Here is a 47297-nt window from a genome sequence, read left to right on the forward strand (position 1 = left end):
GCACGCACATCGAGGGCGTGGAGGAGGTGCGGGTCTGGCTCCAGCAGCTGATGGACGAGGCCATCGAGGCGCTGGACGGGACCCACTTCGAACTGGCCGAACGGGTACGGAAGGTGGAGTCGCGGATCGCCCCGCCGGGCGGCGCGGCGGCGCCGTACTACACGGGCCCCTCGGAGGACTTCTCGCGTCCCGGCCGCACCTGGCTCCCGGTCGACGGCGAGACCCGCTTCCCGGTGTACGACCTGGTGACGACCTGGTACCACGAGGGGGTGCCAGGCCACCACCTGCAGATCGCGCAGTGGGCGCACGTGGCCGATCAGCTCTCCCGCTACCAGGCCACGATCGGCGGGGTCAGCGCCAACGCCGAGGGCTGGGCGCTGTACGCGGAGCGGCTCATGGACGAGCTGGGCTTCCTGCCCGACCCGGAGCGCCGGCTCGGTTACCTGGACGCCCAGATGATGCGGGCGTGCCGGGTGATCGTGGACATCGGCATGCACCTCCGGCTCGACATCCCGGAGCACTCGCCGTTCCACCCGGGCGAGCGGTGGACGCCGGAGCTCGCGCAGGAGTTCTTCCAGCGGCACAGCAGCAGGCCGCCGGCCTTCGTGCGGAGCGAGCTGACCCGCTACCTCTCGATGCCCGCCCAGGCCATCGGCTACAAGCTGGGCGAACGGGCCTGGCTGCTGGGCCGGGAGAACGCCCGCAAGGCGCACGGTGACTCCTTCGACGCGAAGAAGTGGCACATGGCCGCGCTGTCGCAGGGCCCGCTGGGCCTGGACGATCTGGTGGACGAGCTGTCGCGTCTGTGAGCGTGCCGCCGTGTCCCGGCCCGTCGCTCCGGCCCTTCCCCGGAAGGCTCCGGGGCCACGGGCCGGGACGGCGGGCGGAGGGCAGGCCCGGACAACCGGGCGGGACCGCGGGGCGGAATCCGCCGCGCGACAGGGCGCGGCGCTGCCCCGGCCGTCCGCCGGCCGCGGTCAGCAGCCGCAGTCGGCCGCGTCGACCGGGGCGGTCAGCGGGTCGGCGTCCCGGCTCTCCGGTCCCTGCCAGGTCTCGTACGCGAAGCCCTCGCGCACCCAGTACTCGAAGCCTCCCATCATCTCCTTGACCTGGTAGCCGCGTTCGGCGAGCGCGAGAGCCGCGCGCGTGGCGCCGTTGCAGCCCGGGCCCCAGCAGTACGTCACGACCGGCACGGACTTGTCCAGCAGTTGCTCGGCCTGCTCGGCGACGAGGGCGGTCGGCAGGTGCACCGCGCCCGGCACGTGGCCCTGGTCCCAGGACGCGGTGGAGCGGGAGTCCACGACGACGAACCCCGGGTCACCGCCGGCCGCGAGCACGGAGGCGACGTCGGAGACGTCCGCGTAGAAGGCCAGGGAAGCCGAGAAGTAGGCGGCCGCCGCGCCGGGCGAGGCCGGCGGCACGCGCAGGACGGGGTTGGCCTGGGCCGGCGCGGCGGCGGTGCCGGGAGCGGTGGCCGGGCTGGTGTCGTTACTGCTCAGCGGTGTCGTCGTCATGACAGGAAAGCTACGGCCGGTGATCATTCCGATGAAGTGACGATCCCCGGTGATCACCTTGTACCGCCGGTGATTCCCCTGCTATTCCTCCTGCATGACGGGATATTCACCGGACGCCACCGACTGGCGCATACTGGCGGCCCTCCAGGAACAGGGCCGGGCCACGTTCGCGGAGCTGGCCCGGACCGTGTCCATGTCCGCCAGCGCCGTCACCGAGCGGGTCCGCAGGCTGGAGGAGGCCGGGGTGATCGCCGGCTACACGGCGGTGGTCGACCAGGAGCGCCTCGGTCTGCCCATCCTCGCCTTCGTACGGCTCCGCTACCCCAACGGCAACTACAAACCGTTCCACGACCTGCTGGAGGCGGTCCCGGAGATCCTGGAGGCCCACCACGTGACGGGTGACGACTGCTTCGTCCTGAAGGTCGCCACCCGCTCGATGAGGCACCTGGAGGAGGTGGCGGGGAAGATCGGCGCGCTGGGGTCGGTGACGACCAGCGTCGTGTACTCGTCCCCGCTGCGGCGCCGCCCGATCAGCCGCTGAGTGCCGCCGGCGGCGGCGGGCCGGTCACCCGCTGAGCCCGCTCCCCCCGGTGTGCAGTTTCACCCGGGAGCCGCCGCGTTCCTTGACGACCTCCAGCTGGGCCGGGATGCGGCGGCGCAGGTCGCCGACGTGGCTGACGATGCCCACGCTGCGGTCCCGCTCGCGCAGCGAGTCCAGGACGTCCAGCACCTCGTCCAGGGTCTGGTCGTCGAGGCTGCCGAAGCCCTCGTCGATGAAGAGGGTGTCGAGCCTGACGCCGCCGGCCTCGTCGGTGACGACGTCGGCCAGGCCCAGCGCCAGGGCGAGCGACGCGAAGAACGTCTCCCCGCCCGACAGGCTGGCGGTGTCGCGTTCGCGTCCCGTCCAGGCGTCCACCACGTGCAGGCCGAGGCCGGACCGCTTGGCGCCCGCGCGGGCGTCGGAGTGGACGAGGGTGTAGCGACCGGAGGACATCCGCTGGAGACGCGCGGTGGCGGCCGCCGCCACCTGTTCGAGCCGGGCCGCGAGCACATAGGACTCCAGCCGCATCCTGCGCTCGTTCTCGGCGGAGGTGCCGGCGGTCAGACCGGCCAGCCGGGCGATCCGGTCGTACTCCTCGCGCAGCGGCCCCAGCCTGCGGACCTCGGCGTCCGCCTCCCGGGACAGCCGGGCGAGCTCCGCGCACCGGTCCCGGTGGGCCGCGAGCGCGGTGGCGGCGTCGCGCAGGGCGCGGTCGGCGCGGGCCAGCGCGGCCTGCGCGGCGGCCGGGTCGGCGGGCGGCCGCTCGGCCGCGCTCCGGGTGTCCGGCTCGGCGAGCCGGTCGGCGACCGCGGCCGCCTCGGCCTGCCAGTCGTCCAGCCGGTGCTGCAGCGCGCGCCGTTCATCGTCGTCGAGCAGCGCGCCCGCCGCCGCGGCCGGGGTGTCGAAGCCGGCCCGGAACGCCGCGTCCGCGAGCCGGTCGTCGGCCTCCTTCAGCCTCCGGGCGGTGTCCTCGACGGTCCGTACGGCCTCGGCGGCCTCGGCGAGCCGGGCGATCCGGCGTTCCAGCAGCGTGGCGTGCTCGGCGACGCTGCGGGTGGCGTCGCCGCCGCGCACCCGGTCGAGCTCGGCCTCGATACCGGCCTGCTCCCGGTCGAGCGCCTCCCGCTGCGAGGTCCGGGCGGCGGCGCGGCGCTCCGCCTCCCCCCGCGCGTCGAGCCTGCGCCGGTGCTCCCCCTCGGCCCGGTCGAGCGCCTCGCGCGCCGCGTGCATGTCCCCGGCCAGGGCGCGGGCCTCGTCGTACGCGCGCTCCAGCTGCCGTACGGCCTCGGCGAGCGCGGCCACGGCGACCGGGCCGGCCGCCCCGGTCGCGGCTGCCGCGCCGGTGTCGGCGGCTTCCGCGCGGACATCGGCGTCGGCGGCTTCCGCGCGGACATCGGCGTCGGCGGCTTCCGCGCGCGCGGCCGACAGCGCCTCGCGCAGCACGGCGAGTTCCCGCTCGGCGGCCGAGCGGGCCTCGTCCGCGCGTGTGTGGGCCTCGTACGCGGCGTCCTCGGTCGCCCGGTCGACGTGGTGCGCGTCGGCGCGGGCCGGCTGCGGATGGTCGGCGGAGCCGCACACCGCGCACGGGGCGCCCTCGACGAGCTCCGCCGCGAGTTCGGCGGCGATGCCGCGCAGGCGGCGCTCGCGCAGGTCGAGCCACGTCTCGTGGGCGGTGTTGGCGGTCTCGCGGGCGGCCGCCAGGCGGGACGCGGCGGCGGCCTCGTCCTGTTCGAGCGCGTCGCGGCGGCGGGCGGCGGCGAGCCGGCGGCGCGCCGGTTCGAGGCGTCCCGCGAGGTGCTCGGCGCGGGTGGCGGCCTCCTGGGCGGCGTCGATGCGGTCCAGCAGGGCACGGCGGGTGGTGTCCCAGCCGGCGAGCCAGCCGGCCGTCTCCTGCAGCGTCTCCTCGTCGGCGCGGGCCTGGCGCTCCAGGTCGTCGCGCTCGCGGGCGATCTCGGCGCCCCGCCGTTCGGCCCGCCGCGCGGCCTCCAGGCCGCCGAGGTCCTGCCGCAGGCGCCGTTCGAGCGCGGCGAGCTGCTCGGCGCCCGCGTCGGTGAGCTCCGGCGGCAGGCCGGCCGCGGCGCGTTCGTGGGCGGCGCGCGCCACGCGGTGGGCGCGCTCGGCGTCGTCGCGCAGGCCGAGCGGCCCGGCGACCCGCTCGGCCTTGCGGGCCCGTTCGAGCCGGGCCTGCCAGGTGTCGCGCTCACCACGCCGCTCGTCGAGCTCCCCGGCGCGCCGCCGGGCGTCCGCGTACCGCTGCTGCCGGGCGGCGAGCTCCCGCTCGTCGTCCAGGGCGCGCCGCGCCGCGGCCTGCCGGCTCTCCGCCGCGGCGAGCGCGGCGGCGGCGATGTCCCGTGCCTCGCGGGCGCCGGAGCGGGCGACGGCCGCCCAGGCCAGGACGGCGCCGGCGAGTCCCGGGTCCCCGGGCCTGCCGTCGGGCGCGGGGAAGTCCCCGGCGGCCGTGCCCGCGGCCTGCGCCATCCGGTGCGCGAGGCGCAGCAGTCGTTCGTCGCCCTCCCGCACCTGCTGCTCGGCGGTGCGCCGCAGGTCGGCGAAGTGCTGCTCCACCGCGAGGAAGCGCCGGGTGTCGAAGAGCCGGCCGAGGAGTTTGCCGCGCGCCTCGGCGTCGGCGCGCAGGAACCGCGCGAAGTCGCCCTGCGGCAGCAGCACCACCTGGCAGAACTGCTCGCGGCTCATGCCGACGAGCTGGGTGATCTCCTCGCCGATCTCCTGGTGGGACCGGCTGAGCGCCCGCCAGCCGGCGCGCTCCGCGTCGTACTCGCGCAGCCAGGACTGGGCCTTGTCCTTGGTGAAGCCCGAGCCGCGCTTCTTGGGCCGGAGCTGCTCCGGCCGCCGGGTGATCTCCAGCCGCCGCCCGGCGACGGTGCATTCGAGCACGACCTCGGTGGGGGTCGCAGCGGGGGCGTGGTCGCTGCGCAGGGTGGTGCCGGGGCCCTGCCGGGCGCCGGGGACGGCTCCGTAGAGCGCGTAGCAGACGGCGTCGAGGACGGAGGTCTTGCCCGCGCCGGTCGGTCCGTGGAGCAGGAACAGGCCGGCCTCGGACAGTGCGTCGAAGTCGACGGTCTGGGTGGTTCCGAAGGGGCCGAAGCCGGTGATGTCGAGCCGGTGCAGCCTCACGCGGTCACCTCGCGCCGCTCCATGTCCACCCGTACGTCCTCGAAGGCGCGGTGCAGCGCCGCGCGTTCGGGGCCGTCGGGGCCGGCGCCGCCGCGCACGTGGGCGACGAAGTCCTCGGCGATCTGCTGGTCGCTGCGTCCGCGCAGGCGCTGCGCGTACGAGGCGGCGGGCCCGTCGTCGGTCCGGTCGGGGTCGAGGACGAGACTCAGGGTGTGCGGGAAGCGCTCGGTGAGCCGCGCCATGGGCTCCGGTGGCCGGACGGGGTCGGTGAGGGTGGCCTCGACCCAGGACGCCTCGTGCCGGGCGAGCTCCGGGTCGCCGAGCAGGTCCTCGAGCCGGCCGCGGATGCGGGCGAGGGGCCGCGGCACCGGGCAGTCGATCCGCTCGGCGGTGATCTCGCCACCGGGGCCGAGGTCGACGAGCCACATGCTCTTGCGGTGACCGGCCTCGGAGAAGGAGTACGCCAGGGGCGAGCCGGAGTACCGCACCCGTGGGGTGAGCGTCTGGCTGCCGTGCAGGTGCCCGAGGGCGACGTAGTCGACGCCGTCGAAGACACCGGCCGGGACGGCGGCCACCCCGCCGACGGTGATGTCGCGCTCGCTGTCGCTGGGTTCGCCGCCCGCGACGAAGGCGTGGGCGAGGACGACCGAGCGGGTGCCGGCCGGGCGTCCGGCGAGGTCCGCGCGGACGCGGTCCATGGCGGCGGACAGGACGGATTCGTGCCCGGCCTTCTTCGTGCCGAACTCGTCCCGCACCAGGGCGGGTTCGAGGTAGGGCAGGCCGTACAGGGCGACGTCGCCGTGCTCGTCGGCCAGCAGGACCGGGGTGCCGGCGCCGGCGGGGTCGGTCCGCAGGTGTATCCCGGCCCGCTCGATGAGACCCGCGCCGACGCCGAGCCGGCGCCCAGAGTCGTGGTTCCCGGAGATCATCACGGTGGGTACGCCGGCCTCGGCGAGCCGGTGCAGCGCCGTGTCGAACAACTCCACGGCGGACAGCGGCGGCACCGCCCGGTCGTAGATGTCCCCCGCCACCAGCACGGCGTCCACGGCGTGCTCGCGCACCGTCGCCACCAGGTGGTCGAGGAACGCGGCCTGGGCGTCGAGCAGGCCGACACGGTGGAACGACCGCCCCAGGTGCCAGTCCGACGTGTGCAGGAGTCTCATGATCCCTGAGATTAACGGTGGGGTCCGACAGCGCGGGCGGCTTCAGCCGTCTCCGTACGCCTCGCCGCCCAGCTCCAGTACGGCGGTCCCGGCCGTCGCATCAGCCAGCCAGGCGCGGAAGTTGCCGACGTCGGCGTCCGGCAGACCCACCTCGATGGTGACGGCCTCGGCGTAACGCACGTCACGCACGGCCCGCCCGGTCGCGCGCAGGTCGTTCTCCAGCTTGCCGGCGCGCTGGTGGTCGACGGTGACGGTGGCGAGCCGGTAGCGGCGGCGCGTGACGGTGCCGAGCGCGTCGAGCGCTTCGCCGACGACGCCGCCGTAGGCCCGGATGAGCCCGCCGGCGCCGAGCTTGACCCCGCCGTAGTAGCGGGTCACCACAGCCGCGACATAACGGACTTCCCGTCGCAGGAGCATCTGGAGCATGGGCACCCCGGCCGTGCCGCCCGGCTCGCCGTCGTCGCTGGCCTTCTGCACGGCGGCGTCGGCGCCGATGACGTACGCGAAGCAGTTGTGCGTGGCGGTCGGGTGCTCCCTGCGGACGCGTGCGACGAAGTCCTGCGCCTCCTGCTCGGTCGCGGCGGGCGCGAGCGCGCAGAGGAAGCGCGATCGGTTGATCTCGGTCTCGTGCACGCCCTCGCGGGCGACCGTCCGGTACTGCTCCTGCATCCCGCCACCTTATGCGCGGTCCGCCGGCGGGAAGGAATCGCGGGGACCGGGGGTTTCGTACCCCGGGGACCGCGCAAGGGCTATCCACAGGAGGTACGGCGTGCACAGCGAGAACGAGAACGAGACCGTCCGCAGGATCCTCACCGGGTCCGGGGACACCTGGGCGGTGGTGGGCCTGTCCGCCAACAGGTCGCGGGCGGCCTACGGCGTCGCGGCCGTGCTCCAGCGCTTCGGCAAGCGGATCGTGCCCGTCCACCCCAAGGCGGAGACCGTCCACGGGGAGCAGGGGTACGCGTCGCTCGCGGACATCCCCTTCCCCGTGGACGTCGTGGACGTCTTCGTCAACAGCGACCTGGCGGGAGGCATCGCCGACGAAGCGGTCGCCAAGGGGGCCAAGGCCGTCTGGTTCCAGCTCGGAGTGATCGACGAGGCGGCGCTGGAGCGTACGCGCGCCGCGGGCCTGGACATGGTGATGGACCGCTGCCCCGCCATCGAGATCCCGAAGCTCAGCTGACCGCGGGGGCCGCTCCGAGGCCGTCCAGGACCACCGCGCCCGGCAGCCCGGCGAGGGCCTTGCCGGGGACGATGAGCTTGCCCCGGCGGCGGCCGCTGCCGATCAGCACCCACTCCCTGTCCACGACCGCGGCGTCGATCAGCAGCGGCCAGTCGCCGGGCAGCCCGATCGGCGTGATCCCGCCGTACTCCATGCCGGTCGCGCCGACGGCGGTGTCCATGGGGGCGAACGACGCCTTGCGGGCTCCCAGGTGCTTGCGTACGACGCCGTTGACGTCGACGCGCGTGCTGGAGAGGACCACGCAGGCGGCGAGCGAGGTCTCGCCGCCGCGCCGGGCGGCGACGACCACGCAGTTGGCGGAGGTGTCGAGGAGGTCCCGCCCGTGGTGCTCGACGAAGACGGCGGTGTCGGCGATCGCCGGATCGGTGTCGACGTACAGCAGGTGCCCGGCGGGCACGTCACCCTCCCAGGCGCGTACGGCGTCGGCCACGGGCCCGGTGAGGCCGTCGAGGCAGTCGGGTGCGGGCCTGGCGTCGTCGAAGTCTCCGATGGGTGCGCGCATGCGCGTCACGCTAACAGCGGCGGGCCCGCCACCGGGCGGCCGTCCCGGCGTGCGGACACCCGCGCGGCCCGCACCCCGCGGACCGGGCCCGGCCCCGGCGGGCGGCGGCGGGCGTCAGCGCGCGGGCGGGATGGAGACGGCCATCGTCATCGCGACCGGTTCGTCCCCGTCGTTGCGGTAGGCGTGCGGGACGTTCGACTCGAAGACCGCGGACGTTCCGGCCGGCACCTGGTGGGCGACGCCGTCGACGACCAGGGTGAGCTCCCCATCGGTGACGTGCAGCAGCTCGGTCGTGCCGTCGGGGTGCGGGTCGGAGGAGTGGGCGTCCCCGGGCATCAGGGTCCATGACCACAGCTCCAGCGGTCCGCGCGCCTCGGCGCCGACCAGCAGGGTGGTGTGGCTGCCCTTGTCCGTGGACCACATGCGGACGGCCTGCTCCTCGGGGACGATCCGCACGTGCCCGCCCTGCTCGTAGTCGAGCAGCGTGGTGATGGAGACACCGAGCGCGTCGGCGAGCTTCACGGTGGTGCCGACGCTCGGGTTCGTCCGGGCCTGCTCGATCTGGATGATCATGCCGCGGCTCACCCCGGCGCGCGCCGCCAGCGCGTCGAGAGTGAAGCCCCGCTCCCCGCGCCAGCGCTTGAGGTTGCGGGCGAGGGACTGGGTGAGCTGATCGAGGTCCGACACATTCCGTCCATTATCTTGGATGACAGAGTTCAATGGATTGCACTACGGTGGGCTGCACCCCATTGTTCATCGCACTGTACTGCGCGTGTCGCGAGGCGAGGATTCCATGACAGCACTGTTCGCCCTGGCCACCAGCCTCCTGTGGGGACTGGCCGACTTCGGCGGCGGGCTGCTCACCCGGCGCATGCCCGCCCTGACCGTGGTGGTCGCCTCCCAGATCATCGCCGTCGTGGTGCTCGGCGCCCTCGTCGTCGCGACCGGCGGCTGGAGCGAGGCGGGGCCGCGGCTCTGGTACGCAGTGGCGGCCGGTGCCGTGGGACCGGCCGCCATGCTCGCCTTCTACAAGGCCCTGGCGCTCGGCCCGATGGGCGTGGTCTCGCCGCTCGGCTCGCTCGGGGTGGTCGTGCCGGTCTCGGTCGGCCTGCTGGTCGGGGACCGGCCGGGACTGCTGCAGTTCGCCGGGATCGGCGTGGCCGTCGCAGGCGTGGTGCTGGCGGGCGGTCCGGAGCTGCGCGGAGCCCCGGTCCAGCGGCAGGCGGTGCTGCTGACGCTGGTGGCGGCGTTCGGCTTCGGCTCGGTGATGGCCCTGATCTCCGAGGCCTCCTCCACGCTCACCGGCCTGTTCCTCGCGCTGTTCGTCCAGCGCGTCACCAATGTCGCGGTCGGCGGCGCGGCCCTGTACGCCTCGGTGAAGCGGGGCGGCCGGGCGCTGCCGGAGGCCGGCGGGACGCGCCTGCTCCTGGGCGCGCTGCCCGCGCTCGCGTTCGTCGGGCTGGCGGACGTCGCCGCGAACGGCACGTACGCGCTGGCCGCGCAGAGCGGCCCCGTCACGGTGGCCGCCGTCCTGGCGAGCCTCTACCCGGTGGTGACGGCGCTGGCCGCGCGGGGCGTCCTCAAGGAGCGGCTGCGGGCGGTACAGGCGGCGGGGGCGGGGCTGGCGCTGGTGGGCACGGTCCTGCTGGCCACCGGCTGATCGGCGCGTGGCAGGCCGGCCTCCGGGGCCGGCCACGATCACGGGGTGAGGGGGCGAAGAGCCCCTCGGCCGTCAGGGACGACGGGGTTCCCGGGCGCACCGGGACAGGGGTCGCGCCAGGCAGGGGAGCCGCCTGCGCGCCCTCACCGGCCGGTCAGCGGCTGATCTCGTGCTCGTCGAGGTCCGCGAGGGCCAGCAGCTGCTCGGGCGTGACCCCCTGAGGGACGGGCACGGGGGCGGGCGTGCGCAGCGGCGGCTGCCAGCCGTTCTCGGCGTCCCAGCTGCGTACGACACGGGCCGGGGCCCCGGCCACCACCGCGTGGTCGGGCACCTCGCCACGCACCACGGCCCCGGCGGCGACCACCACGTTCCGCCCGAGCCGGGCCCCGGGCAGGATCACGGCACCGGTGCCGAGCCAGCAGCCGGGGCCGATCTCCACCGGCTCGCTGCGCGGCCACTGGCGGCCGACCGGCTCGTGCGGATCGTCGTAACTGTGGTTCGTGGAGGTGATGTAGACGTACGGGCCGCAGAAGGTGTCGGCGCCGATGGTCACCCGGCCGTCGGCGATGACGTGGCTGCCGCGCCCGAGGACGACGCCGTTGCCGAGGACGAGGACGGGCTCGGACCCCAGGTCGAGGCCGGGCATCATGCCGGCGGTGAGGGTCACCTGCTCCGCGATGATGCAGTGCTCGCCGATCTCGATCCAGGCCTCGCCGAAGACGGTGCCCTGCGGGAAGGCGAGCCGGGTGCCCGCACCGAGCGCGCGGAACCTGAGCCTGCCGGGGCGTTCGGAGGTGACGGCCCCCGTCTCCTGCACCCAGCGCCAGCCGCCCTGTACGGCACGCGTGAGCAGCCGGCGCCGCCAGGCGGTCAGCGATGAGAACGTGTTTCTGTTCTTCGGCACCCGCTCACGGTAATGGGCCGGGCCGCGGCGGACCGGCGCGCCGGCCTGTGATGTTCGCCCCACCGCCGGGCCGGCCGGGGCCGTCGCTTACGGTTCCCCTGGCGCGACGGAACAGCACATGAGCATCCGAGGGAGCAGGCGATGGCAGAGCGGGCACTGATCACCGCGGTGGGCGGCAAGGAACCGGACATCGACACGGAGGCGTTCGCCGCGCCGACCTCCGTGGTGGTCGGCGAAGTCACGATGGCCCCCGGTTCGAGCGTCTGGTACCACTCCGTGCTGCGCGCCGACTGCGGGCCGATCGTCCTGGGCGCGGACAGCAACATCCAGGACAACTGCACGGTCCACGTGGACCCCGGCTTCCCGGTGACGGTCGGCGAGCGGGTCTCCGTCGGTCACAACGCCGTGCTGCACGGATGCACGGTCGAGGACGACGTGCTCGTGGGCATGGGCGCCACCGTGCTGAACGGTGCCCACATCGGCGCCGGTTCGCTGATCGCGGCCCAGGCGCTGGTGCCGCAGGGGATGCGGGTGCCGCCGGGCTCGCTGGTCGCGGGCGTGCCCGCGAAGGTCAAGCGGGAGCTGACGGACGAGGAGCGCGAGGGCATCAAGCTGAACGCCGCGATGTACCTGGACCTGGCCAAGGCCCACCGCGCCGCCCACCAGGGCTGACGCCCCCCGGCCACCCGGCGCCCCGGCCCGCTCGGGGCGGGGCACCGGACGGGCCGGCGCTGCGGTGGGCCGTCAGTCGGCCGCGGCGGCCGGCACCGGTTCGCGCTCGGCGGTCACGGCGGGGCCGTTCGCCTCGGCCCGGGCCGCGGCCTTCTTGGCCCGGTTCTTGAGGATCAGCATCGATGTGAGGCCCACGACGACGGCGAGGACGAGGCCCACCCAGGAGAACCGCTTCAGCCAGGCCTCGGCGACGACACCCACCGAGTAGATGACGGCCGTGGTGCCGCCCGCCCAGAGGATCCCGCCGAAGACGTTGGCGATGGCGAACTTCCAGTACGGCATGCGCAGCACACCCGCGAGCGGTCCGGCGAAGATCCGCAGCAGCGCCACGAACCGGCCGAAGAAGACGGCCCACATGCCCCACTTCTCGAAGGAGCGCTCCGCCATGGCGATGTTGGCTTCGCCGAAGTGCTTGGGGAACCTGCCGCCGAGCCAGGCGAGCAGGGGCCGCCCGCCCTTGCGGCCGATGGCGTAGCCGATCGAGTCGCCGATGATGGCGCCCGCGGTCGCGCACGCGCCGAGGACGTACGGGTTGATGTCACCGTGCTGCGAGGCCAGCAGCGCCGAGCTGACGAGGACGATCTCGCCCGGCAGCGGGATGCCGAGGCTTTCGAGCCCGATCACCACCCCCACCAGGAGGTAGATGCTGACCGGGGGAACGGTCTCGAGCCACTCCTGGACGTGCAACGCCGGCTCCTCCGTGTCGATTGCGGTTGGCTGCGGTGCCGGTGCCCTGGGGCTGCCCGGGCGTGCGCGGCGGCGGCGCGCACGCCCGGGCAGCCTACCTCCTCACAGCGGGAGCACCCTCGCCCGTACGGTCAGCCGCAGGTCCCGCGCGGAGGTGCCGAGCCGTACGGTGCGGGTTCCGGTCCCGAGCACCCAGGCCTGCCGCGCCGGGTCCCAGCAGGACAGGGTGCGCGCGGCGATGGGCACGGTGACGCGGCGCATCCGACCGGGCGGCAGCTCCAGGCGGCGGTACCCCGCGAGGATCCGCGGCGCCTGGTCCAGGGCCAGGTCGGGCGAGGGGCCGACGTAGAGCTGGGGGACGGTGACACCGGTGCGGCGGCCCGTGTTGCGGACGGTGAAGGTCGCCGTCAGCCCGCCGCCGCGGGCGGGTGTCACGACGAGTCCGGCGTACGCGAACGTGGTGTACGACAGGCCGTGCCCGAACGGGAAGAGCGGCTCGACGTCCTCGGCGTCGTACCAGCGGTAGCCGGTCCTGACGCCCTCCGTGTACTCCTGGACCCCGCCGCTGCCGGGGTAGCGGCGGGGGTCGCCGGCGGTCGGGTGGCGGGAGTCGGAGACGGGGAAGGTCTGGGTGAGCCGGCCCCCGGGGTCGGTGTCGCCGAACAGCAGGGCCGCGGTCGCGGCGGCCCCTTCCTGCCCCGGGTAGTACATCTGCAGGACGGCTCCGGTCCGTTCCAGCCACGGCATGGTGACGGCGGACGAGGTGTTGAGCACGACGGTCGTGCGCGGGTTGGCGGCGGTCACCGCGTCGATCAGCGTCTCCTGGTTGCCCGGCAGCGCGAGGGCGGTGCGGTCGCGGCCCTCGATGGCGTCCTCGTAGGCGAAGAGCACCACGCTGTGCGCGGCGCGGGCCGCCCGGACGGCGTCGGCGACGTCCGCCGCGCGCGTGGCGGCGGTGATCCGGCGCAGCCGGACGACCTGCCCCTTGGCGCCTCCCTTCGCGACGACCCGCAGGGTGTGGCGGCCCGGGGTGACGGCCAGGGTGGCGCGGCGGACCTTGAGGCCGTCCGGAGCGGTGGCGGCCAGGCCGAAGCCGTCGAAGAGCTCGGTCATGGCGTCGCGCACGGGGAAGAGGTCGGTGCCGTCGAGGAGGACGCGCGGCCGCTCGCCGCTGTGGTGGACGAGGAACGTCCACGCGCCGGGCCCGTCCGCCTCCTCGGCGATGAGGGTCCCGTCGTACGTCCACGTCCGCCCGGCGGGCACGGTCACCTCCTCGAACGGGGCGCCGGGGGCCGTGGCGGGGAGCGGCCGGCCGTACAGGTCCTCGCCGGGGGCGTACGTCACGCGTGCGTCCCGGCCCGCGCGGGCGGTGATCTCCTCCAGCGGGCTCGCCGCCCGGTCGGGCACGACGTGCGCGCTGCCGCCCCCGCCGACGAAGGGCAGCGCGCCGGTGGGGCCGATGACGGCGAGGGAGAGGGCGGCGGGGCCGGCGAGCGGCAGGGTGGCGTCGTGGTTGCGCAGCAGGGTGGCGCCCGCGACGGCGACGCGGTACGCGACGCGGGCGCCGGCCTGCGCGTCGCGGGCGGGGCGGTCGGGTGCGGTCCCGTCGAGGAGCCCGAACCGCTCCATGATGGTGAGGATCCGGCGTACGGCGCGGTCCACGGTGGTCTCCGGCACGGTGCCGTCCCGTACGGCGCGGTGCAGCGGCTCGCCGAACCAGCGGCCGGAGGGCATCTCCATGTCGAGGCCCGCGGTGAGGGCGGGGGCGGCGCTGTGGGTGGCGTCCCAGTCGCTCATCACCCAGCCGTCGAAGCCCCACCGGTCCCGCAGGATCCCGGTGAGCAGCTCGGTGTTCTCGCACGCGTGGACCCCGCCGACCTTGTTGTACGCGCCCATGACCGCTCCGGCGCCGGCGGTGACGGCGGCCTCGAAGCCGCGCAGCTCGGTCTCGTGCAGGGCCTGTTCGTCCACCCGTACGTCGACGGTGGTGCGGTCCTTCTCCTGGTTGTTGAGGGCGAAGTGCTTGACCGTGGCGATCAGGCCCTCGCCCTGGATGCCGCGGATCTCCTCGGCGACGAGGTCGGCGGAGAGGAGCGGGTCCTCGGCGAAGGTCTCGAAGTTCCGCCCGGCGTAGGGGGTGCGGATCAGGTTGACCATGGGCGACAGCAGCACGTCCTGGCCGAGTGCCCGCCCCTCGTGGCCGATGACGCGGCCGTACTCGCGGGCGAGGGCGGGGTCGAAGGCGCTCGCGAGCATGACCGGGGCGGGCAGGGCGGTGGCACGGGCCGTTCTGAGCCGTACGCCGGCGGGGCCGTCGGCCAGCCGCAGCGGGGGGATGCCGAGGCGGGGTACGCCGGGGACGAAGCCGGCCTGGCCGAGGCTGTGCGGGTCCTTGGCGCCGTGGAGGAGGGAGAGCTTCTCGTCGAGCGTGAGCCGGGCGAGCAGCTGGTCCACGCGGCCGTGCCCGGGCGTGGCCCGGGCCTGGGGAGCGTGGCTTCCGGTGGTGGCCGCCGCGGCGGCGACGGCTCCGGTGAGGAGGCGGAGGGTGGTCCGCCGGGAGACGTTCTCGTACGGTTCCGACATAACCGCACTATGCGGGACGATCCGCCTGACGCGCGGTCAGACAGGGCCGCCCCCGCACCCGGAGAGGGATGCGGGGGCGGCGTGCCGCGTGCGCGCGGGAACTAGCCTTGGGGCCGCAGGGTCCAGATGATGGTCATCTCTCCGGTCACGGCGCCGTCCTCGCGCGTGATCGCGATGTGCACCGGGAACTCGGGGCGCTGTCCGGCGTCGAGCTCCGCGACGACCTCCTCCTTGGTGCGGCCCAGCGTCGCGGTGGCGGTGACCACGCCCATCGCGAGCTTCTTGTAGCCGATCTCGGCCTTGACGGCGAGCGGCACGGCCCGGCCCATCTGGTCACCGAAGGCCCCGATGACGATGGCGCCGCTGGCGGACTCGCCGAGCGTGAACATCGCCCCCGCGTGCGGGCCGCCGACGTGGTTGTGGAAGTCGCTCTGGTCGGGGAGCCGCAGCACGGCTCGCTCGGCGGTCGCTTCCACGACCTCCAGGTTCAGGGTCTTGGCCATGGGAACGGTGGCCAGCAGCATCTCGCCGATGTTCGGCAGGGTCTCGGACATGGGGCCGAAGTTACCAGGCAGTAGCAAGTACGGGAACCCGCGCGGGCGGGGCGGACCGGGGGCGGACGTGGCACCCCTCACGCCGCCCCTCTATGGTTACTCGCCATGTGGCCAGGACAGCAGCCGCCCGGGGGCGAGCAGAACCCGCAGGACCAGAACCCGTACCAGCAGCCGGGGTACCAGCAGCCCAACCCGTACCAGCAGCCTGGTTATCCGCAGCAGCCGCCTCAGCAGCCGCAGCCCGGCTACGCACAGCCCGGGTACCAGCAGCCCAACCCGTACCAGCAGCCGGCCGCGCCGCAGTACACGGCGCCGGGCATGCCGCCGGCCGCGCCGGTGCCGGCGGGCAGCCCCGACCGGAGGAGGACGACGGCCATCGCGATCGTCGCCGCCACCGCCGTCGTCGTGGCCGCGGGTGTCACCGGCTTCCTCGTGCTGAAGGACGACGGGGAGAAGACGAGCACGGCCGGCGGGGACGCCAAGCCCTCGCAGAGCGCCGCGCCGGCGCCGGCGAGCTCCTCGCCCCTCGACAACCCGCGCGACGGCTCCGACGCGCCCAAGCCGACCGTCGCGGGCTGGAAGGTCGTCGCCAACCCCAAGCACGGCACGCTGTTCGACGTCCCGGCCGAGTGGGAGGTCTCGGGTCCGGGCGTGGGCGCGGGCTTCGAGGACCAGAAGAAGGGCGACGGCTCGGCGTACATCATGATGTCGGCGCCCGCCTATCTCCGGTCCGCGTGGTGCGCGCAGGACACCGACAAGGACGGCCGGCAGGAGGAGAAGTCCCTGGCCTCCACCGGCAGCCGCGGCGGGCAGGGCGCCAAGGACACTGCCTCCAACGCCCGCGCCGAGGCCGGGGAGTGGGTGTACGCGGCCTACGCGCAGCACGTGCCGGACGCCAAGCTCAAGCAGCACATCAAGGTGAGCCCGGCGAAGCCGTACACCTCCGCCTCCGGCCTGACCGGCCACATCGCCACGGCCACGGCCACCGGCGCCCCCAAGCCGTACAAGTGCAGCACCGACGGCAAGTCCATCGCGTTCAGCTTCAAGAACAAGAAGGGCGACTTCGCCACCTGGGTCCTCTTCGGGGCCGACGGCGTCAAGGACGAGCTGCCGGACGCGACCATCCAGAAGATCCTCAGCACCGTGCGGCTGGACGAGTCCGTCTCCTAGGCAGTGTCCGCGCACGCGTAAACGGTTTTGCATCGGGGCGCGCCGGCAGGGATAGTCCCGGAGTGACAACTCCCGCCGCCGCGCCCCACCCCGCGTCCCCGCCACCCGGGCGCCACCGGCCCCGCCGCCCCGAGTGGGCGGGCCGCAACTACACGCTGCTGACCGCCGCGGCGGTCGTCACCAACCTGGGCACCCACGGCGCGCTCGTCGCCTCGGCGTTCGCGGTACTGGAGTCCGGGGGCGACGGCGGCGACGTGGGCCTGGTGACGGCGGCCCGCACCCTGCCGCTCGTGCTGTTCCTCCTCATCGGCGGCGCGGTGGCCGACCGGCTCCCCCGCCACCGGGTGATGGTGGCGGCCAACGCCCTCAACTGCGCCTCGCAGGGCGCCTTCGCGCTGCTCGTGCTCACCGGTGACGCCCGGCTGTGGCACATGATGCTGCTCTCCGCGCTCGGCGGCACCGGACAGGCCTTCTTCAGCCCGGCCGCCGAGGGCATGCTGATGTCCAGCGTCAGCGGCGAGCAGGCCGGCCGCGCCTTCGCGCTGTTCCGCATGGCCATGAACGGCGCGGGCATCGGCGGCGCCGCGCTCGGCGGGGCCATGGTCGCGGCGGTGGGCCCGGGCTGGGTGCTGGCGATCGACGCGGTGGCCTTCGCGGTGGCGGGCGCCCTGCGTGCCTTCCTCGACGTCGGCCACATCCCGCCCCGCGCGCCGGGAGGAGGTCTGTGGAAGGACCTCCGGGAGGGCTGGACCGAGGTCGCGAGCCGGCCCTGGCTGTGGGCGATCGTCGCGCAGTTCTCGGTCGTCGTGGCCGTGGTCGCGGCGGCGGAGTCGGTGTACGGGCCGCTGGTGGCCCGCGACGAGCTCGGCGGGGCGCGGCCCTGGGGTCTGGCGCTGGCCGCCTTCGGCGTCGGCACGCTCGGCGGCGCGGTGCTGATGATGCGCTGGAAGCCGCAGCGGCTGCTGCTGGCCGGCACGCTGTGCGTCTTCCCGCTGGCGCTGCCGTCGGCCGCGCTGGCCGTGCCGCTCCCGGCGGGCGGTCTGATGGTGGTGATGTTCGTCAGCGGGGTGACGCTCGAGGTCTTCGGGGTGTCGTGGATGACCGCTCTGCACCAGGAGATCCCGGAGGACCGGCTGTCGCGCGTCGCGGCGTACGACTGGTTCGGCTCGACGGCGATGGTGCCCCTGGCGACCGCGCTGGCCGGCCCGGCGGAGGGCGCCTTCGGCCGCCACGGGGCGCTGTGGGGATGCGCGACGCTGGTCGTGGTGGCGACGGCGCTGGTGCTGCTGGTGCCGGACGTGAGGAATCTGACGCGGCGTACGAAGGAGATCGCGGCGGGTCCCGCCGCACCGGCGTCAGCCGATGCCGAAGGCTCCGTCGGGCGGCTCGGGTGACGCGACCGCGTCCCCGTCCCGCACCACCGCCGCGTCGCCGGTGAACCGGGCGAGCGACGCACCGTGCTCCACCCGCGCGGGGAAGGCGTCCGCCGCCGTGCGGCGGGCCAGGAGCGCCGTGTCGATCTCCCGGTGGGAGGCGACGAGCACCGCGTTGCCGAACCGCCGGCCGCGCAGCACCGCCGGCTCGGCGATCAGCGCGAGCTCCTCGAATACCGCCGCGAAGGTCGCCAGCTGGGAGCGGAGGAAGGCGAACGGCGCCCCGTCCGCGAGATTGGCGAGATAGGTTCCGCCCGGGCGCAGGACCCGCTCCGCGGCGTGCGCGTACTCGACCGACGTCAGGTGGGCGGGCACCCGCGAGCCGCCGAAGACGTCCGCGATCAGCAGGTCGGCCGACCGCGGGGGCGCGGCCTCCAGCCGGGCCCGGGCGTCCCCGGCGTGGACGGTGATCCCGGACCCGGCGGGCAGCGGCAGGTGCTCCTCGACCAGCGCGATGAGGCCGCGGTCCGCCTCCACCACGTGCTGCCGGGCGCCGGGCCGGGTCACCGCGATCCAGCGCGGCAGGGTCAGCGCCCCGCCGCCCAGGTGCAGGACGTCCGGGGCCTCCCCCTCCGCCACCGCGCAGTCCACCGCGTGCGCGAGCCGGCGGGCGTACTCGAACTCCAGGTGTTCCGGGTCGTCGAGGTCGACGTACGACTGGGGCGCGCCGTCGATCGTCAGGAGCCAGGCCCGCTCACGGTCCACGTCGGGCATGAGCTTGGCGGTGCCCTGGTCGACCTCGCGGAGTACGGGGAGGGGCTCGTTCACCGTGCCATTGTGCCCGCCGCCGCGCGGGCGGCGGCGGGCACGGGCGGTACGGGCGGTCAGCCGACCTCGGTCACCGTTCCGGCGCCGACGGTACGGCCGCCCTCGCGGATCGCGAAGCCCAGCCCCGGCTCCAGCGGTACGTCACGTCCCAGCTCGACCGTCATCGTGACGGTGTCGCCGGGGCGTGCGACCGCCCGCTCGCCCAGGTCCACGTCGCCCACGACGTCCGCGGTGCGGATGTAGAACTGCGGCCGGTAGCCGGTCGACACAGGCGTGGTGCGGCCGCCCTCGCGCCCCGACAGGACGTACACCTGCGCCGTGAAGCGGCGGCTCGGGACGACGCTGCCGGGCGCCGCCACGACGTGGCCGCGGCGGACCGCGTCGCGCGGCACCCCGCGCAGCAGCAGCGCCACGTTGTCCCCCGCCTGGGCGGAGTCCATCGGCTTGCCGAAGGTCTCCAGGCCGGTGACGACCGTCGTCGTGTCCGCGCCGAGCACCTCGACGCGGTCGCCGATCCGGACCGTGCCGCGCTCGACGGCACCTGTGACCACGGTGCCCCGGCCGGTGATGGTGAGCACGTTCTCCACCGGCATCAGGAACGGCGCGTCGACGTACCGCACCGGCATGGGCACATAGGTGTCCACGGCGTCCAGCAGCGCCTCGACGGCCGCGGTCCAGCGCGGGTCGCCCTCCAGGGCGCGCAGCCCCGAGACCCGTACGACCGGGACCGAGTCGCCGCCGTAGCCGTGGGCGGTGAGCAGGTCGCGCACCTCCAGCTCGACGAGGTCGGTCAGCTCGTCGTCGCCCGCGTCGGCCTTGTTGAGGGCGACGACGATGTGGTCCACGCCGACCTGCCGGGCGAGCAGCACGTGCTCGGCGGTCTGCGGCATGATCCCGTCGAGCGCGGAGACGACGAGGATGGCCCCGTCGAGCTGGGCGGCGCCGGTGACCATGTTCTTGACGTAGTCGGCGTGCCCCGGCATGTCGACGTGCGCGTAGTGCCGGGTGTCGGTCTCGTACTCGACGTGCGCGATGTTGATGGTGATGCCGCGCTGCGCCTCCTCGGGCGCCCGGTCGATCCGGTCGAACGGCACGAAGGTGCCGGTGCCGCGCTCGCTGAGGACCTTGGTGATGGCGGCGGTCAGGGTGGTCTTGCCGTGGTCGACGTGGCCCATGGTGCCGATGTTGAGGTGCGGCTTGGTGCGCACGTATGCCGTCTTGGACATGGCTGTCTGCTGTTCCTTCCCGGAACGCGAGCGGTGGAAGCGGGACCCCTGCGCCGTACCGACCCTCCCCCTGCGGGGTCCGCCGGACGATCCGGGAAGGGTCAGCTTCGGGCGCCGCCGAAGGCGGCCGGGAAGGTGGACACGGCGGCCTTCGGCGCGTCCGCGACTGCGGACGGCGCTGCGGGGAAGGCGTACCGGGACATGCCGCTGATCATCGCTCAGCGGTGGCCGCGCGGTCGAACGGTTTTCCTCGAAGGGCGGCGGGTCGGTCCGGTGGTGCGGGCGCGACCGGGCGCGGGGCGGCGGGTGCGGGGGCGGCGGGTCCGCGCAGGTGGGAGCGGAGGTGCGGCGATCAGCCGTCTTCGTCGGTTAATCTCCCCGGATGCTCGACCCCGTCACACGACCCCAGGCCACGCTCGCCGTCCGCTGCTCCCGGGCGCTCATGTCACCGTGGTCCCGGTTGTCGCTGCTGCTGGTGATGCTCGCGTCCGCGGCGTCGGCCGTGCTGCTGTACGAGCCGCAGCGGCTGCTGTCGGCGGGCTGGCCGCCGCAGATCGGCGGCGGCGGCGCGGTGGTGCTGTTCGCGCTGGCGTACGGACTGTGCACCGCCGCCTTCGTGCCCCGGCCGATCCTGAACCTGGCGGCGGGCGCGCTCTTCGGGTCCCAGGCCGGGCTGGCCGCGGCGGTCGCCGGCACGGTGCTGGGGGCGGGCATCGCCTTCACGCTGGGCCGGCTGCTGGGGCAGGACGCGCTGCGTCCGCTGCTGCGCGGGCGCTGGCTGACGGCGGCGGACGGGCAGCTCAGCCGGCACGGGTTCCGCTCGATGCTGGCGGTCCGCCTCTTCCCGGGCGTGCCGTTCGCCGCGGCGAACTACTGCGCCGCGGTCTCGCGGATGGGCTACGCGCCGTTCCTGCTGGCCACCGGCATCGGCTCGGTCCCGAACACCGCGGCGTACGTGATCGCGGGCAGCGAGGCCGCGTCGCCGACGTCCCCCGCGTTCCTCCTCGCGACGGGGTTCATCGTCCTGACGGGGCTCGGGGCGGCGGTGGTCGCCTGGTGCAAACGCCACCGCCTGCGCGGCGCTACGGGCCGCTGAGCCCGTCGGCCGCGAACCGTTCATTCACCTTGGGACGGTACGCTGCGCACCGACCAGGCGCCGATCACCGGTCCACCGCGTTGATCGCTGCTGCCGCCACTGACCGCACGCGCACCTTCGGGACGGCCCTAGCCCCATGAATTGGTTCGAATCGTTCGTCCTCGGACTCGTCCAGGGGCTGACGGAGTTCCTCCCCATCTCCTCCAGCGCGCATCTGCGCCTGACCGCGGCCTTCGCGGGCTGGTCCGACCCGGGCGCGGCCTTCACCGCCATCACCCAGATCGGTACGGAGACGGCCGTGCTGATCTACTTCCGCCAGGACATCGCGCGCATCGTGTCGGCGTGGTTCCGCTCACTGACGGACAAGTCGATGCGCGGGGACCACGACGCCCGGATGGGCTGGCTCGTGATCGTCGGCTCGATCCCGATCGGTGTGCTGGGCGTCACCCTCAAGGACCACATCGAGGGCCCGTTCCGCGATCTGCGCCTGATCGCGACGACGCTCATCGTGATGGGCATCGTGCTCGGCATCGCCGACCGCCTGGCGGCCCGCGTCGAGGAGGGCGGCCGGCACCGCGCGGCACCCGAGCGCAAGACGCTGCAGGACCTGGGCGTGAAGGACGGGCTGATCTTCGGCCTGTGCCAGGCGATGGCCCTGATCCCCGGCGTCTCCCGGTCCGGTGCGACGATCAGCGGCGGCCTGCTGATGAGCTACACGCGGGAGGCCGCGGCCCGCTACTCGTTCCTGCTGGCCATCCCGGCGGTGCTGGCGTCAGGTCTGTTCGAACTGAAGGACGCGACCGAGGGCGGCCACGTGTCCTGGGGCCCCACGATCTTCGCGACGATCATCGCCTTCGGGGTCGGGTACGCGGTCATCGCGTGGTTCATGAAATTCATCACGACGAAGAGCTTCATGCCCTTCGTGATCTACCGGATCCTGCTCGGCCTCGTGCTGTTCGCCCTGGTGGCACTGGGTGTGCTGAGCCCGCACGCGGGTGAGTCCGCGGGCTGATCCCGCAGCCGCGCGCCTCCTCCGGGCGGTGCCGTGGCGGATGCCACGCCCTGTCCGGGGAGGTACGCCCGACTTCGCCCCTAACCTGGATGCCATGTTCAACACCCCAGTCGACTCTGACCAGCCCTCCGCGGACGCGCTGAACCGCGCGATCCGCGAACTGTGGGTGCGTTCCGGCGGCCGGCTGTCGGCGGACGAGCAGCGGATCTACCACCGGCTCGTGGTGGCCTGGGCCGCGGCGCAGCACGGCGACATCGCGAAGGCCGCATAGGCGCGGACCTGCGCGTGGGGCCGCCGGCAGGGGGGTGACCGGCGGCCCGTGGCCCGGGTTCCTCCGGCCCGAACACGCGAGTGCAGCGTCCCGCGCGAGCCGGACGCCCGCGAGGGCGCGTGACGCATATATGCATGCATTTCCTTCACACCCCGTGTGAAGGGACCCGCGGCTCCCTCCCCGCTGGAGCTGTGCGAAGGGACCCGCCACAGGGCGGGTGCGATCAACGGCCGCCGGGCGCACCCTGATCCCATGGCCCGGCAGGCACCCGTCGTCGTCCACCGCCCCTCCCCCGGCGGAGGCCGGCGCGTCACCGTCCGCGGGCAGATCGTCGGGCTGGCCCACAACGACGCGGATCTCCTGGAGTTCCTCCGGCGCGCCGGTCTGGACGAGTCCGACATCTCGCTGGACGACCCGCACCTCGTCGAGTGGCGCGGCGGCCGCGCCCACCAGTGGGAAGCCGCCTGAGCGGCCCGGTGACCGTACCGGCCGCGACCCGCGGCCGATGAACGGTGCCGTGCTCTTGGCGTGCCGCCGCGGCTGCTCGACACTGGCCGGATGACGCAGCGCGTGGACCTCGCGACCGTGATGGACCGGCTGGCCATCGACGAGCTCATCACCGGTTGGGCGGTGGCCGTGGACGACGCGGACTGGGCCGCGTACCGGGAGCTGTTCACCCCGGACGGGCAGGCCGACTACCGGGCGGCGGGCGGCATCGCCGGCCCCGCGGGCGAGGTCGCCGACTGGCTGGCGGAGACGATGGTGCTGTTCCCCGTGCGCCAGCACCTCGTGGTCAACCGGCGGGTGCGCATCGAGGAGGTGGACGGCTTCCCGGGCGACAGCGCCGAGGCGCTCGCCGACTACGTCAACCCGATGCGGCTGGAGTCGGGCGACGACGTCGTCACGGGCGGGCGGTACGCCTTCGGGCTGCGGCGCACCGACGGCGGCTGGCGGCTGCGTTCGGTGGTCGTCACGGAGAAGTGGCGACGCGCCACGGGTGTACTGTCGGCGGACTGATCGCTCGCGCACACTGGAGGCGTCACCCCCTGAGGAGGCGCGGTATGCGGATGCGCGGCGTGCGGACGGCGGTCGCCCGGTGGGACGTGGGGCGGTTGCTCGGGTCGCGCTGGTGGCGGGGCGCGGCGGCGGTCGCCGCGGGGGCCCTGCCGGCGCTGGCGTTTCCGGCACCCTCCTGGTGGTGGTTCGCGTACGTGGCGCTGGTGCCATGGCTGCTGCTGATCCGGACGGCGCGCACCGGTGGCCGTGCCGCCCTGGACGGCTGGCTGGGCGGTCTGGGTTTCATGCTGGCGCTGCACCACTGGCTGATGCCGAGCCTCCACGTCTTCCTCCTGGTGCTGGCGGCGCTGCTCGGGCTGCTGTGGGCGCCGTGGGGCCGGCTGGTGCGGCGGATGCTGGCGCGGACGCCGTCCCGGGGCCGGGCGGCCGCCGCCGTGGTGGTCGTACCGTCCGGCTGGCTGATGGTGGAACTGGTGCGGTCCTGGGAGGGACTGGGCGGGCCGTGGGGGCTGCTGGGGGCGAGCCAGTGGCAGGTGGACGCCGCCCTGCGGGTCGCGTCGCTGGGCGGGGTGTGGCTGGTCAGCCTGCTCGTGGTGGCGGTCAACACGGCCGTGGCCGTGCTGGTGTCGGTGCCGTCCGCGCGGCCGGCGGCGGTCGCCGGCGTCGCGGTGTGCGCGCTGACCGCCGGTTCGGCGTGGCTGTGGGTGCCGTCACCGCGGCCGTCCGGGGAGGTCCGGGTCGCCGTCGTCCAGCCCGGGGTCATCAACGGCGTCGGCGGCGCCGAGCGGCGGGTGGCCCGCGGCGAGGAGCTCACCCGGGAGCTGGCCGGCCGGGACGTGGACCTGGTGGTGTGGGGCGAGAGCAGTGTGGGCGCGGACCTGGCGGCGCGGCCGGACCTGGCCCGCCGGCTCGCCGCGGTCTCCCGCGAGGTGGGCGCCGAGGTGCTGGTCAATGTGGACGCGCGCCGCTCGGACCGCCCCGGCATCTACAAGAGCAGTGTCCTGATCGGCCCGGAAGGGCCCACCGGCGACCGCTACGACAAGATGCGGCTGGTGCCGTTCGGCGAGTACATCCCGCTGCGTTCGCTGCTGGGCTGGGCCACCTCGGTCGGCAAGGCGGCGGCCGAGGACCGCCGCCGCGGTACGCAGCCCGTGGTGATGGCCGTCGGCGACGAGGGGCTCCGGCTGGGTCCGCTGGTCTGCTTCGAGTCGGCGTTCCCCGACATGAGCCGCCGGCTGGCCCGCGACGGCGCGCAGCTGCTGGTGGCCCAGTCGGCGACGTCGACGTTCCAGGACAGCTGGGCGCCCGCGCAGCACGCGTCGCTCGCGGCGCTGCGGGCGGCCGAGACGGGGCGGCCGGTGGTCCACGCGACGCTCACCGGCGTGAGCGCGGTGTACGGCGCCGACGGCGCCCCCGTCGGCTCCCCGCTGGGTACCGAGCGCAGTGCGTCGGCCGTCTACGACATCCCCCTGTCGGACGCCACGACGCCCTACGCGCGGTTCGGCGACTGGGCGGTGTACGCCGCGCTCGCCGTGCTGGCGGCGGTGGCGGCCACCGGGGCCGTGCGGTCCCGGAGGCCGCTCAGCCGGCCCGGCCGGCCTGGTCGAGGGCGTCCCGTACCACCCGCTCGCACAGCTCGTGAGTCGTCAGCGCGTCCCGGGCGCTGAGCGCCTTCCCCGCGGCCACGGCGTCCAGGAACGCGAGGACGACCTGCTCGATGCCGCGCTGCCGGGCGACGGGCACCCAGTCCCCGCGGCGGCGCACGGTGGGCTGGCCCTTGTGGTCGACGACCTCGGCGAGGTTGAGGACCTGCCGCTTGGTGTCCTGGCCGGAGACTTCGAGGATCTCCTCGGTGGAGCCGTTCATCCGGTTCATCATGCCGATCGCGGTGAACCCGTCGCCCGACATCTGGAGCACGACGTGGTGCATCAGCCCGTCGCGGATCCGCACGCGCACGTCGATGTGGTCGGCCTCGCCGGGCAGCAGGAAGCGCAGGGTGTCGACGACGTGGATGAAGTCGTCGAGGACGAGGGTGCGCGGGTCCTCCGGGAGCCCGACCCGGTTCTTCTGCATGAGGACCAGGTCGCGCGGGTGGTCCAGGCACTGCGCGTAGGCGGGGGCGTAGCGGCGGTTGAACCCGACGGCGAGGCCGGTGCCCCGGGCTTCGGCGAGCTCCACCAGGCGGCGTGAGTCCTCGATCCGGTACGCGAGGGGCTTGTCGACGTACGTGGGGACGCCGGCCTCCAGGAGCCGGGTGACGATCTCGGGGTGCACGTCGGTGGGCGCGTGCACGAACGCGGCGTCGATCCCGGCGGCCAGGAGGGAGTCGAGATCGGCGTGGCGGCGCTCCGCCGGGACGTGGTACGTCTCCGCGACCCGGGCGAGGGTGGCCGGGGTGCGGGTCTGCAGGTGCAGCTCCGCCCCGGGCCGGGTGGCGAGCACGGGCAGGTAGGCCTTCCGCGCGATGTCGCCGAGCCCGATGCAGCCGATCTTCACGGGGGGTCTCCCTATCGAAGTGCCTGACGGTCGTCGTGATCGTATGTCCGCGCGCCGGTTCCGTGGTGCGGCGGGTGCCAGTCGGCGATGCCGTCGAAGGCGCGCAGCGCCAGTCCGGGACCGGCGAGGCCGGCCAGTGCCACGAGGGCGTTGCGCACCAGGACGAACGGGCGGCCGTTGCGGGTGTGGAGCGCGGTGACCCGGGCGGCCTTGCGGACGATGCCGGTGGTGCGGGGCAGGCGGTCCGCGGAGTAGGCCGCGAGACCCGCGCCGAGGTCGGCAGGGGGCGCGAGGTGGTGGGCGAGCACGATCCCGTCCTCGATGGCCTGGTTGCCGCCCTGGCCGAGGGTGGGGGCCATCGCGTGGGCGGCGTCGCCGAGCAGGGCGGTGCGGCCGCGGTGGAAGGCGGGCAGGGGGGTGTCGAGGTGGTGGATGTCGTGCCGCAGGACGCCGTCCTCGCCGGCGGCGGCGAGGATCGCGGGGATCGGGTCGTGCCAGTCGCCGCAGCGGCGCAGCAGTTCGGCCTTCTCCCCGTCGGGGGACTGCGCACCGGCGGGGGCGACGGCCGCGGCGTACGCGTAGACCCTGCCGTCCTTGAGCGGCAGGGTCCCCCACAGGATGCCGCGGCCCCACGTCTCGTGGGGGTGGAAGGGCTCCGGCGGCGCGGGGACCACCAGGCGCCAGCTCGTGAGGCCGGTGTACCGGGGGCCCGGGTGGGCGGGGAACAGGGCGGTGCGGACGGCCGAGTGGATGCCGTCGGCGCCGATGACGAGGTCGGCGTCGAACTCCCCGTCGGGTGTGGTGACCCGGGCGGACCGGCCGCCGGGCACCCCGGGGTCCGCCAGTTCCGCGGGGGTTCCGGTGTGCAGGGCGCCGTCGGGCAGCCGGGAGGCGAGCAGCTCGACGAGGGTGGCCCGGTGGAGCGCGACGAGGGGACCGCCGTACCTCCCTGCGGCGACCCGTGAGTTGGTACGGGAGAGCCAGCGCCCCGCGGGGGTGCGCAGCCCGCCGTCGCCCTGCCAGGCCGCCAGGGCGCGGACCTCGTCGCCGAGTCCGATGACGTCCAGGGCGCGCAGGCCGTTGGGGGCGAGGCCGAGGCCGGCGCCGACGGGCCGCAGCGAGGCGGCACGCTCCAGGACGGTGGTGCGCCAGCCCCGCCGGTGCAGGGCCACGGCGGCCGTGAGGCCGCCGATGCCGCTGCCGATGACGACGGCGTGGGGCGTGGCCGGTCGATTGTCCATGACTCCTCCAGGGGCCCGGTACTACACATGTAGTTGACGACGCCGCCACCGTACTACAGCTGTAGTGCGCACGGTAGGTTGTCCCTCATGACCCCACGCGCCGAGCTCATCGCCGACACCGCTCTCGCTCTGCTCGCCGAGCGGGGCATGCGGGGGCTGACCCACCGTGCGGTGGACGAGCGCGCGGGGCTCCCCCAGGGCTCCACGTCCAACCACGCGCGGACCCGGCAGGCCCTGCTGGAGGCGGCGGTCCGGCGGCTGGCGGACCGCGAGGCGCAGGTGCTGGGGGCGGACGCGCTGCCGTTCGCGGAGCCCGCGGGATCCCGCGCCGGCGGGGAGAGCAGCCCGGGTCGGGAGAGCGGCTCCGGCACGGGGAGCGGCTCCGGCACGGAGGGCGGCTCCGCGGGGGGTGCTCCCGGCCCCGGAGGCGGACTCGATGCCGTCCTCGACGCCCTGTCGCTGGCTCTGCACCGCTACCTGACCCACCACCGCGACCTGCTCGTGGCCCGCTACGAGCTGGCCCTGGAGGCCACCCGGCGCCCCGAGCTGCGCAGCTTCTACGACGCCACGGGCCGCCGGTTCCGCGAGCCGCTGACCGCACTGATGCGGGCGGCCGGTTCCGCCGAGCCGGACCGCCACACCCTGTCGCTGGTGGCGTGGGCCGAGGGGCTGATGTTCTCCTGCGCCGTGGGCTCCTTCCACGCCACCGCGCCGGACCGGGCGGAACTGCGCGCCGGGCTGGAGGAGTTGCTCCGCGGCATGCTGGGCCGATAACCCCTGGCGCCACCGGTCCCGGCCGGGCGAGGATGCCCGTCATGACGACCACGGAACAGCCCGCCCAGGACCGCCGCCCGGAGCCCTCCACACGCGCCGGGGAGCGCGACATGCTGGAGGGCTGGCTCGACTACCACCGGGCCACCCTGGCCTGGAAGTGCCAGGGCCTCGACGACGAGCAGCTGCGCCGGGCCTCGGTCCCGCCGTCCGAGCTGACGCTGCTGGGCCTCGTACGGCACATGGCGGACGTGGAGCGCCACTGGTTCCGCCGGATCCTCACCGGGGAGGACGCGCCGCCGCTGCACTGGACCGACGAGGACCCCGACGGGGACTTCCACGTCACGGAGGACGACACCTGGGACCAGGCGTACGCCACCTGGCAGGAGGAGATCGCCCAGGCCCGGAAGCGGGCCGACGGCCGCTCGCTCGACGAGGTGTCCGCCGGCCGGAGCCGCAGCGGGGAGGTGTTCAGCCTCCGCTGGATCTACACCCACATGATCGAGGAGTACGCCCGCCACAACGGCCACGCCGACCTGCTGCGCGAGCGGGTGGACGGCGAGACCGGCGAGTGAGGGTCCGCTCCTCCGTCGCCCCCGTCACCCGTGTGGATCAATAACCGCGGGTAGCGGTCCTCAAGCGGGGCTCCACCCACCACAGTTGCCGGGTGCAGCGAACCAGAATCCCAGCGAAGGTCCTGACGGCCGTGGCGATGGCGGCGGCCGCTTCCGGCTGCGTCTCGGTGCAGCCGCCCCCCGGCACCGGGCGGGTCGCCCCGGAGGCGAGCCGCCCCGTGCCGGACGTCGCGCCGCAGATCGTGGAGGGTCCGGCGCGCGAGGCCCTCGAAGCGGCCCTGCCGCCGGCGACGGCCGCCCCGCCGCGGCCTCCGGCGGCGAAGCCGGGCCGTACGGAACCGGGGACCGGCGGGGGCGCACCCCGCGACGACGACCGCCCGCCGCGGCCGCCCCGGGAACCGGCCCCCGACCGGCCGCGCGAGCGGCTTCCGCAGGTCCGTCCCCCGGCGCCGCCGTCGGTACCGGTCACCGTGCCGGACGTGTGCGCCCTGGGCGAGGACTACGGCGGCTGGCGGCCGGGCAGCCCGGAGTCCCGGATCTGCCGCGGTACCTACCGCCGCTGACGCGCCGCGGCCGGCGGGCTCACACGTTTCCCAGGCGCCGCTCCAGGCGCTCGATGGCCGCGTGGACTCCCTTGCCGTACCGGTCGTCGCCCAGGGCGCCCGCGGCGGCGCGGGCCCGGTCGAGATGCGTCCGGGCGGCGTCCGTGCGGCGCAGCGCCAGGTAGTCGGCGGCGACGTCGAGGTGGAGGGAAGGACGGAGCGCGCGGAGGGCCACCGCCGTGTCGCGCCGGACGGGCGGCCGGCCGCCGGCCCCCTCCGCCGCGCTCAGTGCCCGCAGGTCCCAGGCGAGCTCGTCGTCGGGATCGTCCTGGGCGTCGGCCATGTAGCGGGCGAGCGTGCACCGGTGGAGCGGGTCGCCGTCCACGCCGAGCTGGTCCCACAGCGCCCGGAAGCGGTTGCGGGCCTCTTCGCGGTCGCCGCCGTGGAGCAGCATGGCCGCCTGCCCGATCCTGGTCGGGACGGCGTCGTCCGTCCTCTGCTGGTGGTCCTGCACGCGGCCTCCACTGGTCGGTCGTGTACCGACGCTATCCGCAGCGCCCGCGGTCCGCGCCCGGACGGCCTGACCGGCCCGACCGTCCCCGGGCACCCACGAGCCCGGCTGGGCAGGCCGGCGGGGCGGGGCGAGCCGGGTTGAGCGGCCGGCGCCCCGGCGAGGGCACGGGGCCGGTCCGGAGGCTGGCCGACGCCGCCGGGCAGACGCTGGCCGACGCCGACGACCGGGCCCGCAACCCGTCAGGGGCGGTACGGGGTGAGCAGCCGGCAGGGGCTGCGCCCCAGCCGGGCAGAACGGTCCGGAGGCGACCCCGGGACCGGCCCGGGGGCCGGTCGAGGTGAGCCGGCCGGGGCGGGCCGGTCAGGCGCCCAGGTTCGGGATGCGCCAGTCGATCGGCTCGTGGCCCTGCGCCTTGACCGCCTCGTCGATCTGCGTGAACGGGCGGGAGCCGAAGAACTTCTTCGCGGAGAGCGGGGAGGGGTGCGCCCCCTTGACCACCGCGTGCCGCGTCTCGTCGATCAGCGGCAGCTTCTTCTGCGCGTAGTTGCCCCAGAGGACGAAGACCGCCGGGTCGGGCCGCGAGGCCACCGCGGTGATCACCGCGTCCGTGAACTTCTCCCAGCCCTTGCCCTTGTGGGAGTTGGCCTCGCCGCCCCGCACGGTCAGGACGGCGTTCAGCAGCAGGACGCCCTGCCGGGCCCACGGCATCAGGTAGCCGTTGTCCGGCACGGGGTGCCCGAGCTCCTCCTGCATCTCCTTGTAGATGTTCCGCAGGGACGGCGGCGTCTTGACGCCCGGCCGTACCGAGAAGCACAGTCCGTGCCCCTGGCCCTCCCCGTGGTACGGGTCCTGGCCGAGGATGAGCACCTTGACCTGGTCGTACGGAGTTGCCTCCAGAGCCGCGAACACCTGCTCGCGCGGCGGGTAGACCGGCCCCTTGGCCCGCTCCTCCTCGACGAACTCGGTGAGCAGCTTGAAGTACGGCTTCTGCAGCTCGTCGCCGAGGACGCCGCGCCAGGACTCGGGCAGCAGGTAGGTGTCGGTCACGTCAACAACCTCCGAAGATCGATCGTTTGTGTGCCCGAACCTACCTGCGCCCACTGACAACGGGCCCAGGAGGCTCCTACCAGGCGGTCTGCCGGTGCAGCTCCCACATCTGCATGACGGTCTGCGGGTCGAGGGCCCGCTCGCCGCCCGCGATCTCCTCCTTGGCGGCGACGTACAGCTTGCCCTGCCACAGCGGCAGCAGGCGCACGTCGTTGCCGAGGATCTCCTGGGCCTTCTCGAACTCCTTGCTGACCGCACCGCGGTCGCTCTCGCGGCGCGACAGCGGCAGCAGCTGCTCGGTGATCTCGGGCCGCTCGTACGGCGTCGAGAGGACGTTCTCCTTGCCGACGAACGGCGCGATGAAGTTGTCCGGGTCCGGGAAGTCGGGGAACCAGCCTCGGCCGAACACCGGGTACTCGCCCTTCTGGTAGCCGGCCTGGAACTCCTTCCAGGGCTTGCCCTGCAGGGTCACCTCGAAGAGGCCCGAGGCGTCGAGCTGCCGCTTGAGCTCGGCGAACTCGGGAGCCGTGGCGGAGCCGTAACGGTCGGTGGTGTACCAGAAGGTCAGCTTCACGGGCGTCTCGACGCCCGCATCGCGCAGGAGCTTCTTCGCCTTGTCGACGTCCGGCTCGCCGTACCGGTCGAAGAACTCGGTGGTGTGTCCGGCGATGCCCTTCGGCACCATCGAGTACAGCGGCTCGGCGGTGCCCTGGTAGACCTTGGCGACCAGGGCCTCACGGTCGACGACCTGGGCGATCGCCTTGCGCACCGCCACCTTGCCGGCCGCGGGGTCCTTGGGGTTGAAGACCAGGTAACGGATGTCGGCGCCGGTGGACTCCACCAGCTGCAGTCCCTCGTTGGCCGGCTTCTTCTCCCGCAGGTCGACGACCTCCTCCGCGGTCAGACCGCGGTACGTGGCGTCGATCTCCTTCTTCTTCAGCGCCGCGACCATCGTCTCCGAGGTCTCGAAGTAACGGATGGTGACGCCGTTGTTCTTGCGGTCCGCGAAGCCCTTGTAGTGGGGGTTCTTCGACAGCTCGGCCTTGACGCCCTCTTCGTACGCATCGAGGACGTACGGCCCGGATCCGGTGATCTTGCCGTCCTCGCGCAGCTCGTCCTCGGGGTACTTCTCCGGGGAGACGATCGACATCGCCGGGGTGGCGAGGATGTACGGGAAGGTCGCGTCGGGTTCCTTCAGGTGGAACACGATGGTCGCCTCACCGTTGACGGCGATCCGGTCGAGCGAGCCGAGCAGTCCGTTCGGGCCGCCCTTCGCGTTGATCTTCCGGATGCGGTCGATCGAATGCTTGACGGCCTGGGCGTCGAGCTTGCCGCCGTCGGAGAAGGTCAGCCCGTCCTTCAGCTCGCACTGGAAGACCTTGCTCGAGGCATCGGTGAACTTGCAGTCCGCGGCGTCCGGCTGAGGAGTCGTACTTCCGGTCGGAAAACTCAGCAGAGTCTGGAAGACATTCCGGTACAACTCCCATGAACCGTCCCAAGCGGCCGCAGGATCGAGCGTACTGGGAGCACTCGTCGTACCGACAATGATCTTGCCTTCCCCATCGGCGTCATCTTCGGAAAGGAGGCCGCAGCCCGCCAGCAGGGATATGGACGCAAGGGCTGCAGCGGCCTGCAGACTGGTCCGGTTGAACACGTGCACGCTCCTCATTCAGCCATGGGTCGGCCGACCATACCGCAGCGCCCCGCCAGGTCAATGCACAGGTCCGGCGGGGCGCTTGGGCAGCATCAGTCCATCAGAGACAATACGCCTCAGCCGACTCCGGCATTCAGGAAAATTCCCCCATCGACGACCAGGGTCTGACCGGTGATCCAGTCCGACTGCTCGGAGGTGAGGAATGCGGCGGCTCCACCGATATCCTTCGGAACTCCCAGCCGGCCGAGCGGATAGGCAGCCGCGGCCTCCGCCTCCCTGCCCTCGTAAAGGGCCTCGGCGAATTTCGTCTTCACGACCGCCGGGGCGATCGCATTGACCCGGACGACCGGGGCGAATTCATGGGCGAGCTGCAGGGTCAGATTGACCATGGCCGCCTTGCTCATGCCGTACGCGCCGATGAAGGGCGAGGCCGAGATGCCGGCGACGGAGGCGATGTTCACGATCGCACCGCCGTGGTCCTTCTGCCACGCCTTCCACGTCTGCTGGGCGAAGCCGAGCGCGGAGATCACGTTGGTCTCGTACACCTTGCGGGCGACGCCCAGGTCGAGCTCGGCGATCGGGCCGAAGACGGGGTTCGTCCCCGCGTTGTTGACCAGGTAGTCGACGCGGCCGAAGGCCTCCATCGTGCGTTCCACCGCGAGCGCCTGGTGGGCCTCGTCGTGGGCCTTGCCGGCCACCGCGATCACCCGGTCGGCGCCGAGCCGCTCGACGGCCTCCTTGAGGGCCTCCTCGCCGCGCCCGGTGATGCACACCCGGTCACCGCGGGCGACCAGCGCCTCCGCCACGCCGTATCCGATGCCGCGGCTGGCGCCCGTGACCAGGGCGACCTTCCCGGACGGCTCGGGGAGCTCCTGTGCGGTCATGTCCGTGGTCCTCTCTCGCGTCGTTCGGGGCTTCAGTTGAGCGGGCCGCCGGCCACGTACAGGACCTGGCCGGAGACGAAGCCGGCGTCGTCGCCCGTGAAGAAGGCGATCGCGTGCGCGACGTCCTCCGGCTTGCCGACGCGGGCCACCGGGATCTGGGTGGCGGCGGCGGCCTGGAAGTCCTCGAAGCCCATGCCCACGCGCGCGGCGGTCTGCGCGGTCATCTCGGTGACGATGAAGCCGGGCGCCACGGCGTTGGCGGTGATGCCGAACTTGCCGAGCTCCTTGGCGAGGGTCTTGGTGAAGCCCTGCAGGCCGGCCTTGACGGCGGCGTAGTTGGCCTGGCCGCGGTTGCCCAGCGCCGAGGACGAGGAGAGGCTGACGATACGGCCGAAGCCGGCGTCGACCATGTGCTTCTGGCACGCCTTGGCCATCAGGAACGCACCCTTGAGGTGCACGTCGACGACCGTGTCCCAGTCGGACTCGGTCATCTTGAAGAGCAGGTTGTCGCGGAGCACGCCCGCGTTGTTGACGAGGATCGTCGGCGCGCCCAGTTCGGCGGCGACGCGGGCGACGGCCGCCTCCACCTGGGCGCTGTCGGAGACGTCGCAGCCGACGGCGATGGCCCTGCCGCCCGCCGCGGTGATCTTCTCGACGGTGTCCTTGCAGGCCGCCTCGTCGAGGTCGAGTACGGCGACGGCGCGGCCCTCGGCCGCCAGCCGGACGGCGGTGGCGGCGCCAATGCCCCGCGCCGCCCCGGTGACGACGGCGACACGCTGCTCGGTGGTGGACATCTGGTTCTCCTCGCCCTTGGATCCCTGGTGGATGCGGCTCAGCCGGCCCTCCCCCGGCACGTCCATGCCGGTGAGCGACCGCTTAGTACCTTCAGCAGACGAGACGCTAGAAGCCCTGGCACCCGGTGTCAACGGCCCACCGGGTGCGCCCGGTCACGCGGCGCGGCGCGGTGGCCGGGTTCAGCGCACGAGCACTTCCAGGAGCCGCTCGGCCTCCGCCTCCGGATCGGCGGTGAGACCGGTGTGCACGGGCCCGGGCTGGACCACCGTCGACCGGGGCGCGATCAGCCACCGGAAGCGCCGTCCGGCGTCCTCGCTCGCCGCCTGGCCCGCCTGCTCGCCGCCCGCGCACACGCCCTCCACGGCGCGCAGGGCGGCCCGTACGCCCGCCACGTCGGCCCCGGGGTCCAGGGCCCTCAGCTTGGCCTCGTCGAGGTGCGTACGGGCGCACACGAAGGACTTGGCGCGGCAGTAGACCACCACGCCCGCGTTGAAGCACTCGCCGCGCTCGACGCGGGGTACGACGCGCAGCAGCGCGTACTCGAAGACGTCCCGGTCGCTCACTTCTGCTCCGTGCCCTTCGTGCTGTTCTGCGGGGTGTGCGGCCAGGGCTTGCGGGGCTCGGTGAGCCAGCCGGGGGCCTGGGAGGGGACCGCCCCGGTCCGCTCGCCGAGCGCGATCCGCTCGTGGATGGTCGCGGCGCGGGTCAGCAGTGCGGCCACGTAGGCGCGGCGCACGGCGTCCGCGGTGTCGAACCCCGGCTCGTCGACGAGCCACTCGTCGGGCACGTCGGCCGCGACGTCGGTGAGCAGTTCCTCCGTGACGAGCGGGGCCAGCTCCGCGGCCGCGGCGGCGATGTCGGGGCCGAACCCGGCCAGGACGTGGTCGGAGGCGTCGTACGGCTTGGCGGCGGAAGCCTGGGCGCCCGGCCAGTTGTGGTGCCAGATCATGGTGGCGCCGTGGTCGATGAGCCACGGCTCACCGTGCCAGACGAGCATGTTGGGGTTGCGCCAGGAGCGGTCGACGTTGTTGATCAGCGCGTCGAACCAGACGATCCGGCCGGCCTCCCCGGGGTCCACCTCGTAGGCGAGGGGGTCGAAGCCGATGGAGCCCGGCAGGTAGTCCATGCCGAGGTTCAGCCCGCCGCTCGCCTTCAGCAGCTCCTGCACCTCCTGGTCGGGCTCGCCGAGACCGATCACCGGGTCGAGCTGGATGGTGACCAGCTCGGGCACGCGCAGCCCGAGCCGGCGGCCCAGCCGCCCGCAGACGACCTCGGCGACCAGGGTCTTGCGGCCCTGCCCGGCGCCCGTGAACTTCATGACGTACGTACCGAGATCGTCGGCCTCGACGATCCCCGGGAGCGAGCCGCCCTCGCGCAAGGGCGTGACGTAGCGGGTCGCTGTGACTTCGGAGAGCATCCCCCCAGGTTACGTGCCGGTCACGCGCCGTCGGCCGCCGACCGGCGGCGCGGGGCCGGGCCCGGTCGGGCGCGGGCCCGCGCCGCGAAGTCGCCGGACCGGTGAACGGCCGCGCCCGCCGTCCCGTACCCCCTGGTGACGTTGTGACCATCGTGGAAGGGAAGCCGGAATGACCGGATCGCAGGGGAGCAGGGCGGTGGCGCGCCGTACCGTCGTCGCGGCGGCCGGTGGGGCGGGCCTGGCCGCCGCACTCACCGCGTGCGGCGGCTCCGACGGCACGGCCGACGGTGCCGCGGCACCGGCGGGCGGCAGCGGGGGCACCACCGGCGGGAGTACGGGGGGCGGCACGGGTGGCAGCACCGGCGGGGGCGCCGGCGGCCAGGTGATCGCGAAGACGGCCGACATCCCGGAGGGCGGGGGCAAGGTCTTCGGGCAGGTCGTGGTGACGCAGCCCCGGGCGGGCGAGTTCAAGGCGTTCTCCGCGAAGTGCACGCACGCCGGGTGCGCGGTCAAGGAGGTCGCGAACGGGGTCATCAACTGCCCGTGCCACGGCTCGAAGTTCGACGCGACGGACGGCAGCGTGAAGGCGGGACCGGCCACCACGCCACTGGCGGCGGCATCGATCACCGTCGAGGGCGACTCGATCAAGCTGGCGTGACCGGCCGGGGGCGTCGAGGCCCCTGCCAGCAGGTCAGCACCTCGTCGGTGGTGGCGACCGTGGCGACGAGGGCGAGGGTGTGGCGGATCATCGCGGGGGTGTACACGGAGGGGATCCCCGCGATGGCGTCCGCCACCACCACCGCCGTGTAACCGAGGTTGACGGCGTCGAAGACGGCGTTGGGGACGGCCACGTTGGCCGATACGCCGGTGACGACCAGGGTCCGGCAGCCGAGGTTGCGCAGCAGGGCGTCGACCTCGGTGCCGGCGAGCGGCGAGAGCCCGTGGAGCCGCCGTACGACGAGGTCCTCGTCCGCCACCACGATCGGTTCGGCGACGCGGACGGCCGCGCTGCCGCTGTACTGCCGCACCGGCAGCCGCTCCGCGGCCCGGAAGAGCCGGGCGTTGCGGCTGGCGCCCCGCCCGTCGGGGCGGCGCTCCGCCACCGCGTGCACGACCTGCACGGCCGACGCGTGGGCGGCGTCGACCAGGCGGGCGACGTTGCGCAGCGCGCCGGACGACCGGGCTTCCGCGGCCAGTTCCGGCAGGGCGCTGCCCGGGCCGACGACACCCTGCTGGCACTCGACCGTGAGCAGCACGGCGGCGGCGGGGTCGAGCTGCTCGCGGAGATCCTCGATGGGCGGCATGGCGGGCGAGGGTAACCACCATTGCGCACGGAAGGAAGAGAGCCCATGCTGTCCCGACACACCATCGGAGAGCGGGGGCGGGGATGGCGGCCACTCAGCGCCGGGGCCGGCGGATCATGATGACGGAGGGCGAACTCGACGCCTACCTCGCCGCGCGGCGCACCTGCCGGGTGGCGACCGTCTCACCGGACGGCCGGCCGCACGCCGGGGCGCTGTGGTTCGCCTGGGACGGCAGGTCCTTGTGGCTGTACTCGCTCACCCGCAGCCGGCGCTGGGCCGATCTGCGCCGCGATCCGCGGATCGCCGTGGTGATCGACGACGGCGAGGAGTACGGCGAGCTGCGGGGCGTGGAGCTGTCCGGCACCGCGGACTTCGTCGGCGAGGCCCCCCGCACGGGTGAGCCGTGCCCGGAACTGGCGTCTGTGGAGCGGCAGTTCGCCCGGAAGTACTTCGGCCTGGAGTCGATGCCGCACGACGGCCGTCACGCGTGGCTGCGGCTGACGCCGGACGCCGTCGCGTCCTGGGACTTCCGGAAACTGGGCGGCCTGTAGCCGGCGCTATCAGTACGCCTGGACGCCCTCCACCGCGCGCCCGGCCTCCCGGAGCGCCTCCACCGCCGCGCGGATCGACGGCCGCCGCTCGGCGTCCGTGCGCCACACCGCGTAGATGTGCCGCAGCATCGGCTGCCGTACGGGGACGAGGACGACGCCGTCCGGTACGGGGCCCCGCCCGAGGCGGGGTGTGACGCACACCCCGAGACCGGCCTGGATCAGCGCGAGCTGGGTGTGGTGCTCCCCCGCCAGGTGGGCGATGCGCGGCTCGATGCCCCGGGAGCGCAGCGTGAACACCAGCCAGTCGTAACAGAACTCGCCCGCCGGCCAGGAGACCCAGTCGTCGGCGGCGAAGTCCTCCAGGCCCACTTCGGCCCGGCCCGCCAGCGGGTGGTCGGCCGGCATCGCGACGTCGGCGGCGTCGTCCAGCACTGGCTCACGGGCCAGCCCGCCGGGCACGGGCAGCCGCTTGTTGTTCCAGTCGAGCACCACCGCGAGGTCCATGTCGCCCCGCAGCACCTGCTGGATGCCCCGCTCCGGCTCCAGCTCGCTGATGCGGACGCACAGGTCCGGGTGGTCGCGGCGCAGCCCCGCCACCGCCCGCGGGAACAATCCGCGCGCGGCCGTCGGGAACCCGGCCAGCCGCACCTCGCCGACCACCTGGCCCCGCTGCGCCTCGATGTCGGCCTGTGCCAGCTCCACCTGGGAGAGGATGCGCGCCGCGTGGTCGGCCAGCAGCCGCCCGGCATCGGTGAGCCGCACCCCCCGTCCGTTCTTGGCGACCAGTTGCTGCCCGACCTCGCGCTCCAGCTTGGCCAGTTGCTGAGAAACCGCCGACGTCGTCACGTGCAGCCCGTCGGCGGCGCCGGTCACCGAGCCGTGCCGGGCCACGGCGTCGAGGGTCCGCAGTCGCTCCAGATTCAACATGTAAGCAATGCTAAGCGAAGAGATCGAGGAAATCTCGCTTGTCCTAAGAGGTTCCGAGGCGTCATGGTGTTCGCCATGAGCATGAGCACCGCGACCTCCTCACCGTCCCCGAGCGACGCCTCCCCGAGCTCCCCGGCACCCGGGGCCCATGCGGCCCTCCGGTCCCCAGGGCCCGCGCCCGCCTCCGCGCAGGACGCACGCCCCGGCGCGGCCGCCTCCCCCCGCCGCGGCGCGGACTGGCGCATCCGCTTCGCCGTGCTCTCGCTGATCTGGGGCTTCAGCTTCCTCCTCATCAAGGTGGGCACGCAGGCGTACGCCCCCTTCCAGGTCACCCTGGGGCGGCTGCTCTTCGGTACGGCGGTCCTCGCGGTGGCGATGGCGGTCAAGCGCGCACGGCTGCCGCGCGGCGCCCGGACCTGGGCCCATCTGACGGTGGCCGGTTTCCTCCTCAACGCGCTGCCGTTCTCCCTCTTCGCCTACGCCGAGCTGACGATCCCGTCCACCCTCGCCGGGATCTGCAACGCCACCTCGCCCCTGTGGGGCATGGTCCTGTCGCTGGTCGCCCTCTCGGAGGACCGCCCCACCCGCCGCCGTGTCGCCGGACTGGGCATCGGCTTCCTGGGCGTGCTGACCGTGCTCGGCGCGTGGCAGGGCTTCTCCGGGCTGGACGTCACCGGTACCGCCATGGCGCTGCTGGCCTCGCTCAGCTACCCCATCGGCTGGATCTACGTCCGCCGCACGCTCGCGGGGAGCAGTGCGTCGCACCTCTCCCTCACCGGTGCGCAGCTGTTCGTCGCGACCCTCCAGCTGGCGGTGATCACCCCGCTGTTCACCACGTGGCCGACGTCGTTCCCGGTCGTCCCGCTGCTCGCGGTGGTCGCGCTCGGGGCCGTGGGCACCGGCCTGGCCGTGCTGATCCAGTACGGCATCGTCGCCGAGGTCGGCCCGACCACCGGCCAGATGGTCACCTACTTCATCCCCGTCATCGCCACGGCGGCCGGCGTGACGCTCCTGGACGAGCAGCTCACGTGGAACACCCCGGTGGGCGCGCTGATCGTGCTCGCCGGCGCGGCCCTCACCCAGGGCCGCGCCAGGTCCGCCGGGGCAGGGCGCTAGGCCCTGTCGTCACATTCCCGTCGTCGCCCGCCAGGCAGACGGGACTTCGCGGACACGACCAGCGGCAGCGCCCGCCGGGCCCCTCACGCGAGGCTGCGTGCCGCCCTGGGCCCGGCCGCTGCGGCCACCGCGTCCGCGAGCGGCCCGATGTCGGCCGCCGCCAGCCCCGAGACGGTGATCCGCATCCCGGGCCCCGTCGCCATGCGGAAGAGCGCGCCCGGCGCCACCGCCCACCCGGCGTGCAGCATGCGGGCCACGGCCCCCGTCTCGTCGGCCAGCGGGATCCAGACGTTCATGCCACTGCGCCCGTGCGCCTGGACACCGCGCTCCGCGAGGGCGCGTACGAGCGCGTGCCGGCGCTCGGCGTACGCGGCCGCGACCGCCCGCGTGTCCACGGCGCCCGTCTCCCACAGGTGCACGACCGCGCGCTGCAGCAGCACGCTGACCCAGCCGGGCCCGAGCCGCTGCCGCCCCGCCAGCCGGTCGAGGGTGACGGCGTCGCCGGTGAGCACGGCGAGCCGCAGGTCGGGGCCGTACGCCTTGGACACGGACCGTACGAACGCCCAGCGGTCCGTCACGCCGGCCAGCGGGTGCAGGGGCAGGTCGACGAAGCCGTGCCCGTGGTCGTCCTCGATGAGCAGCACGTCCGCGCGCCGCCCGGCCAGCACCCGCCGCAACTCGGCGGCGCGCGCCGGACCCACCGCGGCGCCCGTGGGGTTCTGCGCCCGGCAGGTGACGACGAGCGCCCGAGCACCGCCGTCCAGCGCCCCCGCGACCGCTTCGGGCCGCGGCCCGTCGTCGTCCACGGCGACGGGCACGGGCCGCATCCCCAAGGCCGGCACGAGGTCGAGGAGCGCACCCCACCCGGGATCCTCGACGGCGACCGCGTCCCCCGGCTTCAGGTGCGCGGTCAGGACCCGCTCGATGGCGTCCAGCGACCCGGAGGTGACGGCGACCGGCCCGTCCGGCACGCCGTCGGCGTCCAGGGCGGCGCGGGCGAGCCGCGCCAGGTCCGCGTCCACGGGCTCCCGGCCGTAGAGCACCGGGTCCCGGGCGCCGTGCCGGCCCGCCGCGGCGAGCGCTTCGCCGAGCGGCGGCAGCAGCGCCGGGTCGGGGTTGCCCTCCCCCACGTCCCGTACGCCCTCCACCGCCTCGATCCGGAGGCTTCCGCGCGCCGTGGTGGCGGGGCGCGGCCGCACCCGGCTGCCCCGGCGCCCGGCCGTCTCGATCACGCCGCGTTCGCGCAGGGTCCGGTACGCGGCGGCCACCGTGTTGGGGTTGACCCCCAGCCGAGCCGCCAACTCCCGCATCGGCGGCAGGAGTTGCCCCGGCTCCAGCTCGCCGGAGCCGACCCCGCGCTCGACGCTCGCGGCGATCTCCGCTGCACCTCGGCCTTCGATCCGATACTCTCCTAGCACAAACAGCATTATGCACTAGTGCAATGGAGGAACGCAATGCCCGAGACCACGGCCGCCTACGAACCGACCGACCGCACCGTCCCGACCCGCTCCCGCGAGCGGGCTTCCTACGACCGCGCGCTGGTGCACTCGATACTCGACGAGGCGTACGTATGCCACCTCGGCTTCGTCCGCGACGGCGCTCCCGTGGTCCTGCCGACGCTGTACGGCCGGGTCGGCGAGCGGCTGTACGTGCACGGCTCGACCGGCTCACGCCCGCTGCGCATGGCCGGCCACGCCGATCCGGGACTGCCGGTCTGCCTGACCGTCACGCACGTGGACGGCCTGGTGCTGGCCCGGTCCGCGTTCCACCACTCCCTCAACTACCGCTCCGTCGTGGTGCACGGCACGGCCCACCAGGTCACGGACCCCGAGGAGAAGCGCACGGCGCTCGACGCCCTGGTCGACCACGTCGTGCCCGGCCGCTCGCGCGACTCGCGCCCGGCCGACGCCAAGGAGCTCGCCGCGACCGCGGTCCTGCGCCTGGACCTCGACGAGGTCTCCGCGAAGGTCCGCACGGGCGGCCCGAACGACGAGCCCGAGGACCTCACGCTCCCGTACTGGACCGGTGTCGTCCCGGTCGGCACCGTCCACGGCACCCCCGTCCCGGCCGACGACCTCGACCCGTCCGTCACCCTGCCGGACTACCTCTCCGCCCTCTGACGCCGGCCCGGCGCTGCCCGGAGCGCCGGAGGCCGGGGAGGGCCGGTGGCGGCGCCGGCGCTCCCACCGCCCGCCGCGGCAAGCGACCCACGAGGGCCTGACGGCGGGCGGGGACGGCGCCACGGGCGAGGACAAGCGACAGGCCGGGACGGACGACGCGGCCGGGACCGCGGCACGGGCCACCCCCGCGACAGGCACGAGGGGCACGACGGGCGCGACAGGCGCCGCCGCCTCAGGCGAGCGCCTCCGCGCGGCCCCTCCCCCGGCCCATGGCCGCCCGCGCCTCCGCGAACGCCAGTCCGGCCACCGCCGCCAGCAACAGCAGCGTGCCCGCCACCGTGGCCGCGGTCAGCCGCTCGTCGAGCAGCGTCACCGCGATGACCGCGGCGCTCACCGGCTCCAGGAGCATGATCACCGAAACGGTGGCGGCCCGCACCACCGCCGCCCCCGCGAAGTACAGCGCGTACGCCAGCGCCGTCGGCACCGCCGCGATGTACGCCAGCAGCCCCACCACCTGCGCGAGTTCGGCCGTACCCGGCACCAGGCCCTCCGCGACCGCCAAGGGCAGCAGCCCGGCCCCGCCGATCGCGAAGGCCCACGCCGTCGTGACGAGCGCGTCGCCGCCGCCGGCGTCCCTCCCGAGCCACCGGGTCAGCAGAGTGATCGCCGCGTAACCCGCCGCGGACAGCAGGGCCAGCGCCACCCCGGCGGGCCGCACCTCGCCGGTGCCGCCGCTGCCGAGCACGAGCACCACCAGGCCACCGAGAGCGCCCACGACCGCGAGGCTCCCGCCGCGCCCGAGCCGCTCCCCCATGGTCAGGCGTGCGCCGAGTGCGATCAGCACCGGCCCGGCCCCCAGGGTGACGACGGTGCCGACGGCGAGCCCGGTCGCCTCGACGGCCGCGAAGTACGCGCTCTGGAAGACGGTCAGGCCGATGCCCGTGCCGAGGATGCGCAGCACCCGCCTGCGGCGCGGTTCGGCCGGGCCGGCCGCACGCCGCCGCCGTACCGCGAGGGCGGCGAGCAGCAGCACGAGCCCGCCGGCGCAGCGCCAGAACGACAGGGCCAGGGGGCCGAGGTCACTGGTCCGGAACACCAGCGAGGCCGCCGCCCCGGCGGTGCCCCAGGCCACTCCGGCGACGATCAGATAGAAGAGACTCCGCCCGACGGACACAGCCGTGGACGCGGAGGAGGAAATCGACACGTGACTTCTCCGTGTGAGAACAGGAAAGGGTGGGCCGCTCGACTGCGTACGCGGGCAGCGGCGAACCGCTCGGGGACTGCCCGAGCCCGGTTCTCATCAGGAGCCCCGGAACGGGCCGGAACGGATCCGGCTCCGGTTCGGGGGTGCCGCCCGCGTCAGACGGCAGGCGGCGGAAGCACGGTCGAATGCATGACCGACACCTTATGGGGCGGCTCGTCCGGCCGCCACTTCGTCGCTCCCGGCCGGCAACGGGTCCGACCCCGCGACCGGTGCGGCCGGCGCCGTCTTCGGCGCCGACGACTGGGCGATGAAGGCGCCCACGAGCACCACGGCACCACCGATGATCTGCGGTGCCGACAGGTGCTCCTTGAGCAGCACCCACGCCAGTACGGTCGCGATGACCGCCTCCAGGCAGGCCACCACGCCCGCCACCTGCGGCGAGAGCCTGCGTACGGCGACGATCCCGGTGACGTACGCGAGGACGGTGGCGATCAGCACGATCCAGGCGAGCAGCAGCCACGCCGGCGCGGCCGTCCCGCCCAGGTCGGCGGTGCCGCGCAGCACGGACCAGTCCATTCCCCACGGCTGCGTGACGGCGGTGAGGACGAGGGCGCCGATGAGCAGCCCGTAGGCGATGACGCCGAGCGGGTCGGCCGGCTCCGCCTCGTCGCTGCCCTGGTCGGACAGGACGAAGTAGCCGACCTGGCAGCAGGCCGCTCCGAGGGCGAGCAGCAGGCCGAGCGCGTCGAAGCCGAGCCCCGCCCAGACCTCGACGACGCAGGCCAGGCCGCCGACCGCGAGGACCACGCCGAGGGCGGCGGCGCGGGTGACCGGCCGGCGCTGGACGAAGCGGACCCAGCCGAGGACGAGCGCGGGGGCGAGGTACTCGATGAGCAGCGCGACCCCGACGGGGATGCGCGACAGCGCGGCGAAGTAGAAGGCCTGGACGCCGGCCACCGCGAGCAGTCCGAAGCCGGCGAGGAGCGCGGGCTTGCGGCGCAGCAGGCCGCGGTGGCGCCACGCGACGGGCAGCATGACGAGTGCGGCGCCGGTCACCCGTAGCCACACCACGTGCAGCGGGTCGAGACCCGCCTCGATCAGCGGCTTGGCCGCGACACCTGACCCACCGAATGCGAAGGCCGAGGCCAGGGCGAGTCCCAGGCCGGCGCTTCTCCCCTGAGACGCGTGCATCGGCACATCATGGCAGGAGCGCGTCAGGAGCGTAAAGCCCGTGACACCTGTTGAGACGGCCGTACCGGCGGCCGGCCGGGAAGCGTCATCGAGAGCCCCTGCCAGGACCTTGCTCACGCATGCGGCTGCGGCGGATCAGCCCGACACGGATCAGCACCACCACGCTCGCCGCGATGAGTCCCCACCCCTGCGCCGACAACGCCACCGACCAGCCGTCGGCGGTGGGCACGACGTGGCAGTTCCCGGCGTCGAACCCGAAGCGCAGGCAGCGGGAGTGGTCACTGGTGGCGATGAGTGCCGGATGCAGGACCGCGCCGGCGACCGCGGCCGCGAGGATGCCGTGCAGCGGGCCCAGTTCGCGGGCGGCGGCGCGTGTGCGGTACTCCGCGACCAGGGCCACGACGACCTGCAGGAGGCCGGCGAGCACCACACCGATGAGGAACGGGTCCCACGGGAGCAGGGAGGGAGCGGCGAGCGCGCTGAACACGTGCACCGACCACCACAGGGAGGCCCCGGTGCCGCCGACCCACAGGGCGGTGCGCAGAGCCACGCCGGGGCCGGGTTCCGGCGGCGGGGCCTGCCAGTGCGCGGGGGGCGGGCCGAGGAGGAAGCGGTCCGGCGCGATGACTCCCGTACGGCGGGCGGCGACCCCGCCCGACAACGGGACCAGTGCCGCCAGCAGCAGTAGGCCGATCAGCAGGGGAGGCGGGACGCCCATCAGCTGGACGACCGCTCCGACGACGAGGCGGATCCCGTCGGGCAGTCCGCCACCGAGGCGCTTGTTCGACTGCAATGTCTCGGACCAGATCGCCAGTTGCAGCAGATGGCTGAGCCAGACGGTGAGGAGCAGGACCGCGCAGGCGACCGTGGTGTGGACGACCGCACGGGGGTGCCGGCCCGCCACGACGACAGGAGCCCACGCGCGCGCGGTGCCCGAGATCCAGCGGACGGCGAGATAGCCGCCCGCGCCGAGCACGAGGGCGTAGGAGAACAGCGTGATCGGGGAGGGCTGGACGGCCGAGCCGATGGACGCCGCGTACTTCGGGGTGCCGAGGGCGCCCAGCACCAGCCCCGCGCCGAAGAACTTCCCGACGCGGTCCGCCATCTCCCACCGGCGGCCGGTCAGGAACGCCGCCAGTTCGGCCCGCCAGATCGCCAGGGCGAGACCGACACCGAGCACGAGCCCGAGGGGCAGCATGGCGGGCGGCTCGTAGCTGCTGAGACCGGTGAGCCCGTCGATGAGATCGGTCACCGGCTCGTACGCGTACGTGCCGACGACACCGAGGGTGAGCGCGCTCGCCGGGGTGAACCGGAAGAGCCGACCGGGGTCGGCGAGGGCGCGCAGGCGGGTGCCGGGGCCGGGGTGGGTGAACCAGATGTCCATCGCGTCGGCCCCGGCCTCGGGGTCTGCGGCGGTACCCGCGTCGGACTGGGCCCCGGCCTTGGTCCGCGCCCGCGCCCCGGCCTCGGCCCCGGCCTTGGTCCGCGCCCGCGCCTCGGCCTCGGCCTCGTCCTCGGATGTGGCCTCGGCCCTGACCCCGGTCTTCGAGCGCGCCCTCGCCTTCGCCCTCGCCGCCCGCTTCGCCTCCGCCTCGGCGGCCGCCTCACGCTCCGCCTCCTCCGCCGTGGCCAGCACCGACGCCAGGCCCGCCGCCCCTCCCGGGATGAGCGCCACCCGCGCGTCGGCGTGCAGCTCACGGCTCCGCAGCACGGACTTGCGGGCCAGCGGGATGACCACGCCCAGCAGGACCGACTGCCAGGCACCCAGGAGGTAGAAGGACGCCGGGCCCGAGTCGGACGGGGCGATCAGCGGCGTCAGGGGCGCGCCGACGATGCCGGGGAGCAGGAGCGCGGGCAGGTAGATCCGCCAGGCGGAGTCCGTGAGGAACGCGATGTCGACATCACGGTTGCGCAGGTGCGCCAGCTCGTGCAGGACGACCGCGCGGAACGCCGTGGGATCGGTGTCGTACAGGTGGAGCAGTCCGCGGCTGATCATGACGTACCGTCTGCCGCGCCGCCCGAAGGCCAGACCGGTCACACCGGGGTCCAGCAGGTCCACGACGTAGGTGACCTCCTCCCGTACCTCCGCGAGCGTGCGCAGGGCCGCCAGCTCGGCGGCCGGGCCGGGGAGCCGGTCGGCCGGGAACGGTCGCAGGCCGCGCTGCCGGATGCGCAGGGCGGGCCGCACCCAGTACAGGGCGAACGTCGCGGCCCAGAAGAGGACGAGAGGGACGAGTCCCAGCAGTGCGGAACTGCTCGCGGACCACCCGCCACAGCGCTCGGCCCACGTGCCGGGCGGAGTGGGACGGCCGGCCGCCAGGTCGTCGAGGACACGGAAGACGCAGTCCCGGAAGCCCTGCGGGTCGATGTCGCCGGGGCCGAGGGGGAGCCAGCCGACGTAGCTCCTGCCGACGGTCGTCGCCGCCCCCGACATGGCGAGGACGAGCAGACCGAAGCGCAGCGCCGTCCCCGAGGTCACAGCGAAGGGGTTGGGACGGGCGGCGGCGGGAGCGGGCGACGGGGGCCGGGGTGGCTGCGCCGTCATCCGGCGGCGAGGTCGCCGGACGGTGCGGTACGCGTCCGCGGCGGAGGCGTCGCGGTCTGCGCGGCGACCAGGCCGCCGACGATGGCGTCCGCCAGCAGCCCGGCCCGGTCGGCGGCGAGGCCCAGGGCCGTGGCCCGTGTGACGGCGATCTCCCGGAGACGGGCGAGGTGGTCGGGCGTGAGGAGCGGCGGGCCCGGGGCGTCGTTCGTGGCCCCGTCCGGGCCTGCGGTGGCATCAGGGCCGGGGGCGGCCTCGGAACGGGAGGTGGTCCCGGGACGGGAGGTGGTCCCGGGTCCGGCTGGGACGTCCGCCGGGGTTCCGGCCGCGGGCGCGGGCTCACGTACGGCCCCGGGAGTGGCCCCGGTCACGTCCTGCGGACCGGCTTCCGGTCCGGTCACGGGGTCAGGCCCGGCTTCCGGCCCGGCCACGGCCCCGGCCCCGGCCCCGGTCACGGCCTGCGGACCGGCTTCGGACCCAGCCCCGGCGGCGGCCCCGGCTTCCGGATCCGTCCCCGTCGGCCCGTCCGCCCGCGTGCCCCGGCGGCGGAACCAGCGGGCCAGCCGGGGCCGGGCCCGCGTGCCCACGGCCTCCGCGGCCTGGAAGGTCGCGTGGCGGACGACCTCCACCGCCACCGCGAGCGCCACGCCGGTGAGGACTTCACCGACGATCTCCAGGCCCATCGCCAGGGGCTCGCGCCGGGCCCGCCGCCTGTGGGCGGCCGCGCCCCGCGAGGCGAGGAAGGCGGCGCTGGTCTCCTCGAAGAGGGTGAGCTCGTCCGGTGCGATCTCGGCGACCGCCTGCCGGGCCAGCCTCACTGCTAACGCGTCCCCGTTCACGCCCCCGTCGTTCACATCCCCGTTCATACGACGAGCGTCACAGAGGCGCGCGGAGGCGTCAACCGGCCGTGACGTAGCGCCAGTTCCGCACGCTCAGCGCGCAACACAGCGCTGATGCCGGGGGGTTCAGCACGGCTTCCGCGTGCTCCTGCACGCGGAGCGGCGCCTTGATACTCCCGTAGCAGAGCACGTCCACACTGCTCGGTCGCCCGGCACAGACCGGTGATGCGGTCCGGCTCAGCGATCTCACGGCACACGCCCCCGGAACGCGGACACGGCCGTGGGGGGGGGGGGGGGGGGGGGGGGGGGGGCGGGGCGGGGCGGGCGGGGGGGGGGCCGCCGCGCGCCGGCGGGCC

General features: G+C 74.4%; 48 protein-coding genes (1 of these 48 running past the window's edge). 20 read left to right on the forward strand and 28 right to left on the reverse strand.

The window, feature by feature from the left end:
- Positions 1-809, forward strand: partial view of a DUF885 domain-containing protein gene (locus ACIA79_RS20755; protein WP_399429797.1) — the final stretch only. The gene continues 883 nt to the left of window position 1, outside the view; only the last 809 of its 1692 coding nucleotides appear in the window; the start codon falls outside the window, past its left edge; its stop codon occupies positions 807-809.
- Between the two features lie 168 nt (positions 810-977).
- On the opposite strand, the gene ACIA79_RS20760 is transcribed toward ACIA79_RS20755, so the two are convergent.
- Entirely contained in the window at positions 978-1514 is a 537-nt protein-coding gene (locus ACIA79_RS20760; RefSeq protein WP_399429798.1) for a rhodanese-like domain-containing protein, read from the reverse strand.
- A gap of 94 nt (positions 1515-1608) precedes the next feature.
- Between ACIA79_RS20760 and ACIA79_RS20765 the strand changes: the two genes are divergently transcribed.
- Entirely contained in the window at positions 1609-2055 is a 447-nt protein-coding gene (locus ACIA79_RS20765) for an Lrp/AsnC family transcriptional regulator (protein ID WP_399429799.1), read from the forward strand.
- Between the two features lie 24 nt (positions 2056-2079).
- Here the strand turns inward: ACIA79_RS20765 and ACIA79_RS20770 are convergent, their stop codons facing one another.
- Genes ACIA79_RS20770 through ACIA79_RS20780 form a run of 3 tightly spaced genes read right to left on the reverse strand, consistent with a single transcriptional unit; the run spans position 2080 to position 7022 of the window.
- Positions 2080-5190 carry an AAA family ATPase gene (locus ACIA79_RS20770; RefSeq protein WP_399429800.1) on the reverse strand — a complete coding sequence of 1037 codons (3111 nt, stop codon included), beginning with the start codon at positions 5188-5190 and terminating at the stop codon, positions 2080-2082.
- A complete protein-coding gene (locus ACIA79_RS20775) occupies positions 5187-6353 on the reverse strand; it encodes an exonuclease SbcCD subunit D (protein WP_399429801.1) in 1167 nt (388 codons plus the stop codon). The genes ACIA79_RS20770 and ACIA79_RS20775 overlap by 4 nt, the downstream gene beginning before the upstream one ends.
- Before the next feature lie 42 nt (positions 6354-6395).
- Entirely contained in the window at positions 6396-7022 is a 627-nt protein-coding gene (locus tag ACIA79_RS20780) for a YigZ family protein (protein ID WP_399429802.1), read from the reverse strand.
- A 100-nt stretch (positions 7023-7122) separates the two neighbouring features.
- Here ACIA79_RS20780 and ACIA79_RS20785 point away from each other — a divergent pair, with 100 nt between their 5' ends.
- Positions 7123-7536 (forward strand): CoA-binding protein, encoded by a 414-nt coding sequence (locus ACIA79_RS20785; protein WP_399429803.1) that lies wholly within the window; start codon positions 7123-7125, stop codon positions 7534-7536.
- Here ACIA79_RS20785 and ACIA79_RS20790 read toward each other — a convergent pair.
- Both ACIA79_RS20790 and ACIA79_RS20795 read right to left on the reverse strand, forming a co-directional pair.
- Positions 7529-8098, reverse strand: coding sequence for a YbaK/EbsC family protein (locus ACIA79_RS20790; RefSeq protein WP_399429804.1), 570 nt, complete (start codon positions 8096-8098; stop codon positions 7529-7531). The two genes, ACIA79_RS20785 and ACIA79_RS20790, sit on opposite strands and share 8 nt — an antisense overlap.
- 114 nt (positions 8099-8212) lie before the next feature.
- The gene (locus tag ACIA79_RS20795; protein ID WP_399429805.1) at positions 8213-8785 is read right to left on the reverse strand and encodes a helix-turn-helix domain-containing protein; all 573 of its coding nucleotides are present in this window, start codon (positions 8783-8785) and stop codon (positions 8213-8215) included.
- 106 nt (positions 8786-8891) lie between these two features.
- On the opposite strand from ACIA79_RS20795, the gene ACIA79_RS20800 reads away from it, so the two are divergent.
- Positions 8892-9758 (forward strand): EamA family transporter, encoded by an 867-nt coding sequence (locus ACIA79_RS20800; protein WP_399429806.1) that lies wholly within the window; start codon positions 8892-8894, stop codon positions 9756-9758.
- Positions 9759-9912: 154 nt separating this feature from the next.
- Here the strand turns inward: ACIA79_RS20800 and ACIA79_RS20805 are convergent, their stop codons facing one another.
- Positions 9913-10662: an acyltransferase gene (locus ACIA79_RS20805; RefSeq protein WP_399429807.1), complete on the reverse strand. Its 750-nt coding sequence runs from the start codon at positions 10660-10662 to the stop codon at positions 9913-9915.
- A 141-nt stretch (positions 10663-10803) separates the two neighbouring features.
- Between ACIA79_RS20805 and ACIA79_RS20810 the strand changes: the two genes are divergently transcribed.
- Positions 10804-11334, forward strand: a complete 531-nt coding sequence (locus ACIA79_RS20810; protein WP_399429808.1) for a gamma carbonic anhydrase family protein — start codon at positions 10804-10806, stop codon at positions 11332-11334.
- A gap of 72 nt (positions 11335-11406) precedes the next feature.
- Here ACIA79_RS20810 and ACIA79_RS20815 read toward each other — a convergent pair whose 3' ends face one another.
- From ACIA79_RS20815 to ACIA79_RS20825, 3 genes are all read right to left on the reverse strand, one after another.
- The gene (locus ACIA79_RS20815; protein WP_399429809.1) at positions 11407-12081 is read right to left on the reverse strand and encodes a DedA family protein; all 675 of its coding nucleotides are present in this window, start codon (positions 12079-12081) and stop codon (positions 11407-11409) included.
- 102 nt (positions 12082-12183) lie between these two features.
- A complete protein-coding gene (locus ACIA79_RS20820) occupies positions 12184-14664 on the reverse strand; it encodes a beta-glucosidase (RefSeq protein WP_399429810.1) in 2481 nt (826 codons plus the stop codon).
- A gap of 101 nt (positions 14665-14765) precedes the next feature.
- A complete protein-coding gene (locus ACIA79_RS20825) occupies positions 14766-15218 on the reverse strand; it encodes a DUF4442 domain-containing protein (protein ID WP_031071442.1) in 453 nt (150 codons plus the stop codon).
- Positions 15219-15323: 105 nt separating this feature from the next.
- Between ACIA79_RS20825 and ACIA79_RS20830 the strand changes: the two genes are divergently transcribed.
- Positions 15324-16388 (forward strand): hypothetical protein, encoded by a 1065-nt coding sequence (locus ACIA79_RS20830; protein ID WP_399429811.1) that lies wholly within the window; start codon positions 15324-15326, stop codon positions 16386-16388.
- A 62-nt stretch (positions 16389-16450) separates the two neighbouring features.
- Positions 16451-17782: an MFS transporter gene (locus tag ACIA79_RS20835; RefSeq protein WP_399429812.1), complete on the forward strand. Its 1332-nt coding sequence runs from the start codon at positions 16451-16453 to the stop codon at positions 17780-17782.
- Here ACIA79_RS20835 and ACIA79_RS20840 read toward each other — a convergent pair.
- Both ACIA79_RS20840 and tuf read right to left on the reverse strand, forming a co-directional pair.
- Positions 17744-18589, reverse strand: coding sequence for a spermidine synthase (locus ACIA79_RS20840; protein ID WP_399429813.1), 846 nt, complete (start codon positions 18587-18589; stop codon positions 17744-17746). The genes ACIA79_RS20835 and ACIA79_RS20840 overlap by 39 nt on opposite strands.
- A gap of 56 nt (positions 18590-18645) precedes the next feature.
- Positions 18646-19815: an elongation factor Tu gene (gene tuf / locus ACIA79_RS20845; RefSeq protein WP_399429814.1), complete on the reverse strand. Its 1170-nt coding sequence runs from the start codon at positions 19813-19815 to the stop codon at positions 18646-18648.
- Positions 19816-20197: 382 nt separating this feature from the next.
- Between tuf and ACIA79_RS20850 the strand changes: the two genes are divergently transcribed.
- The 6 genes from ACIA79_RS20850 to lnt all read left to right on the forward strand — a co-directional run bounded on the left by ACIA79_RS20850 (position 20198) and on the right by lnt (position 24878).
- Positions 20198-20911: a TVP38/TMEM64 family protein gene (locus ACIA79_RS20850; protein WP_399429815.1), complete on the forward strand. Its 714-nt coding sequence runs from the start codon at positions 20198-20200 to the stop codon at positions 20909-20911.
- 136 nt (positions 20912-21047) lie between these two features.
- Positions 21048-21923, forward strand: coding sequence for an undecaprenyl-diphosphate phosphatase (locus tag ACIA79_RS20855; protein ID WP_399429816.1), 876 nt, complete (start codon positions 21048-21050; stop codon positions 21921-21923).
- 94 nt (positions 21924-22017) lie between these two features.
- Positions 22018-22194: a hypothetical protein gene (locus ACIA79_RS20860; protein ID WP_399429817.1), complete on the forward strand. Its 177-nt coding sequence runs from the start codon at positions 22018-22020 to the stop codon at positions 22192-22194.
- 252 nt (positions 22195-22446) lie between these two features.
- Positions 22447-22662, forward strand: coding sequence for a hypothetical protein (locus ACIA79_RS20865; protein ID WP_399429818.1), 216 nt, complete (start codon positions 22447-22449; stop codon positions 22660-22662).
- Positions 22663-22752: 90 nt separating this feature from the next.
- A complete protein-coding gene (locus ACIA79_RS20870; protein WP_399429819.1) occupies positions 22753-23211 on the forward strand; it encodes a nuclear transport factor 2 family protein in 459 nt (152 codons plus the stop codon).
- Between the two features lie 44 nt (positions 23212-23255).
- Complete coding sequence (lnt, locus tag ACIA79_RS20875; protein ID WP_399429820.1) at positions 23256-24878, forward strand: apolipoprotein N-acyltransferase; 1623 nt, start codon at positions 23256-23258, stop codon at positions 24876-24878.
- On the opposite strand, the gene ACIA79_RS20880 is transcribed toward lnt, so the two are convergent.
- Both ACIA79_RS20880 and ACIA79_RS20885 read right to left on the reverse strand, forming a co-directional pair.
- Positions 24793-25707: a Gfo/Idh/MocA family protein gene (locus ACIA79_RS20880; RefSeq protein ID WP_399429821.1), complete on the reverse strand. Its 915-nt coding sequence runs from the start codon at positions 25705-25707 to the stop codon at positions 24793-24795. The two genes, lnt and ACIA79_RS20880, sit on opposite strands and share 86 nt — an antisense overlap.
- An 11-nt stretch (positions 25708-25718) precedes the next feature.
- Positions 25719-26948 (reverse strand): FAD-dependent monooxygenase, encoded by a 1230-nt coding sequence (locus ACIA79_RS20885; RefSeq protein WP_399429822.1) that lies wholly within the window; start codon positions 26946-26948, stop codon positions 25719-25721.
- 87 nt (positions 26949-27035) lie between these two features.
- Between ACIA79_RS20885 and ACIA79_RS20890 the strand changes: the two genes are divergently transcribed.
- The 3 genes from ACIA79_RS20890 (at position 27036) to ACIA79_RS20900 (ending at position 28857) form a co-directional block, all read left to right on the forward strand.
- On the forward strand, positions 27036-27722 hold the full coding sequence (locus ACIA79_RS20890) for a TetR/AcrR family transcriptional regulator (RefSeq protein WP_399429823.1): 687 nt from the start codon (positions 27036-27038) through the stop codon (positions 27720-27722).
- A gap of 41 nt (positions 27723-27763) precedes the next feature.
- Entirely contained in the window at positions 27764-28294 is a 531-nt protein-coding gene (locus ACIA79_RS20895) for a DinB family protein (RefSeq protein ID WP_399429824.1), read from the forward strand.
- Between the two features lie 92 nt (positions 28295-28386).
- The gene (locus tag ACIA79_RS20900; RefSeq protein ID WP_399429825.1) at positions 28387-28857 is read left to right on the forward strand and encodes a hypothetical protein; all 471 of its coding nucleotides are present in this window, start codon (positions 28387-28389) and stop codon (positions 28855-28857) included.
- A gap of 19 nt (positions 28858-28876) precedes the next feature.
- On the opposite strand, the gene ACIA79_RS20905 is transcribed toward ACIA79_RS20900, so the two are convergent.
- From ACIA79_RS20905 to ACIA79_RS20935, 7 genes are all read right to left on the reverse strand, one after another.
- Positions 28877-29290: a hypothetical protein gene (locus ACIA79_RS20905; RefSeq protein ID WP_399429849.1), complete on the reverse strand. Its 414-nt coding sequence runs from the start codon at positions 29288-29290 to the stop codon at positions 28877-28879.
- Positions 29291-29710: 420 nt separating this feature from the next.
- The gene (gene ung, locus ACIA79_RS20910; protein WP_399429826.1) at positions 29711-30397 is read right to left on the reverse strand and encodes a uracil-DNA glycosylase; all 687 of its coding nucleotides are present in this window, start codon (positions 30395-30397) and stop codon (positions 29711-29713) included.
- Positions 30398-30473: 76 nt separating this feature from the next.
- Positions 30474-32051: an ABC transporter substrate-binding protein gene (locus ACIA79_RS20915; protein WP_399429827.1), complete on the reverse strand. Its 1578-nt coding sequence runs from the start codon at positions 32049-32051 to the stop codon at positions 30474-30476.
- A 116-nt stretch (positions 32052-32167) separates the two neighbouring features.
- The gene (locus ACIA79_RS20920; protein WP_399429828.1) at positions 32168-32935 is read right to left on the reverse strand and encodes an SDR family oxidoreductase; all 768 of its coding nucleotides are present in this window, start codon (positions 32933-32935) and stop codon (positions 32168-32170) included.
- 32 nt (positions 32936-32967) lie between these two features.
- Positions 32968-33729 (reverse strand): 3-oxoacyl-ACP reductase FabG, encoded by a 762-nt coding sequence (fabG, locus tag ACIA79_RS20925; protein ID WP_399429850.1) that lies wholly within the window; start codon positions 33727-33729, stop codon positions 32968-32970.
- A gap of 180 nt (positions 33730-33909) precedes the next feature.
- Complete coding sequence (locus tag ACIA79_RS20930; RefSeq protein ID WP_399429829.1) at positions 33910-34293, reverse strand: DUF3037 domain-containing protein; 384 nt, start codon at positions 34291-34293, stop codon at positions 33910-33912.
- A complete protein-coding gene (locus ACIA79_RS20935; protein ID WP_399429830.1) occupies positions 34290-35147 on the reverse strand; it encodes a HipA family kinase in 858 nt (285 codons plus the stop codon). Before ACIA79_RS20935 ends, ACIA79_RS20930 begins: the two co-directional genes overlap by 4 nt.
- A gap of 169 nt (positions 35148-35316) precedes the next feature.
- On the opposite strand from ACIA79_RS20935, the gene ACIA79_RS20940 reads away from it, so the two are divergent.
- Positions 35317-35805 carry a Rieske (2Fe-2S) protein gene (locus ACIA79_RS20940; protein WP_399429831.1) on the forward strand — a complete coding sequence of 163 codons (489 nt, stop codon included), beginning with the start codon at positions 35317-35319 and terminating at the stop codon, positions 35803-35805.
- Here ACIA79_RS20940 and ACIA79_RS20945 read toward each other — a convergent pair.
- On the reverse strand, positions 35792-36451 hold the full coding sequence (locus ACIA79_RS20945; protein WP_399429832.1) for a cysteine hydrolase family protein: 660 nt from the start codon (positions 36449-36451) through the stop codon (positions 35792-35794). The two genes, ACIA79_RS20940 and ACIA79_RS20945, sit on opposite strands and share 14 nt — an antisense overlap.
- Positions 36452-36534: 83 nt before the next feature.
- On the opposite strand from ACIA79_RS20945, the gene ACIA79_RS20950 reads away from it, so the two are divergent.
- On the forward strand, positions 36535-37002 hold the full coding sequence (locus ACIA79_RS20950; protein WP_399429833.1) for a pyridoxamine 5'-phosphate oxidase family protein: 468 nt from the start codon (positions 36535-36537) through the stop codon (positions 37000-37002).
- A gap of 9 nt (positions 37003-37011) precedes the next feature.
- Here ACIA79_RS20950 and ACIA79_RS20955 read toward each other — a convergent pair whose 3' ends face one another.
- Entirely contained in the window at positions 37012-37929 is a 918-nt protein-coding gene (locus ACIA79_RS20955; protein WP_399429834.1) for a LysR family transcriptional regulator, read from the reverse strand.
- Between the two features lie 75 nt (positions 37930-38004).
- On the opposite strand from ACIA79_RS20955, the gene ACIA79_RS20960 reads away from it, so the two are divergent.
- On the forward strand, positions 38005-39045 hold the full coding sequence (locus ACIA79_RS20960; RefSeq protein WP_399429835.1) for a DMT family transporter: 1041 nt from the start codon (positions 38005-38007) through the stop codon (positions 39043-39045).
- Positions 39046-39128: 83 nt separating this feature from the next.
- On the opposite strand, the gene ACIA79_RS20965 is transcribed toward ACIA79_RS20960, so the two are convergent.
- On the reverse strand, positions 39129-40463 hold the full coding sequence (locus ACIA79_RS20965; protein WP_399429836.1) for an aminotransferase class I/II-fold pyridoxal phosphate-dependent enzyme: 1335 nt from the start codon (positions 40461-40463) through the stop codon (positions 39129-39131).
- A 36-nt stretch (positions 40464-40499) separates the two neighbouring features.
- On the opposite strand from ACIA79_RS20965, the gene ACIA79_RS20970 reads away from it, so the two are divergent.
- Positions 40500-41165: a pyridoxamine 5'-phosphate oxidase family protein gene (locus tag ACIA79_RS20970; protein WP_399429837.1), complete on the forward strand. Its 666-nt coding sequence runs from the start codon at positions 40500-40502 to the stop codon at positions 41163-41165.
- 232 nt (positions 41166-41397) lie between these two features.
- Here ACIA79_RS20970 and ACIA79_RS20975 read toward each other — a convergent pair whose 3' ends face one another.
- From ACIA79_RS20975 to ACIA79_RS20990, 4 genes are all read right to left on the reverse strand, one after another.
- On the reverse strand, positions 41398-42363 hold the full coding sequence (locus ACIA79_RS20975; RefSeq protein WP_399429851.1) for a DMT family transporter: 966 nt from the start codon (positions 42361-42363) through the stop codon (positions 41398-41400).
- 207 nt (positions 42364-42570) lie between these two features.
- Entirely contained in the window at positions 42571-43560 is a 990-nt protein-coding gene (locus tag ACIA79_RS20980) for an EamA family transporter (RefSeq protein WP_399429838.1), read from the reverse strand.
- Positions 43561-43645: 85 nt separating this feature from the next.
- The gene (locus tag ACIA79_RS20985; RefSeq protein WP_399429839.1) at positions 43646-46039 is read right to left on the reverse strand and encodes a M48 family metalloprotease; all 2394 of its coding nucleotides are present in this window, start codon (positions 46037-46039) and stop codon (positions 43646-43648) included.
- Positions 46040-46101: 62 nt separating this feature from the next.
- Positions 46102-46968 carry a hypothetical protein gene (locus tag ACIA79_RS20990; RefSeq protein WP_399429840.1) on the reverse strand — a complete coding sequence of 289 codons (867 nt, stop codon included), beginning with the start codon at positions 46966-46968 and terminating at the stop codon, positions 46102-46104.
- Between the last annotated feature and the right edge of the window lie 329 nt (positions 46969-47297).

The sequence above is a fragment of the Streptomyces sp. NPDC051310 genome (assembly GCF_044455245.1).
GTDB lineage: Bacteria > Actinomycetota > Actinomycetes > Streptomycetales > Streptomycetaceae > Streptomyces.

Coding starts and splice junctions, on each gene's coding strand:
- ACIA79_RS20760 (WP_399429798.1), bottom strand. CDS start 1,514: ATGACGACGACACCGCTGAGCAGTAACGACACCAGCCCGGCCACCGCT.
- ACIA79_RS20765 (WP_399429799.1), top strand. CDS start 1,609: ATGACGGGATATTCACCGGACGCCACCGACTGGCGCATACTGGCGGCC.
- ACIA79_RS20775 (WP_399429801.1), bottom strand. CDS start 6,353: ATGAGACTCCTGCACACGTCGGACTGGCACCTGGGGCGGTCGTTCCAC.
- ACIA79_RS20780 (WP_399429802.1), bottom strand. CDS start 7,022: ATGCAGGAGCAGTACCGGACGGTCGCCCGCGAGGGCGTGCACGAGACC.
- ACIA79_RS20790 (WP_399429804.1), bottom strand. CDS start 8,098: ATGCGCGCACCCATCGGAGACTTCGACGACGCCAGGCCCGCACCCGAC.
- ACIA79_RS20800 (WP_399429806.1), top strand. CDS start 8,892: ATGACAGCACTGTTCGCCCTGGCCACCAGCCTCCTGTGGGGACTGGCC.
- ACIA79_RS20810 (WP_399429808.1), top strand. CDS start 10,804: ATGGCAGAGCGGGCACTGATCACCGCGGTGGGCGGCAAGGAACCGGAC.
- ACIA79_RS20820 (WP_399429810.1), bottom strand. CDS start 14,664: ATGTCGGAACCGTACGAGAACGTCTCCCGGCGGACCACCCTCCGCCTC.
- ACIA79_RS20825 (WP_031071442.1), bottom strand. CDS start 15,218: ATGTCCGAGACCCTGCCGAACATCGGCGAGATGCTGCTGGCCACCGTT.
- ACIA79_RS20830 (WP_399429811.1), top strand. CDS start 15,324: ATGTGGCCAGGACAGCAGCCGCCCGGGGGCGAGCAGAACCCGCAGGAC.
- tuf (WP_399429814.1), bottom strand. CDS start 19,815: ATGTCCAAGACGGCATACGTGCGCACCAAGCCGCACCTCAACATCGGC.
- ACIA79_RS20850 (WP_399429815.1), top strand. CDS start 20,198: ATGCTCGACCCCGTCACACGACCCCAGGCCACGCTCGCCGTCCGCTGC.
- ACIA79_RS20855 (WP_399429816.1), top strand. CDS start 21,048: ATGAATTGGTTCGAATCGTTCGTCCTCGGACTCGTCCAGGGGCTGACG.
- ACIA79_RS20860 (WP_399429817.1), top strand. CDS start 22,018: ATGTTCAACACCCCAGTCGACTCTGACCAGCCCTCCGCGGACGCGCTG.
- ACIA79_RS20865 (WP_399429818.1), top strand. CDS start 22,447: ATGGCCCGGCAGGCACCCGTCGTCGTCCACCGCCCCTCCCCCGGCGGA.
- ACIA79_RS20870 (WP_399429819.1), top strand. CDS start 22,753: ATGACGCAGCGCGTGGACCTCGCGACCGTGATGGACCGGCTGGCCATC.
- lnt (WP_399429820.1), top strand. CDS start 23,256: ATGCGGATGCGCGGCGTGCGGACGGCGGTCGCCCGGTGGGACGTGGGG.
- ACIA79_RS20885 (WP_399429822.1), bottom strand. CDS start 26,948: ATGGACAATCGACCGGCCACGCCCCACGCCGTCGTCATCGGCAGCGGC.
- ACIA79_RS20890 (WP_399429823.1), top strand. CDS start 27,036: ATGACCCCACGCGCCGAGCTCATCGCCGACACCGCTCTCGCTCTGCTC.
- ACIA79_RS20895 (WP_399429824.1), top strand. CDS start 27,764: ATGACGACCACGGAACAGCCCGCCCAGGACCGCCGCCCGGAGCCCTCC.
- ACIA79_RS20905 (WP_399429849.1), bottom strand. CDS start 29,290: ATGCTGCTCCACGGCGGCGACCGCGAAGAGGCCCGCAACCGCTTCCGG.
- ACIA79_RS20920 (WP_399429828.1), bottom strand. CDS start 32,935: ATGACCGCACAGGAGCTCCCCGAGCCGTCCGGGAAGGTCGCCCTGGTC.
- fabG (WP_399429850.1), bottom strand. CDS start 33,729: ATGTCCACCACCGAGCAGCGTGTCGCCGTCGTCACCGGGGCGGCGCGG.
- ACIA79_RS20935 (WP_399429830.1), bottom strand. CDS start 35,147: ATGCTCTCCGAAGTCACAGCGACCCGCTACGTCACGCCCTTGCGCGAG.
- ACIA79_RS20940 (WP_399429831.1), top strand. CDS start 35,317: ATGACCGGATCGCAGGGGAGCAGGGCGGTGGCGCGCCGTACCGTCGTC.
- ACIA79_RS20945 (WP_399429832.1), bottom strand. CDS start 36,451: ATGCCGCCCATCGAGGATCTCCGCGAGCAGCTCGACCCCGCCGCCGCC.
- ACIA79_RS20950 (WP_399429833.1), top strand. CDS start 36,535: ATGGCGGCCACTCAGCGCCGGGGCCGGCGGATCATGATGACGGAGGGC.
- ACIA79_RS20955 (WP_399429834.1), bottom strand. CDS start 37,929: ATGTTGAATCTGGAGCGACTGCGGACCCTCGACGCCGTGGCCCGGCAC.
- ACIA79_RS20960 (WP_399429835.1), top strand. CDS start 38,005: ATGAGCATGAGCACCGCGACCTCCTCACCGTCCCCGAGCGACGCCTCC.
- ACIA79_RS20970 (WP_399429837.1), top strand. CDS start 40,500: ATGCCCGAGACCACGGCCGCCTACGAACCGACCGACCGCACCGTCCCG.
- ACIA79_RS20980 (WP_399429838.1), bottom strand. CDS start 43,560: ATGCACGCGTCTCAGGGGAGAAGCGCCGGCCTGGGACTCGCCCTGGCC.
- ACIA79_RS20990 (WP_399429840.1), bottom strand. CDS start 46,968: ATGAACGGGGATGTGAACGACGGGGGCGTGAACGGGGACGCGTTAGCA.